The organism is Streptomyces sp. NPDC054794 (assembly GCF_053611585.1).
In genome coordinates, this window is sequence record NZ_JBSHAQ010000069.1 from 1 (window position 1) to 48,120 (window position 48,120).

The 48,120-nt window shown below is 68.9% G+C and carries 44 protein-coding genes and 12 pseudogenes; 27 read left to right on the forward strand and 29 right to left on the reverse strand.

Features of this window, described 5'->3' with window-relative positions:
- Both ACWGKT_RS42700 and ACWGKT_RS42705 read right to left on the reverse strand, forming a co-directional pair.
- Positions 1-215: carboxyl transferase domain-containing protein (locus ACWGKT_RS42700; protein ID WP_453277936.1), on the reverse strand; the 215-nt coding region annotated here is incomplete at its 3' end.
- A 112-nt stretch (positions 216-327) separates the two neighbouring features.
- On the reverse strand, positions 328-540 hold the full coding sequence (locus ACWGKT_RS42705) for an acyl-CoA carboxylase subunit epsilon (RefSeq protein WP_453277937.1): 213 nt from the start codon (positions 538-540) through the stop codon (positions 328-330).
- Positions 541-803: 263 nt separating this feature from the next.
- Here ACWGKT_RS42705 and ACWGKT_RS42710 point away from each other — a divergent pair, with 263 nt between their 5' ends.
- A complete protein-coding gene (locus ACWGKT_RS42710; protein WP_453277938.1) occupies positions 804-1,853 on the forward strand; it encodes a ScbA/BarX family gamma-butyrolactone biosynthesis protein in 1,050 nt (349 codons plus the stop codon).
- A 52-nt stretch (positions 1,854-1,905) separates the two neighbouring features.
- On the opposite strand, the gene ACWGKT_RS42715 is transcribed toward ACWGKT_RS42710, so the two are convergent.
- Positions 1,906-2,748: an NAD(P)H-binding protein gene (locus tag ACWGKT_RS42715; RefSeq protein WP_453277939.1), complete on the reverse strand. Its 843-nt coding sequence runs from the start codon at positions 2,746-2,748 to the stop codon at positions 1,906-1,908.
- A gap of 145 nt (positions 2,749-2,893) precedes the next feature.
- On the opposite strand from ACWGKT_RS42715, the gene ACWGKT_RS42720 reads away from it, so the two are divergent.
- Both ACWGKT_RS42720 and ACWGKT_RS42725 read left to right on the forward strand, forming a co-directional pair.
- Positions 2,894-3,562, forward strand: coding sequence for a ScbR family autoregulator-binding transcription factor (locus tag ACWGKT_RS42720; protein ID WP_453277940.1), 669 nt, complete (start codon positions 2,894-2,896; stop codon positions 3,560-3,562).
- Positions 3,563-3,861: 299 nt separating this feature from the next.
- Complete coding sequence (locus ACWGKT_RS42725; RefSeq protein ID WP_453277941.1) at positions 3,862-5,334, forward strand: multicopper oxidase family protein; 1,473 nt, start codon at positions 3,862-3,864, stop codon at positions 5,332-5,334.
- 190 nt (positions 5,335-5,524) lie between these two features.
- Here the strand turns inward: ACWGKT_RS42725 and ACWGKT_RS42730 are convergent, their stop codons facing one another.
- The 4 genes from ACWGKT_RS42730 to ACWGKT_RS42745 all read right to left on the reverse strand — a co-directional run bounded on the left by ACWGKT_RS42730 (position 5,525) and on the right by ACWGKT_RS42745 (position 9,583).
- Positions 5,525-5,926, reverse strand: a complete 402-nt coding sequence (locus ACWGKT_RS42730; RefSeq protein WP_356144395.1) for a DUF6009 family protein — start codon at positions 5,924-5,926, stop codon at positions 5,525-5,527.
- Complete coding sequence (locus ACWGKT_RS42735) at positions 5,923-7,437, reverse strand: DNA primase family protein (protein WP_453277942.1); 1,515 nt, start codon at positions 7,435-7,437, stop codon at positions 5,923-5,925. The genes ACWGKT_RS42730 and ACWGKT_RS42735 overlap by 4 nt, the downstream gene beginning before the upstream one ends.
- On the reverse strand, positions 7,434-8,432 hold the full coding sequence (locus ACWGKT_RS42740) for a bifunctional DNA primase/polymerase (RefSeq protein WP_453277972.1): 999 nt from the start codon (positions 8,430-8,432) through the stop codon (positions 7,434-7,436). The genes ACWGKT_RS42735 and ACWGKT_RS42740 overlap by 4 nt, the downstream gene beginning before the upstream one ends.
- Before the next feature lie 797 nt (positions 8,433-9,229).
- Positions 9,230-9,583, reverse strand: coding sequence for a hypothetical protein (locus tag ACWGKT_RS42745; RefSeq protein WP_453277943.1), 354 nt, complete (start codon positions 9,581-9,583; stop codon positions 9,230-9,232).
- Positions 9,584-10,029: 446 nt separating this feature from the next.
- On the opposite strand from ACWGKT_RS42745, the pseudogene ACWGKT_RS42750 reads away from it, so the two are divergent.
- Positions 10,030-10,343 (forward strand): annotated as a pseudogene (locus ACWGKT_RS42750) (DUF2267 domain-containing protein).
- A 559-nt stretch (positions 10,344-10,902) separates the two neighbouring features.
- Here ACWGKT_RS42750 and ACWGKT_RS42755 read toward each other — a convergent pair.
- The gene (locus ACWGKT_RS42755) at positions 10,903-11,172 is read right to left on the reverse strand and encodes a hypothetical protein (protein WP_453277944.1); all 270 of its coding nucleotides are present in this window, start codon (positions 11,170-11,172) and stop codon (positions 10,903-10,905) included.
- 392 nt (positions 11,173-11,564) lie between these two features.
- Between ACWGKT_RS42755 and ACWGKT_RS42760 the strand changes: the two genes are divergently transcribed.
- The 8 genes from ACWGKT_RS42760 to ACWGKT_RS42795 all read left to right on the forward strand — a co-directional run bounded on the left by ACWGKT_RS42760 (position 11,565) and on the right by ACWGKT_RS42795 (position 18,503).
- The gene (locus tag ACWGKT_RS42760; protein ID WP_453277945.1) at positions 11,565-11,882 is read left to right on the forward strand and encodes an acyl carrier protein; all 318 of its coding nucleotides are present in this window, start codon (positions 11,565-11,567) and stop codon (positions 11,880-11,882) included.
- Between the two features lie 240 nt (positions 11,883-12,122).
- Positions 12,123-13,382 carry an AAA family ATPase gene (locus tag ACWGKT_RS42765; protein ID WP_453277946.1) on the forward strand — a complete coding sequence of 420 codons (1,260 nt, stop codon included), beginning with the start codon at positions 12,123-12,125 and terminating at the stop codon, positions 13,380-13,382.
- Positions 13,379-14,521 (forward strand): ParB/RepB/Spo0J family partition protein, encoded by a 1,143-nt coding sequence (locus ACWGKT_RS42770; protein WP_453277947.1) that lies wholly within the window; start codon positions 13,379-13,381, stop codon positions 14,519-14,521. Before ACWGKT_RS42765 ends, ACWGKT_RS42770 begins: the two co-directional genes overlap by 4 nt.
- Before the next feature lie 743 nt (positions 14,522-15,264).
- The gene (locus ACWGKT_RS42775; protein ID WP_356144383.1) at positions 15,265-15,717 is read left to right on the forward strand and encodes a MarR family transcriptional regulator; all 453 of its coding nucleotides are present in this window, start codon (positions 15,265-15,267) and stop codon (positions 15,715-15,717) included.
- 14 nt (positions 15,718-15,731) lie between these two features.
- Positions 15,732-16,022, forward strand: coding sequence for a helix-turn-helix domain-containing protein (locus ACWGKT_RS42780; RefSeq protein WP_235460645.1), 291 nt, complete (start codon positions 15,732-15,734; stop codon positions 16,020-16,022).
- A 114-nt stretch (positions 16,023-16,136) separates the two neighbouring features.
- Complete coding sequence (locus ACWGKT_RS42785) at positions 16,137-16,577, forward strand: hypothetical protein (RefSeq protein ID WP_453277948.1); 441 nt, start codon at positions 16,137-16,139, stop codon at positions 16,575-16,577.
- A gap of 175 nt (positions 16,578-16,752) precedes the next feature.
- Positions 16,753-17,397: an RNA polymerase sigma factor gene (locus ACWGKT_RS42790; RefSeq protein WP_453277949.1), complete on the forward strand. Its 645-nt coding sequence runs from the start codon at positions 16,753-16,755 to the stop codon at positions 17,395-17,397.
- The gene (locus ACWGKT_RS42795) at positions 17,394-18,503 is read left to right on the forward strand and encodes a CU044_5270 family protein (protein ID WP_453277950.1); all 1,110 of its coding nucleotides are present in this window, start codon (positions 17,394-17,396) and stop codon (positions 18,501-18,503) included. Before ACWGKT_RS42790 ends, ACWGKT_RS42795 begins: the two co-directional genes overlap by 4 nt.
- Before the next feature lie 451 nt (positions 18,504-18,954).
- On the opposite strand, the pseudogene ACWGKT_RS42800 reads toward ACWGKT_RS42795, so the two are convergent.
- Positions 18,955-19,263 (reverse strand): annotated as a pseudogene (locus ACWGKT_RS42800) (GNAT family N-acetyltransferase); the annotation flags it as partial.
- A gap of 589 nt (positions 19,264-19,852) precedes the next feature.
- Between ACWGKT_RS42800 and ACWGKT_RS42805 the strand changes: the two are divergent.
- A complete protein-coding gene (locus tag ACWGKT_RS42805; RefSeq protein ID WP_453277951.1) occupies positions 19,853-20,527 on the forward strand; it encodes a DUF4232 domain-containing protein in 675 nt (224 codons plus the stop codon).
- Positions 20,528-21,201: 674 nt separating this feature from the next.
- Here ACWGKT_RS42805 and ACWGKT_RS42810 read toward each other — a convergent pair.
- Together ACWGKT_RS42810 and ACWGKT_RS42815 are read right to left on the reverse strand one after the other, a co-directional pair.
- On the reverse strand, positions 21,202-22,053 hold the full coding sequence (locus ACWGKT_RS42810; RefSeq protein WP_453277952.1) for a helix-turn-helix domain-containing protein: 852 nt from the start codon (positions 22,051-22,053) through the stop codon (positions 21,202-21,204).
- A gap of 30 nt (positions 22,054-22,083) precedes the next feature.
- Positions 22,084-22,833, reverse strand: a pseudogene (locus ACWGKT_RS42815) (DUF6879 family protein).
- A 1,478-nt stretch (positions 22,834-24,311) separates the two neighbouring features.
- On the opposite strand from ACWGKT_RS42815, the gene ACWGKT_RS42820 reads away from it, so the two are divergent.
- Positions 24,312-24,479 (forward strand): hypothetical protein, encoded by a 168-nt coding sequence (locus ACWGKT_RS42820; RefSeq protein WP_453277953.1) that lies wholly within the window; start codon positions 24,312-24,314, stop codon positions 24,477-24,479.
- Here ACWGKT_RS42820 and ACWGKT_RS42825 read toward each other — a convergent pair.
- From ACWGKT_RS42825 to ACWGKT_RS42840, 4 genes are all read right to left on the reverse strand, one after another.
- Positions 24,473-25,969, reverse strand: coding sequence for a carboxylesterase/lipase family protein (locus ACWGKT_RS42825; protein ID WP_453277954.1), 1,497 nt, complete (start codon positions 25,967-25,969; stop codon positions 24,473-24,475). The two genes, ACWGKT_RS42820 and ACWGKT_RS42825, sit on opposite strands and share 7 nt — an antisense overlap.
- A gap of 31 nt (positions 25,970-26,000) precedes the next feature.
- On the reverse strand, positions 26,001-26,897 hold the full coding sequence (locus ACWGKT_RS42830; protein WP_453277973.1) for an MBL fold metallo-hydrolase: 897 nt from the start codon (positions 26,895-26,897) through the stop codon (positions 26,001-26,003).
- 102 nt (positions 26,898-26,999) lie between these two features.
- On the reverse strand, positions 27,000-27,962 hold the full coding sequence (locus tag ACWGKT_RS42835) for an SMP-30/gluconolactonase/LRE family protein (RefSeq protein ID WP_453277955.1): 963 nt from the start codon (positions 27,960-27,962) through the stop codon (positions 27,000-27,002).
- A 120-nt stretch (positions 27,963-28,082) separates the two neighbouring features.
- Positions 28,083-28,967, reverse strand: a complete 885-nt coding sequence (locus ACWGKT_RS42840) for a helix-turn-helix domain-containing protein (protein WP_453277956.1) — start codon at positions 28,965-28,967, stop codon at positions 28,083-28,085.
- A 133-nt stretch (positions 28,968-29,100) separates the two neighbouring features.
- Between ACWGKT_RS42840 and ACWGKT_RS42845 the strand changes: the two genes are divergently transcribed.
- On the forward strand, positions 29,101-29,649 hold the full coding sequence (locus ACWGKT_RS42845; RefSeq protein WP_453277957.1) for an SRPBCC family protein: 549 nt from the start codon (positions 29,101-29,103) through the stop codon (positions 29,647-29,649).
- 23 nt (positions 29,650-29,672) lie between these two features.
- Here ACWGKT_RS42845 and ACWGKT_RS42850 read toward each other — a convergent pair.
- Positions 29,673-29,837, reverse strand: a pseudogene (locus ACWGKT_RS42850) (IS701 family transposase); the annotation flags it as partial.
- Between the two features lie 11 nt (positions 29,838-29,848).
- On the opposite strand from ACWGKT_RS42850, the pseudogene ACWGKT_RS42855 reads away from it, so the two are divergent.
- Positions 29,849-29,953 (forward strand): annotated as a pseudogene (locus ACWGKT_RS42855) (hypoxanthine phosphoribosyltransferase); the annotation flags it as partial.
- A gap of 102 nt (positions 29,954-30,055) precedes the next feature.
- Here ACWGKT_RS42855 and ACWGKT_RS42860 read toward each other — a convergent pair.
- The gene (locus tag ACWGKT_RS42860) at positions 30,056-30,427 is read right to left on the reverse strand and encodes a hypothetical protein (RefSeq protein WP_453277975.1); all 372 of its coding nucleotides are present in this window, start codon (positions 30,425-30,427) and stop codon (positions 30,056-30,058) included.
- Between the two features lie 62 nt (positions 30,428-30,489).
- Between ACWGKT_RS42860 and ACWGKT_RS42865 the strand changes: the two genes are divergently transcribed.
- Positions 30,490-30,951: a MarR family winged helix-turn-helix transcriptional regulator gene (locus ACWGKT_RS42865; protein WP_453277958.1), complete on the forward strand. Its 462-nt coding sequence runs from the start codon at positions 30,490-30,492 to the stop codon at positions 30,949-30,951.
- Between the two features lie 194 nt (positions 30,952-31,145).
- Here the strand turns inward: ACWGKT_RS42865 and ACWGKT_RS42870 are convergent, their stop codons facing one another.
- From ACWGKT_RS42870 to ACWGKT_RS42880, 3 genes are all read right to left on the reverse strand, one after another.
- Complete coding sequence (locus tag ACWGKT_RS42870) at positions 31,146-32,075, reverse strand: hypothetical protein (RefSeq protein WP_453277959.1); 930 nt, start codon at positions 32,073-32,075, stop codon at positions 31,146-31,148.
- Positions 32,076-32,447: 372 nt separating this feature from the next.
- The gene (locus ACWGKT_RS42875; protein ID WP_453277960.1) at positions 32,448-33,107 is read right to left on the reverse strand and encodes a nucleotidyl transferase AbiEii/AbiGii toxin family protein; all 660 of its coding nucleotides are present in this window, start codon (positions 33,105-33,107) and stop codon (positions 32,448-32,450) included.
- Complete coding sequence (locus tag ACWGKT_RS42880) at positions 33,104-33,472, reverse strand: hypothetical protein (RefSeq protein ID WP_453277961.1); 369 nt, start codon at positions 33,470-33,472, stop codon at positions 33,104-33,106. Before ACWGKT_RS42880 ends, ACWGKT_RS42875 begins: the two co-directional genes overlap by 4 nt.
- A 132-nt stretch (positions 33,473-33,604) precedes the next feature.
- On the opposite strand from ACWGKT_RS42880, the gene ACWGKT_RS42885 reads away from it, so the two are divergent.
- Together ACWGKT_RS42885 and ACWGKT_RS42890 are read left to right on the forward strand one after the other, a co-directional pair.
- Entirely contained in the window at positions 33,605-34,111 is a 507-nt protein-coding gene (locus ACWGKT_RS42885) for a GNAT family N-acetyltransferase (RefSeq protein WP_453277962.1), read from the forward strand.
- A gap of 844 nt (positions 34,112-34,955) precedes the next feature.
- Positions 34,956-35,999 carry an alpha/beta fold hydrolase gene (locus tag ACWGKT_RS42890; protein ID WP_453277974.1) on the forward strand — a complete coding sequence of 348 codons (1,044 nt, stop codon included), beginning with the start codon at positions 34,956-34,958 and terminating at the stop codon, positions 35,997-35,999.
- A gap of 419 nt (positions 36,000-36,418) precedes the next feature.
- Here ACWGKT_RS42890 and ACWGKT_RS42895 read toward each other — a convergent pair whose 3' ends face one another.
- Positions 36,419-36,658 carry a hypothetical protein gene (locus ACWGKT_RS42895; protein ID WP_453277963.1) on the reverse strand — a complete coding sequence of 80 codons (240 nt, stop codon included), beginning with the start codon at positions 36,656-36,658 and terminating at the stop codon, positions 36,419-36,421.
- A gap of 164 nt (positions 36,659-36,822) precedes the next feature.
- Between ACWGKT_RS42895 and ACWGKT_RS42900 the strand changes: the two genes are divergently transcribed.
- The gene (locus tag ACWGKT_RS42900; RefSeq protein ID WP_453277976.1) at positions 36,823-37,083 is read left to right on the forward strand and encodes a hypothetical protein; all 261 of its coding nucleotides are present in this window, start codon (positions 36,823-36,825) and stop codon (positions 37,081-37,083) included.
- A 35-nt stretch (positions 37,084-37,118) separates the two neighbouring features.
- Here ACWGKT_RS42900 and ACWGKT_RS42905 read toward each other — a convergent pair.
- Both ACWGKT_RS42905 and ACWGKT_RS42910 read right to left on the reverse strand, forming a co-directional pair.
- A pseudogene (locus ACWGKT_RS42905) lies at positions 37,119-37,187 on the reverse strand (WD40 repeat domain-containing protein); the annotation flags it as partial.
- Between the two features lie 38 nt (positions 37,188-37,225).
- Positions 37,226-37,564: pseudogene (locus ACWGKT_RS42910) on the reverse strand (WD40 repeat domain-containing protein); the annotation flags it as partial.
- Between ACWGKT_RS42910 and ACWGKT_RS42915 the strand changes: the two are divergent.
- The 4 genes and pseudogenes from ACWGKT_RS42915 to ACWGKT_RS42930 all read left to right on the forward strand — a co-directional run.
- A pseudogene (locus ACWGKT_RS42915) lies at positions 37,475-37,792 on the forward strand (long-chain fatty acid--CoA ligase); the annotation flags it as partial. The pseudogenes ACWGKT_RS42910 and ACWGKT_RS42915 overlap by 90 nt on opposite strands.
- A gap of 137 nt (positions 37,793-37,929) precedes the next feature.
- A complete protein-coding gene (locus tag ACWGKT_RS42920; RefSeq protein ID WP_453277964.1) occupies positions 37,930-38,973 on the forward strand; it encodes a DUF1259 domain-containing protein in 1,044 nt (347 codons plus the stop codon).
- Entirely contained in the window at positions 38,973-39,200 is a 228-nt protein-coding gene (locus ACWGKT_RS42925) for a hypothetical protein (protein ID WP_453277965.1), read from the forward strand. Before ACWGKT_RS42920 ends, ACWGKT_RS42925 begins: the two co-directional genes overlap by 1 nt.
- A gap of 229 nt (positions 39,201-39,429) precedes the next feature.
- Positions 39,430-39,570, forward strand: a pseudogene (locus tag ACWGKT_RS42930) (hypothetical protein); the annotation flags it as partial.
- An 81-nt stretch (positions 39,571-39,651) separates the two neighbouring features.
- Here the strand turns inward: ACWGKT_RS42930 and ACWGKT_RS42935 are convergent.
- A pseudogene (locus ACWGKT_RS42935) lies at positions 39,652-40,283 on the reverse strand (MmyB family transcriptional regulator); the annotation flags it as partial.
- Between the two features lie 401 nt (positions 40,284-40,684).
- Positions 40,685-41,086, reverse strand: a complete 402-nt coding sequence (locus ACWGKT_RS42940) for a hypothetical protein (RefSeq protein WP_453277966.1) — start codon at positions 41,084-41,086, stop codon at positions 40,685-40,687.
- 539 nt (positions 41,087-41,625) lie between these two features.
- Between ACWGKT_RS42940 and ACWGKT_RS42945 the strand changes: the two genes are divergently transcribed.
- Both ACWGKT_RS42945 and ACWGKT_RS42950 read left to right on the forward strand, forming a co-directional pair.
- Positions 41,626-42,228: a hypothetical protein gene (locus tag ACWGKT_RS42945; RefSeq protein WP_453277967.1), complete on the forward strand. Its 603-nt coding sequence runs from the start codon at positions 41,626-41,628 to the stop codon at positions 42,226-42,228.
- On the forward strand, positions 42,225-42,725 hold the full coding sequence (locus tag ACWGKT_RS42950; RefSeq protein WP_453277968.1) for a hypothetical protein: 501 nt from the start codon (positions 42,225-42,227) through the stop codon (positions 42,723-42,725). The genes ACWGKT_RS42945 and ACWGKT_RS42950 overlap by 4 nt, the downstream gene beginning before the upstream one ends.
- A gap of 49 nt (positions 42,726-42,774) precedes the next feature.
- On the opposite strand, the gene ACWGKT_RS42955 is transcribed toward ACWGKT_RS42950, so the two are convergent.
- The 3 genes and pseudogenes from ACWGKT_RS42955 to ACWGKT_RS42965 all read right to left on the reverse strand — a co-directional run.
- On the reverse strand, positions 42,775-44,379 hold the full coding sequence (locus ACWGKT_RS42955) for a M48 family metallopeptidase (RefSeq protein WP_453277969.1): 1,605 nt from the start codon (positions 44,377-44,379) through the stop codon (positions 42,775-42,777).
- 1,203 nt (positions 44,380-45,582) lie between these two features.
- The gene (locus ACWGKT_RS42960; protein ID WP_453277970.1) at positions 45,583-45,960 is read right to left on the reverse strand and encodes a VOC family protein; all 378 of its coding nucleotides are present in this window, start codon (positions 45,958-45,960) and stop codon (positions 45,583-45,585) included.
- A gap of 97 nt (positions 45,961-46,057) precedes the next feature.
- Positions 46,058-46,171 (reverse strand): annotated as a pseudogene (locus ACWGKT_RS42965) (SDR family oxidoreductase); the annotation flags it as partial.
- Here ACWGKT_RS42965 and ACWGKT_RS42970 point away from each other — a divergent pair.
- Positions 46,144-46,473: pseudogene (locus tag ACWGKT_RS42970) on the forward strand (O-methyltransferase); the annotation flags it as partial. The pseudogenes ACWGKT_RS42965 and ACWGKT_RS42970 overlap by 28 nt on opposite strands.
- Before the next feature lie 11 nt (positions 46,474-46,484).
- Here the strand turns inward: ACWGKT_RS42970 and ACWGKT_RS42975 are convergent.
- The gene (locus tag ACWGKT_RS42975; RefSeq protein WP_453277971.1) at positions 46,485-47,270 is read right to left on the reverse strand and encodes a hypothetical protein; all 786 of its coding nucleotides are present in this window, start codon (positions 47,268-47,270) and stop codon (positions 46,485-46,487) included.
- Positions 47,271-48,120: the final 850 nt, after the last annotated feature.

Consider the following 48,120-nt stretch of genomic DNA (forward strand, 5'->3'; position numbering starts at 1 on the left):
CGACGCAGCTGCTCGACCTCCTGGAAGGAACCCGGGTCCAGCAACAGCTCGATCCGCTCCCGCGCCGTCAGCTTGCCCTTGGCATGCTGCGCCGCAGTCGCCTTCTCGCTGGGACCCGCCAGCGCCTCCGCTCGCACCATCTGCAGTTCGGCCACCCGCTCGCGCGCGTTTCCTGCCCCCGCAGAGACCCGAGGAATGTCATTGATGACGGTCATGGGTCTTCTCCCTTCCTCGTGTGGTGCGGGCAGCGGCCCTGTTCACACTAACAAACCGCTTTCGCGGTTTGTAGGTGTCATCCACACGAAACGACCAGATTGGCTGCCGGCCTCACTGCCAGCTGTACGGGGAGCGATATCCGGCTACGGACCGTTCCGGACGCCACTGCGGCGCACCGGAGGACTCCCCCTGCGTCCCTTCCTCACCCTCGGCTTGCGCGGCCAGGATGGAGATCAACACGACGGTGACGGCGGCCAGTTCCTCATCCGTAGCCCGTCCCCGCTCGATCCGCAGCGCGCTGGAACCGGTACCCGAATCACCCATGCTCCCTCCTCGGACTTTCGGCTACCGTCTGCCAGTCGGCTCAAGAAGTGCTCTCGGCATGCTTGAGGACCGGTACTCAGGTACGGCGGGCCGCTTTTGCGTCTTCGTCGCAGAAAGACACGCGTGAGTTCCACGACCGGATTCAGCCACTCCGCGGCGCGGCCAAGCGGAGGCACAAGTACCTGTAGAAATGAAACCGGTTGGTATGTATCTTCTTGCCGCACAAGCGCCACCCCACTCATCGCTACGGCCCAGGGGGAGCCATGTCTGCGATCACATTCCAAGGCGAGCGCATACCGGCACATAGGGTTTCGGGCGAGGGGGCGTCCGTTGCACCCCTCACGGCGACGGTCTTCCCTTACCCGTCGCTGACCACGACCGTTCCCAAAGAGTTCGTCCATCGCGCCGCGGTCGCCGAGGTCATGCTGACCAGCTGGACACGCGAGAACGACACCCACTTCACGGTGACCGCGCAGTGGCCGCGTGCACACAGCTTCTTCACCCCGACGGAGGAGGGGCTCCACGACCCACTGATCGCCGCCGAAACCATCCGACAGGTCGGTTCTCTTCTGGCCCACGCGGAGTACGAGGTCCCTTTGGGCCACCACTTCCTGATGTCGCGCCTCGAGGTGTCGGTGGAGCCCACACAGCTCCTGGTCGGCGACACGCCGGCCTCCGTCGACCTCGCCATCACCTGCACCGAAGTCAAGCGTCGCGGCGGCGGCCTCGCTCGGCTCGACTACGAGGCGACGATCCTGCGCGAGGGACTTCCCGTCGCGCGGGGGGCCGCATCGTTCAGCACCGCGAACCCGGCCGTCTACCGCCGCGTGCGCGGCCGTCAGGACCTCGACGGCATCCGCCCGATGCCGCTCGCCGCCCCGGCACCGCCGCAGCACGTCGGACGGACCTCGCCGCTCGACGTCGTCCTGTCTCCGACCGACGAGCCGGACCGCTGGCGGCTGAGGGTGGACACACGCCATCCGATTCTCTTCGACCACCCGGTCGATCACGTACCGGGCATGGTTCTGCTCGAAGCCGCCCGGCAGTCGGCTACAGCCTTGCTGGAACGTTCCTGCTTCCTGCCGCTCAGCTTCACCAGCGCTTTCCGGCGCTATGTCGAACTGGACGCGCCCTGCATGATCGAGGCCCGGCGGCAGCCGGTCGCGACCGACGGCACGGAATCGGTCCTGGTCACCGGTCGGCAGAACGAGCACGAGGTGTTCGAATGCGTGGTCACCGCCGACGCGGCGCCGGACTTCACCGAGAGCACGACGGCGGCCCGTCGCACGCCGGCCGGCGCGTTGACCGCGTAGGCGCCGAACGCCCTGGGCTGCCCGGGGGCCGGTCCTCCTGCCTTCCTCCTCGTCAGACGAAGGCCGCGAGGTGGTCCTGGGCCCAACTCCGAAAAGGGCGTGCCGGGTATCCGGTCACGTCGTCCACGGTGCGCGTCACCCCGGTCTTGGCACCACAGAGCTGCCGCCGGGCACTGCTCAGCAACGCCTCGACGACCGGCTCCGGGTGGCCGGCCCGCAAGACCGTCCGGGCCCGCTCCTCGCCCAGTTCTTCGAAGCACAGCGGGCGGCCCAGCAGACGGGAGAGCTCCGCGGTCTGCTCCATGGCGGTGACTGCACGGGGGCCGGTGATCTGGTAACTCCGGCCCCCGTGTCCGTCTTCCGTCAGGACCCGCACGGCCACCTCCGCTATGTCCCGCGGATCGACACACGCGACCGGTGAGGAGCCGTACAACGCCCGGACCACCCCGTCCGTGCGGATGGAGGAAGCCCAGGAGAGGGTGTTCGACATGAACGCGCGCGGGCGCAACAGGGTCCACTCCAGCCCGGAGCCGCGCAGCAGGTCCTCACGCGCGCGCTGTCGCCGGGTGATCAGGTCGTCGGCCTCGGGGTCGGTGACGGCGGCCGCCGACAGCTTCACCACGTGCCGAATGCCGGCCAACTGCGCGGCCCGCACGAAACGTTCGTCATCGCCCTGTGCCACGGGGCTGGTGACGAGAAAGACACGGGTGACGTGTTCCAGGGCGCGAAACAGTGCATGCTCGTCGGCGTAGTCCGCCACCACGATCTGCGCCGATGGAGCCACCTCGGCGGCCCGTCGCGGGTCCCTGACCATGATCCGTACCGGACGGTCGGCCGGAAGCCGCCGCACCACTTCTCGGCCTACTGTTCCGGTCGCCCCTGTCACCAGGATCATCACCGACCCGCCTCTCCCTGGCCACGACGGATGACGACGCCCACGGTCATATTCACTCGGAGCGCTCTCCCCGGTAAGATACAAACTGGATGGTTTTTTTGCTGGCTCTTCCCATGGAGTACGGCGCACCGGACGGAGGGGCTTCATGGCCATGCAAGACCGTGCGATCCGCACCCGCCAAACGATCCTGACGGCGGCCGCCAAGGTCTTCGAGGCACGGGGCTACCAAGCCGCGACCATCAGCGAAGTCCTCAACGTGGCCGGCGTGACCAAGGGTGCCCTCTATTTCCACTTCCCGTCCAAGGAAGACCTGGCTCAGGGTGTCCTGAGCGCCCAGGACCAGAGGATCGAAATTCCGGAGCGGTCCAGCAAGGTCCAGGAACTCGTCGACGTGGTCGCGTTGCACGCCTACCGTCTGCAGACCGATCCGATGGTGCGCGCCGGAGTGCGGCTGACCATGGATCAGATGTCCCACGGGCTGGACCGGACAGGCCCGTTCCTGCGGTGGAGCTCCCTGGCCCGGCACATGCTGGAGATGGCACAGAGCCAGGGCGAGTTGCTTCCTCATGTGAACCCTGCCGACACCGCCGACGTCCTCACGGGCGCGTTCGCGGGCATCCAGTCGATGTCGCACGCCATGAGTGACTACGGCGATCTGATGCGGCGGTCGTGCGACCTGCTGCGCCATCTCCTGCCGAGTGTGGTCCAGCCCTCGTTGCTCACCTCGTTGGACCTGTCGGAGACCAGGGGCCGCTCGGTCTTCGCCGAAGTGCAGGGCTCCTTGGAGGAGGCGCTGGCGGTCAGCGCCGGCTGACTCGGCTGCTGCCGCGCAGAGCGATTTCCCGCCGGGCGCCTCGTCGCCCGGCGGTCGTGTGTGCCCTGCGTGCTGTCGTGTCCTGATCCTCCCGTGTCGCGTGGGCCGCCGGACTGCCGACGGGCTTCACCGGACCTGCTGCGGCCAGGTGTGACTTCACCTTCTACGGTCACGGGTGACCTCGACCCCCTGCCGGACCCCGTTCTTCCGCCCATCGAGGCTCAAGCACCGTGTGCTGAAGTCGGCTCCGCCCGCGTCCACCCCCGGCCCGACGCGAACAGCCGAGCGAGGAGAACGTCATGCCCACCCGACGCACCGTGCTCAACGCAGCCTTGGTCACGGCCGGCAGCGGTGTATTCACCGGGGCCGCCCTCACGCCCCTGATGCGCCACGGCGAGGACGCGGCCGCCGTCGAGCCCGCCGCCGCCAACGTGGACGCACCGGCCGTGGAGAAGTTCAAGCTGCGCATGCCCGTCCCGCGGGTGCTCACCCCGTACTCCACGTCCGACGGCGTCGACCGCTACCGGATCACCATGCGGACGACCCAGGCGGAGATCCTGCCCGGCCTCCGGACGACCGTCGAGACCTACGGCGGGTACTTCCCGGGCCCCGTCATCCGGGCCCGTTTCGGCCGGCCGGTCGCCATCACGCAGCGCAACAGCCTCGACATGCCCACCTCGGTCCACCTGCACGGCTCCTCGGTGCCCGCGATCGACGACGGCGGACCGATGGAGACCATCGCGCCGGGCGGCTCGCGCCTGTACACGTACCCGAACCAGCAGTCGCACGCCTCGCTGTGGTTCCACGACCACGCGCACCACATGGAGTCCGAGCACGTCTATCGCGGTCTGTACGGCACCTATCTGCTGACCGACGCGCAGGAGCGGTCCCTGCCGCTGCCCTGCGGGGCCCACGACGTTCCCGTCGCCATCCGTGACGCCCAGTTCGACGCGGCGGGCCAGTTCGTCTACGTGATGGGCGACTTCCAGAACCGCACCACGCTGATGGCCAACGGCGTCGCGTACCCGCGTTTCGAGGTCGCCGCCCGCAAGTACCGTCTGCGGCTGCTGAACTCCTCCAACCTGCGCTCGTTCCGGCTGCGCCTGGCCGACGGCGGGGAGATCGTCCAGATCGGCTCGGACGGCGGCCTGCTGGTCAAGCCCAACCCGACGGACGCGGTCTTCCTCTCCCCCGGTGAACGCGTCGACGTCGTCGTGGACTTCTCCCGCTACGCCGTGGGCACGCAGCTGGTGCTGGAGAACACGCTCCTCAACGGCGGGCCGGCCGAGCAGCTCGGCCAGGTGATGCGCTTCGACGTGGTGCGCACCGCCACCGACCACAGCGAGATCCCCTCGGTGCTGCGCGAACTGCCGCCGCTCCCCCAGCCCACGGCCGAGCGGACCGTGGTGCTGAGCATGGACGAGACGGGCGGCGCGAACGCCAAGGGCTACATCAACGGCAAGACCTACGACCCGGACCGGGTCGACGACTTCATACGCCACGGCGCCAGTGAGGTCTGGACGGTGACGAACACCAACCGGTTCGTCCCGCACAACATCCACCTGCACCTGGTGCAGTTCCGGGTGCTGGAGCGCAACGGTCAGCTCCCGGCCCCCGCCGAGGCGGGTCTGAAGGACACCGTGATGCTGATGCCGGGCGAGACGGTGAAGCTGCAGGCGACCTTCGACACCTACCGCGGCACGTACCTGTACCACTGCCACCTGATCGACCACGCGGCCATGGGCATGATGGCCCAGTTCAAGGTCAGCTGAACCGCGTCAGCCGGACCACCGCCGCACCCGTCACCCGGCCACAACTGCCCCTGAGAGGCGGTCTGGAAAGGCTCCAGGCCGCCTCAGCGGCGCGCGTGGCCCCCGATGGGGGGAATATCGCACACACCGCCCCAGAGGGCTCCAGAACCGCTCTCAGGCCGTTCCGGGGGGCATATGGGGGCGGAGCCTGTCACAGGGGCAGCGACAGTCCTTCCTCCCGCGCCTGTGACGACAGCGGCCCGCCCTCGGAGCGTTCCGTCTTGCGTCCCTTGCTGCCCGGCGCAAGCGTGCGCGGGTCGATCGCCTCGGCCGGCGCGCCGGTGGCGTACAGGCCGTCGGGATCGGTGTCGCGGTCGTGCGGAAGCAGCCAGAAGACGCGGCGGCGGAAGGTGCCGGAGGAGCGGGAGGGCTTGGCGTCGGGCCCGAGCTGGGCGTAGCCGACCATGCGGCCGTCGCGGTGGTAGGCGGGCTTTCCGCGGCGGGTGGGCAGCCGGTCCAGGCTCTGCCGTACGTAGTCGAGGCCACCGATGTCTTCCAGCCAGACGAGGTCGGCCTCGTGGATGATCTCGTCCTCTTCTATGAGGGCGCTCATGCCGTCTCCTCGTCGGCCATCAGTCCGATGCCCGGGTAGTACTTGCGCTGGTTGGACAGGATCATCTCCTTCGGAGACGCCAGCCCCACCACCTCTCGGACCCGTGCCGCGAAGGCCCGGGACGATATCGCCGGTGCCCCTTCAGTTTGACACCAGGTCTTGTAGGCAGCGTAGAGCTGTGCCTGTTCTGCCCTCAGATCGGGCACCAGCCTGCAGGATTCCGACAGGAAACGCCCCGTGTGGTCCTCCGTCTCCGCGTACGCCGTGGTGGCGATGCGGACCCGCTCGGGGCCCGCGAGGTCCTTCTCACCGCTCAGATAGCGGCGGGCGCCCAGGATCAGCCAGTTGAGGATGCCGGGGCCCTCCTCGGTGACGAGGATGTCCGCCAGGTTGTCGATCTTGCGGTCGTCCGACACGACCCGCTCGAAAGGAATCAGCCGCATCCGGCGCCAGAACGCGAAACCGCCGGTGCCCACTTCCGGACGGTGGTTGCCGAGCAGCCAGAGCTTGTGGGTGGGCTGGAAGCTGAAGAAGTCCTGCCGCATGCGCCGCGCCTTGATGCGGTCGCCACCGGTCAGCAGTTTCACCCGCGCCTCGTCGAACCGGTCCCCCGGCTTGACCTCGCTGCACACGATGACCCGCCGGCCGTGCAGCTCGGCGAGGTCGGTGGGGTGCCCCTCGTAGGGGCGGGCCATCAGGAAGCCGGGCGGGGCGGCGTCCGCGTAGTCCCCCACGAGTTTCATCAGCACGTCCAGCAGCACCGACTTGCCGTTCTTGCCGGACCCGAACAGGAACGGCATCACCTGGCCGCCGACGTCCCCGCTGATGGAGTAGCCGAGCAGCAGGTGCAGGAAGTCGATCATCTCGGCGCCCTCGGGTCCGTCGCCGAAGGTGTCGGTGAGGAACCGGTCCCAGCGCGGGGTGGGCATGGCCTGCGGGGAGGCGGTGGTGGAGCGGGAGTGGAAGTCCTTGTTCGGGTCGGGGGTACGGATCAGTCCGGTGCGCAGGTCGACGATGCCGGCCGGGGTGCACAGCGCGTAGGGGTCGGCGTCCAGGCGGGCCGCGTTGAGGACCATGCCGGGCGCGGACTTGGCCTGGGTGAGCATGGCGTTCATGCCGCTGGTGCTCAGTGCCCGGCGGCGGTGCTGCTGGAGCGCGGTGGAGCTGTGGGCGCCGCGCGGGTCGTTGGTCGCGATGGACTCCGCCAGGTCGCCGGCGGCCCACATCACGGTGTCGTCCTCGTCCAGCTGCCAGCGGGTGCTGTCCCAGCGGTACCAGCCGAGGCCAGGGACATGCCGGTAGTCGTTGGAGTAGAGCTTGACGAAGAGTTTGGCGTTGCCGCGGTCGCTGAGGGTGTCGGGCAGCAGCCCGTCGGCGGTGGCCTCGCCGTCGGTGGCGCGCACGTCGGTGTCCGCCGCGGCGGTGCCCTGCCGGGGCACGGAGGTGTGCTGGGCGAGGATCTGCGCGGCGACCGCCTGGGCGTCGAAGAGCGCGTTGTCGTCGGAGGTCATGCGCGGCCTCCCGGGGACAGCGGGCGCTGGCGCCCGGCGCTCAGCCCGCTGCGGATGACGGCCCGGTAGCGGCGCTCCTGGCCGGGGCGGGCGTACTCGGCGACCTCGGCCAGCATCCGCTCGGCCTCGTCGTCGTCCAGGTGCCCGGCGGCGACGAGCCCTCCGGCGGTGTAGGCGGCCCGGTTGAGCTTCTCGGAGAAGGCGGCGCCTTCGGACACGGCGGCACAGGCCGCCACTTCGGCCAGTACGGAGGCCAGCGCACGGTTGGCCGCAGAACGGCCGCCGCCGGCCGCGAGGACGGCCTGCCGGGCCCGTGGCGGCACCGGACGGGGCACGGGGACGTGGGCGGGCGGCAGGTGCGCGGTGCGCTCCAGTTCGCGCGCCAGCCAGCCGGGCAGCGGCGCGGGCTCGCGCATCGGCCCCACCGGCTCGTACACACCGGCCTCGGTGACGGTGCCGGGCGCGACGATGTAGCCGCCGTGCGCCCGTACGTCGACCTGCCAGGCCAGGGCACGCCCGCTGCCGGATCCGGCGGAGCACTGCCAGCGTTGCCCGTTCTGGGCCCGGTACCAGACGTGGAGGCCCCCTGAGGGCGTGCGCACGCGCAGGGTGCTCTCGTCGTCCGCGGGGCTGTTCATGCCGCGCAGAGCGGCCAGCACGCCGATCGTGTGGAAGCCGTTGGACAGTCCGGTCAGGTCGATGCCGGCGGAGATGTCGATGCCGGGCAGCAGCCGGTCCCGGGAGGGCAGTTCCTGTGTGTGCGCGTCGACGTCGATGACGACCAGACCGGCGGGCCCGCAGGCGATGCCCACGCCGAAGCCCGGGTTGGCGCTCCACCACTGCTCGATCCTGGCGAAGTCAAGGGTGGCGGCACGGAATCCGTGGCACCAGCGACCGGCGGCCGGGCAGGGGCAGCCCCGGTAGGTGTGTCCGGGACTGCGGCAGGCCTCGCAGTTGCCCGCAGGAGTCTTGCGACCGGGGGACAGCGGATGCACGGGCCAGCCCCGGCTGGCACACCAGCGGGCGGTGGCCAGGGAGCGCGCGGGCACCGGCGGAACGGGGTCCGGCTGCCTTGAGTCGCTGCGTGAAACCCGCAGCTCAGGCACCATTCACATCCCCCACCAGCGACCGAAGCGACTCAACGACTGAGACAGCCTAGCGAACCACAGGGATAGGAGGGGACACGCCTGGGAACAAAAATGCCTGCGTGTCGCCCTCCGACCCTCCAGCGACCAAAGGAAAGACCCAGCGACTGAACGGATTTCGGTCGCTGTCTCAGCAGCTCAACGAATCCGCAGGTCAAAGGGTACGCACTGAACTAAAAAGCGACTGAAGCGACTGAAGGTCTCTATCTATAACGCGCACAGGCGCACGCACACACGTGCGTTGCGTTCCATATACCCAGACTGTCAGTCGCTTCGGTCGCTAAATTGCTCCCGTAGCCGCTCTGACCTGGGCTTACTCCGAGCGACCCAAAGCGACTGATTGAACCTTCAGTCGCTCTCCTTCAGTCGCTGCCCCCACCACCCCGCCCAGGAGGCCAGCGACTCAACTCCCCACGGGCCCAGGCGCAGCGACGACAGCGACTCAAGCGACGCTGCGACGACCCTGGACCCGAAGTCGAACACTTCTCCGCTACTTGGCTCCCCCTGGCCCGCTCCCGAATCTGTTGAACCGGAAAGCAACTCCGACCGACAGTCGCTTCGGTCGCTTCAATCGCTCCGCGGGCTGCCGCGCCCCGGGCTCTCTTGCGGAACTGTTCACCCGGTTCCTCTGCCGGGGGTCAGCACAGCTACTCGGCCCTCTGCTCCCGAAGCTGCGGCGAAGGGACAAGCAGCTCTCTGCAGCTGAGCCGAGGTTGCGCCGGCTCGTCGTCGGGCTGCTGGGCGACGACCTTGACGGTGTCGGCCGTCGCGCGGACCGGGCCGACGTCCATGGCGTCGAGCATGGCGCGCAGATCGCCCTCGGGATCGGCGGCGGCGCAGACGGCGAGACAGGCGTTGCGCAGTTCGATCGCGGCGGCGTCCAGGTCCTTGAGGGTGCGCCTCCTCTCCTTGGTCATCTTGGCGGCCGAGCTGCGGATGATGTCGCCCCTCACCAGGTCGAAGACCTCGATCGCCTCGTCGGCGGCGAGCTGCGGCATCACCGCGCGAACGCGACCAGGGTGGCCAGCGCCGGTCTCCTCGCAGGTCGGAGACGGCCTGGGCGCGGGCGGCCTTGGCGAACCGCCCTAGGGCCTGGATGCGGCCCGGCGTTTCCGCGTCCGGGTCCCAGGCGTGGCCGCCGAATGCGCGCAGGGATTCGTAGCGTTCCAGGGCCTTGCCCACCCCGCGCGTGGAGATGTCGCGCGGGGAGCGGCGCAGCCGGTCCAGTTCGATAGGCGCTTGCCCGCGGGGGCGACGACCAGCTGCTGCAACCGCTCGGCCTGCACCGGGGTGGGAGCGGCGGCCAGCGTCGCCCACAAGCGTTTCTCGGCCCGTTCGCGGGTGCCGGAGACCGGCCTTTCCAGCACGGTCACCCCGGGCAGCACCACCTTCTTGTCCACCAGGCGTTTGGTCGCGCACACGGCAGGGTGGGGCGTTCCCCGTCCGCCTGGTTCTTGCCGAACTGGGGCGCCAGCTGACCGGCGACGAGCGCGTCGAACTGGCCGCCCGCCTGCCCCTGGAAGCCGCACGCGTGCTGACCGCGCAGATCCCCGACACCCAGCCGCTGACCGGCTGGGCCTTCGTCAAGGACCTCGCCGCCCGCACGGCGCCTCCCTGGGCACCACCCGCTGGGACACAGGATCCGTCTTCTCCGCCGTCGCCGCCTACGCTGGCCCCGACCTCATCACCCGCATCCTGCACCAGCTCCCCACCGGCTACGCCCTGCTGTTCGGCCGCGCCGAACTCACCCCCGCCGCCTAGACGGTGACGTGCGTGCTTGGGGCGGGCGCGACGACCGCTGCGTCGCTGTCCGCCCTGGTCACGTCCGGCGACGTGCGGCGGGATCGAGCTCAGCGACGTGCCGGGCGACGGCGTCGTCGCCAGGGCGGGCGTCCCGCTCCGGGGACCGCACGGAGGCGTGGCGGGAGCGGGCCAGCAGCATTGGGGTAGAAGTGCCGCTCTCCGCGTCGTGGGTGAGCGCGGTATGCCGCAGCCGGTGCAGGGTCCAGCCGTCCAGGTTCTCGACGTCCTCGGGTGAGGCGAGCGGGTTGGCCAGCAGCCGGGTGTTCTCCTCGAGATCTCCTCAGCCCGGCGATACGACAGACGTGCCCGGCCAGTCTCGGGGCACACATCTAGCATTGGCGTCCCGGGGCCTTGCGGTCGGTGAGGAACAGCGGGCCGCGGGTGCGGTGGGGGATGAGTCGCGGCAGAAGCTGGGCGGTGCCGGACTGCTAGTGAATCCACTCCGTGGCCTCGCCCTTGGCGGTGATCCTGCCGCGCTTGTCCTGCGGGTAGAGGTCTTCCACGTTCAGGCACAGCACTAAAGCATCTTCCAGAACGTCTTCTCCCGCAGGGCGGCGTCCAGGCGCCACAGGGCGGCGATCTGTTTCTTGGCCAGGGACTTGGTGCGGTCGGGCGGTACTGGCCGCCGCTCGATGGCGATCGTCGGATCGCCTTCGATCCAGCCCTGGCGCTGCCACCAGCCGATCGCCTTGCGCGCGATGGACAGCTCTCGGTTGACGGTCTCGGCGTCCATCGCGTCCGCCCGCGCCGCCGCCAGCACCTCCGGCAGCGCCGGGTCGTCGATCACGGTGAGGGGGAAGACAGGTGGAATCGCGCCCCGGCGAGCGGACCCGGTCGGCGTGGGGGCGCCGGCGAGCATCCACCCCCACGTCGTCGGGGACCGGCAGTTCCGAGGCCGTCGAGTCCTCGGGGACGGCGGTGCGCTCTGCGGGAGTAGAGGGCTATTACGGCGTAATAGCCCTCTACTCCTTCGCGCTGTAGTGGGCGGAGCCATTACGGCGTAATAGCCCACCGACGTGATGGCCCAGGCCCGTGCTCCCCCACGCCCCTCCCCTGCTGCCCCCTATAGGACCTGAGCCTTCGTCAACGGGGATTCGAGCGCCCCCCGGCAGGCTGCTTGCACAAGTGCGTCAGGAGCGCACCGCCCCGACTGGTCCGCAGCTGGAAGGAAGCGCGTCGATGGCCTCAGCACCGTGGAACGCGACGTTCGAAGCAGTCCTGCGGCGGGGCCTGCCCGGTCTCGCCCAGGACAAGACTCCCGCGGCCGACGAGCCCCTGGAGATGTACGGCCTTGACTCCCTGGCCCTCATCGGCATCGTCAGCGGCCTGGAGGCGGCGTTCGACATCAGCCTGGCCGGCGAGGTCGTCGTCCCGGTCCACAGCCTGACCGCGGGTCAGCTGTGGGGCATCGTGTCCGCCGCCATCCAGCCGACCTGGGACACGGCCCGTTCCTCCAACCGCCGTTCGCAGGGCCCGAGCCCCTGGGCCATCGCCTGACGGCTCCCCCAACGCCCCACCCCTATTACGGCGTAATAGCCCCGGCGGGCCCTCGGTCCCCCGTCCCGGCTATTACGCCGTAATAGCTCCCGCACGACGACTCGCCCTCCGGCGGTCGGGCGCGACGGACAGGCCCCGCACCCTCGCGGTCCTCCCTCAGGCCCCTCCACACTCAGCCAACTTTCCCAAACTAACGTGTCGGAGGAGATTTGGATCAAGAACGTTAGTAAAGTAGCTCGCATGAGTTCTCCAGCCACCTCCAGCGACCGCGAGAAGGTCGTCTCCAAGCTGCCGGGTCGGCTCCGGCAGGACCTCAAAGTGAGAGCCGCACAGCACGGCCTCGACATCCAGAGCGCCGTGGAGCAGGGCATCACCGCCTGGTGCGGCCTCGCCTCCGCCCTGGAACCCATCGACACCGCGGGCGCCGATTCCTTCTCCACCTTCCTCCCCCAGGGCCAGTGGGACGAGTTCAAGCAGGCGGCCGCCGACCGCGGGGTCTCCCTCATCCAGGGTCTCGCCCAGTCCGTCAGGCTCTGGCTCGACACCAACCCCGCCCCCGACGTCGTACGACCGGCCGTCACCCGCCGCATCGTCGTCTGCAACCAGAAGGGTGGCGTCGGCAAGACCGCCATCACCGCCGGTACCGGCGAGGCGATGGCCGAGGACTCCAACAAGCTCTACCCGGTCCGCGTGGCCAAGCAGTTGGTCGCCGCCCTGCGCGCCGTCGAGGGTGATGAGGACACCTCCGTCGAGGACCCGCTGGACATCGAGAGCCTGCCCGGGCTCGGCATGCGCGTCCTCCTGGTCGACTTCGACCCGCAGTGCCACCTCACCAACCAGCTCGGCGCCTCCCCCGTGCCGATGAACGGCGACAGCCTCACCAACCACATGGCGGGCGACCCCAAGGGCGACCTGCGCGACCTGATCGTCTCCATCGACGACGAGCACTTCGCCGGCCGCCTGCACCTGCTGCCCGGCTGCAACGACGCCTTCCTCCTGGACGTACGCCTCTCCGCCGTACGAGCCCGGGAAGCCGCCCTGGAGCGCGCCCTGGCACCCCTCGAAGCCGACTACGACGTCATCCTCATCGACTGCCCGCCCAGCCTCGGCCTGAGCATGGACGCCGCCGCCTACTACGGCCGCCGCCGGAACAACGAGAAGCCCGGCCAGTCCGGCGCCCTCATCGTCGTCCAGGCCGAGGACAGTTCCGCGGACGCCTACGAGCTCCTCACCACCCAGATCGAGGACCTCCGCGCCGACCTCTCCCTCGAAATCGACTACCTCGGCATCGTCGTCAACCTCTACGACGGCCGCCGCGGCTACATCGCCACCTCCTCCCTGCAGGGCTGGGTGGACATAAAGGATCCGCGTGTGGTGGGCCTCGTCGGCGACCTGAAGGAACAAAAGGAAGCCGTCCGCATGAAGCAGCCTCTGCTCTCCTACGCCCCCAAGTCCCAGCAGTCGGTCAGCGTGCGTGCCCTGGCCCGGGAGATCTCATGACGAAGAAGGCCGACCAACTGGGCGCGGGCCGGTTCGGCGGCTCGGCACGACCGGTCAGCGCCCGCCGCGCGGCCGTCGCGGCGGCCACCGGCGTCCCCACGGACGGCGTCGCTCCGCCCACCGAACTCGCCACCAACCGCATCAGCCTGAACCCCGACAACCCCCGCTCGACCCTGGGCGACCTGACCGACCTTGCCGGCAGCCTTGCCACCCACGGCCAGAAGCAGGCGATCACGGTCATGAACCGCGATTCCTACGTCAAGGCCAACCCGGACCACGAGGCCGAGCTCGAACCGGACACCCATTACGTCGTAATTGACGGCAGCAGCCGCCTGGCGGCCGCGCGTGAAGCGGGCCTGGCCACGGTCAAGATCATGGTCAGCGACGACCAGGGCAGCACGGCCGAGGAGCTTCTGGAGTCCGCCCTCGTGGCGAACATCCACCGCCAGGACCTCGATGAGCTCGACGAGGCCAAGGCCCTCAACCGCCTTCTGGGCATCCACGGCAGCCAGACGGCCCTCGCAAAGCGCCTGCACCGGTCCCAGGGCTGGGTCTCCCAGCGGCTAGCTCTGCTCAACCTCACCCCCGCGCTCCAGGACCGCATCGGCGACGAGCCCATCGACCTCCTGCGCGCGGTCGGCAACAAGCCGGCCGAACAGCAGGAGACGGCCCTGGAGGAACTGAAGGCCGACCGTGCCCGCAAGGAGGCGGAACGGCCGCCCCTGAAGCCCGGCAGGCGCCCGACCCATTACGACGTAATAGGAGAGCCCGCCCCCGAGCTTGCCCCGGACCCGGCCCCCGCGCCGGACCCAAAGCAGCCCGCAGCCGCGGATCCGACCTCCGCCCCGGACTTGGAGCTCGACGAAGACCCGGCCCAGGTCCAAGCGCAAGCCCCGGTCTCAGAGCCGGAACCGGTGCCGGAGACCACCCCCGCCTCCACGGAATCGACGGTCCCCGAACCCCGCACCGACTCCTCCAACCCTCCGAAGCTCCCCTACGACGACGGTGCCTTCCTGGCGATGCACCTCATCCGCAAGATGACGGACACCGAGTTCGACAAGATGCTCCGCATCCTGAACGAGCACCAGCTGGAGCGCACCACCGCGACCGCGGCCGTCACGGTCACCGGGGAGGGCTGACCCCGCCTGGCTATTACGTCGTAATAGCCCTCCCGCCATTACGACGTAATAGCCAGCCCCCACCCGCCTCCCCCCTCTTCTCCCCCCGGCGGCGCTCTCCCCGCCCCCACCTGCCGGCCGCCTTGTCCCCCCTTCACCCGAAGAGGCGTGGCTGAGACCGGGACCGGGTTGCTGGAAACACACGCGCGCCTGCCCGTTCGGCGCCCCCACCGTTGTGGCTGGCTTTCCGTGGCTGAGGTCCAGACGGGGCGACATGGGCGACGCCAGGCAGCACAACGGGTACGGCTCCCTACGGGAGTCCGCGGAGCCTCCCTACGAAGCCTCCGTGTCGCCCCTCCGTGCCACTTCGCGCTGCCCACTCCCCCGCAGCGCGCAGCTGGCAACGGACCTTAGCCCCAAGTAAGAGAGCGTCAATCCCCCATCTCCTCGCTGACCTGCGAAGACGCCACCCATGACCCAGATCTTGCGAACTGCCAGGCAGTTCCTGGAACAGCACACCCAGTCCGAGGGATCGTGGTGCCCAGTTCCCAGGAACTGGGCAGATTGACTTCACGTTCATGACGACGGCCCCGAAAAGCGCTCGTGTACGCCTTCCGAGGGGTGCTGAGGAACCGTCGGCGGAGCCCGGCGACATGTCCGAGGAGCAGGGTTGATGAACTTCTTGCTCATGTACGTTAAGTTCATCTGGTCGGCCTGAGAACCGCCGCTCGTCGACTCATCAGCACCCAGGCACGGAGGCTCTGTTGGGAACAGCGCGCAGACTGCTGGACGCTGACACCGGCGAGATCGTCCCCTATGCGCCCTACGCCTTCTCCGGCCGGCACACCCAGGTCGACAAGGCGCGAGTCGAGGCGATCTCCGAGAGCAGGGCCTTCACGCCCAGCCAGAAGTTCCTCGTCCTGTGGTGGATCGGCGTCTCGCCGGAAGGCATGGAGCCGCTCAAGTCCACCGGAGCGGACATCGCCAAGCGGGTCGGCATGTCCACCGACGCCGTGGGGAAGATCAACCGGAAGCTGGCCAAGCACCGCATCCTGATCGTCCGCGGCCGTATCGGGAACTACAACTTCTACCGGATCAGCCCGTACATTGCGTTCCACGGGACGGGCATCGAGCAGCGCGAAGCCATCAAGACCTGCAACCCGCCGGACATCCCCGGATTCGACGAGTCCACCCCTTCGCGGTGGGAGGCAAAGTGAACGACACCAAGGACATGACCCTCCGCCTGCTGACGCACACGGCCGGCCTGCCCGCCAACCAGCGCCTGATCCTGACGCTCTACGCAGCGCATCCCACGGACCGCGCCGGCACTGTCAGCAAGACCGCGGCCGAGCTTGCCGAGGTCCTCGGGATGTCGCCCACGGTCTTCTCCCGTACCCGCCGCCAGCTCGTCGAGGCCGGCTGGCTGGAGGAGTCCGAGCGCCTCGGCCACATCCGCTACTACCGGCTGAGCCCGAAGGCCACCGGCGAGGAGGTCGTCGTACCCCTCCGCCGCGCCACCTGACACGTTCCCCCGGACCGGGTTGATTGACCTGAAGTCCATCAACCCGGTCCGCCAGGACGTCATCATTGCGTTGACGTCCATACGTGGCCGGCACCCACATGATCTACTCGACACGTGGGCAGCTCCTACATGGACTACCGAGGATTCGGCTTCTGGGCCCGCGATCACCAGCCCGAAGTGTGGCTGTACCTCCTGACGCAGGAAACCAAGGAGGTCGAGGACGCTCCCGCCTGGCTCGCCGCCGCCCGCGAGGACTGGGAGACACAGGCCACGGTCGGCTTCACGGGATTCGTGTCGTCCTGCCTGGACGAACACCTGGCCACCGACCCCGAGCGCACAGCCCTCACACTCCAGCTCTCGGAACGGGCCCTGCAGCGGCTGCTCGCCTGGTCCCCGGCCATCCCGAAGGACCTCGCCAACTCCTTCGGCACGGGCGGCCCCGGCTCACGCTTCGGCGGGGACCTGCCCACCGACCCACTGCTGGCCTGCGGCCGCGCCTTCATCAGCCTCCTGCGCGGAGAACTCCCGCCCGGCCACAGCACCTGGGCACGCTGACACGACACGACACCCCACCGGCATACGGCCCACCCGGCACCCTCACCAACGACTCACGGCCCGTACGCTCACTGCGCTGGGGCGGATGCGCAGGGCGGGACCCCAGAGAGCAATGTGACACGGGTCACGGGAACTCGGCCTGTTCGCCCCGCAGTTAAAGGGGGTGAGCACAGATATGCGTACCCGGGTACGGGCCGGGGATCCGAGCGCCTTCGCCGAGCTGTACGACAGCTACGCCCGGGCGGTCTACAACCACGCGTTCCGCCTCACCGCCGACTGGGCGGCGGCCGAGGACGTCATGGCCGAGACCTTCATGGAGGCCTGGCGGATGCGCGACCGGGTCGGGGCCGAGGGCGGCTCCCTGCGGCCCTGGCTGCTGGGCGTCGCGACCAACGTCGCCCGCGGCCACTACCGAAGCAACCGGCGCTACCGTGCCGCCGCGATCGCCGCCGCGGAGGCCGAGACCACGCTGCCCGATCACGCCGAGGAGGTCGCAGGCCGGCTCGACGACCGCCGGCGCATCGCGGCCGCGCTCCGCGCACTCGCCCTGCTGCGCAGACCCGAGCGCGAGGTCCTGACGCTGTGCCTGTGGGAGGGCCTGGAGTACACGGCGGCCGCCGAGGCGCTCGGGATCCCCGTCGGCACGGTCCGCTCCCGCCTCTCCCGGGCCCGCGTGAAGCTGCGCCGGCTGACCGAAGCCGAGCTGGCGGGACCGCCCGTCCAACTGGCGCGAAAAAAACGGGAACTCGCCCCGCTGGATCGCCAGACAAGAGGAGAACGTAACCACACGATCCGGCCCGTATCGGAAGGAAACCGATGAAAGCGACCCCGTCCCGGCAGAGTCCGGCCGAGTGGGAAGAGACCGCACTCCTCCTGCCTCAGACGGCGCGCGAACTGCCGACGGGCCGTCACCAGTTCCACAAGGAGCGCCTGATGGCTCGCATCGAGCAGGACATCCAGCACAACAACCACACGGCGACGGCCACCGCGCCGCAGGCTCGGCCGAAGACCGGGCGATTCCGCCTGCTCCGCCCGGCGATCACGCTCCCCGCCCTGGCCTGCGCCCTGGCCGGCGCGGTCGTCGCCGCATCGGTGATGAACGACGGGAACGGCGTCAAGCAGGACGGCCTCGCCACCGGCCCGGCCCTCACCACCCAGCTCGGCACCCCGACCACCAAGGGCGTCCCGCAGCTGCTCGACCAGATCTCCCTCGCGGCGGCCGAGAGCGACACATCCGCCCTCAAGCCGGGCCAGTACGTCTACATCGAGTCGAAGTCGGCCGACACCCATGTCCGGTACGACGGCGACAAGGCCTCCCTGGTCAGCGACGCGCTCCACAAGCGCCAGATCTGGGAGTCCGCGGACGGCACCAAGGGCTGGCTCATCGACCCCGCCGTCAACGGCCCTGAGGGGGAGACGCTGAGCCTGCCCGACGAGCTGGGCAACACACCGAAGGCTACCCTCAACGCTCCGTCGTACGACTTCCTGGCCAAGCTGCCCACGGACCCCGACAAGCTGCTCGCGATGATCTACAAGGCGGGGGAGGGCCACGGAAACAGCCCCGACCAGGAGGCGTTCACCACCATCGGGGACCTGGTGAAGGAGTCCTACCCGCCCGCGAAGCTCTACTCGGCACTGTTCAAGGCCGCCGCGAAGATCCCTGGAGTCGTCGTCGTCCCGAACGCCAAGGACGCGCTCGGCCGCACCGGAGTGGCGGTGGCCCGCCTGGACGAGCTGGGCGGATTCCGCGAGGAATGGGTCTTCGACAAGAAGACCCACGTCTTCCTCGGCGAGCGCGTCGTCCAGGTGAAGCCGAGCGACGAGAACGCCGGCCTGATGAAGCCCGGCACCATCAGGTCCACCAGCGCCATCGTCAAGCGCGCGATCGTCGACGGCCTGAAGCAGCTCCCCGCCCAGAACAACTGACACCTCCACCGATGCCCCGGCCGCCCCACAGGGGAGCGCGCCGGGGCACCGGCTTGCCCAGCCCCTGTCGGATCACGTCCGACGTCCCCTGGCTTCGAACGCACGCAGGGGTTTTGGACCTTGCAAAGGACTTCCGTGGTACCTGAACGGGTGCACGACCGACCGTGACGCGTGACGCGACTTCCGGCCTTCGACTCGATGAGTTGGGAAACCGGCGGAGCGAGGTGCTATTACGCCGTAATAGCGACGGCGAGGCTCCCAAGGTGGGGGAGGGGCCGTGGCTTGCGTATCTGATCACGGACTGGGGGAGTGGTGGTCGCTTCAGTGCGCGCAGGGCGGATGAGCGGCATGAGGCCGCCCGATCCCTATTGCACGCCGCCCTCGCCCCGGTCGCCTCCTCACGGACGTGATCGAGGCACCGCCCTACCCGTCGTTCTGTGCCGGTCGTGTTCTAGTCGGCTTCTGGTGCGTTGTACGAGAGGTTGTACCCGGTGAAGTCGGCGATCGGGACGTATCCGAGGCGTTGGTAGAGGGCGTTGCTGGTGGGGTTGGCCGGGTTCGTGAACAGCACGACTTCTTTGGCTCCTGCGGCGAGCGCGGCCCGGCTCACTTCGCCCGTCACTGTGCCCGCGTAGCCGTGGCCGCGTAGGTGGGCTGGGGTGTAGACGGGGTCCACCCGGACCTGGCCGCCGACCGGCGGGTTCACGCCCGCCATGGAGACGGGCGTGCCGTCCGGGGTCTCCCAGTACGTGTAGCGCTTCCCGAAGACGCTGGCTTCGGCGCCGTATGCGTCCGCACCACGTGTCCGCAGTTTCTCAAGCGTGGTCAGCGGCGTGTTGTGCATGACGGGGCGCGAGCACAGGAAGCCTCCGGCTCGGGCGAGAAAGTCGTGGACGTCATCGGTGAGGTGCCAGTCATCCGGGCGCATGCCGCATGATCCCTGATGTACTCGACCCGGGGGAGTGCGTCTACATCGAGTCGAAATCGGCCGACACCCATGTCTGGTACGACGGCGACAAGGCCCCCCTGGTCAGCAACGGGGCTCCACAAGCGCCAGATCTGGGAGTCCGCCGATGGCACCCAGGGCTGGCTCATCGACCCGACAGAACGGCTGACCCCTCCACAGGCGCCCCGGCCGCCTCACAGGGGAGCGTGCCTCGGCACCGGGTTGCTCAGTGCCTGTCAGACAACATCTCACGTCCCTCGGTTGCTGAAATTACTGGTGAGTTCTTTCACAGGCGGCTGGCCGATCGTCGGCGGAACCGCAGGTGGGTCGCCCGTCGTGTCGTACTCACGTCGAAGCCCGCCGGCACCCCGCCGGACCGACTGACTCAGGGGGACACCCACTCATGCGTCTGCGTACCGCCACCCTCGCGACGGCCGCTGTATTCGTCGCCGGCCTCAGCCTCACCGCCTGTAACTCAGGCGATGACGACTCCAAGTCCGCGGACACCTCCAGGCCGGTGGCTACGGCGTCGACTACGGCCTCCACTGCCGCCGGCGCGTCCACGGGCAAGCCTGGCGGCACCAAGGCGCCCAAGACCGGGACCAAGACGTCCGGCTCCGGCTCCGGCGGCGATGCAGTCAGTGCATGCACCACAAAGACGACCACCATCCAGTTCATCGCCGCGGCCGGCCACGCCAGCGAGTCGGAGCCCGCGGCCGCCACCATCAAGGTCACCAACACTTCGGGCAGCACCTGCACCCTCGTGGGCGCGACCACGTTGACCGCCAAGGACGACCAGAACAAGGCCGATCCCATCGCGACCGACAACTCGGCCGCCGGCACCGACGCCGTTGACATCGCCCCCGGAGCCTCTGCCAGCGCCGACGTCCTCTACACCGACCTCAACTTCGAAGGCAGCCAGTCCGCCCGCGAGGTCTGCGCGGTACAGGCCTCCAAGGTCGAAATCGCCCTCCCGAAGGACACCGCCCGCACCATCAAGGTCACCAAGTCGAACGGCGCGCCCGGCATCTTCAACGTCTGCACCAAGGACGTAAAGTTCGGCGCCTTCCACTCCTAGCCCGCCTTGCCACCGCGCGAGTCTTCTGATGGGTTGCTGGTGCGGATGGTGATGGGACGGTTTGTGCCGGTGCTCGGCCAGAATCCGGCAGGTGCTTGGGTCTGGTGATGGTCGAGCCTCGGGCGCGCTGTCGGGCTGATCCGGCGCCATGGATGGAGGAGCTCCCGGAGCAGGGTTCTGGCATCCGGTATCCGGATGTATCTGGCTTTCGGGGAAGTTCAGATGAAAGGCGACTCCCAGAACCGGCCCCCACGCGCCCGAACCCAGAGCTGCTGGTATGGCGCGACCTGGGACCGCCTCGCAGGCCGTCAGAGGGGCACACGGGCGTTTTGGATCTTGTAAAGGACTTCCGTGATACCCAATGAGTGAACAGTTGGCGGTCACACCTCGCGTGACGCCCCTTCCGATCCCTCGACTCGATGAATTGGGAACCGGCGGGAGCGAGGCGCTATTACGCCGTAATAGCGACGGCGAGGCTCCCAAGGTGGGGGAGGGGCCGTGGCTTGCGTATCCGATCACGGACTGGGGGAGGGGGCGCTGCAGTGCACGCAGGGCGGATGAGCGGCATGAGCCCGCCCGATCCGTATTGCGCGTCGGCGGCGCCTCCGCGCGCCCCTACTGATGGTGAGCAACTGCTGAACCGACTGCTAGCCGGGCTGACGACACCAGGTGGGTCAGAAGGTGGTGAGGGCTTGGCGTGCGGTGCTGATGAGCCGGTGGGCGTCGGCGCCGTAGACGGCGGATTCGCGCAGTGTGTTCCAGGTACGGAGGTAGGTGCTGACGCTGGTGTGGTCCTCGATCCATAGTTCGGAGTGCCAGGTTTCGACGATGACGCGGTTGTCGTCGTAGATCCAGAAGGCTGTAGCGGGTGCGATCTTGAGGGAGGCGCTGAAGGGGATGATTCCCAGCTCGACAGTGTCGAGGCCGACGGTGCCGGACAGCCGGTCGAGTTGCGCTGCCAGGATGGACGGCGGGCAGACCAGGGCGCGGAGCGCGGCTTCCCATAGAAGCAGGTGGAAGCGCTTGGTCGGGTCGTAGAGCGCCTCCTGTCGTCTGATGCGGGACCGAACGGCCTCCTCGGTGTCCTGGGGCGATTGCTGGAGTTCGGCATACCGGGTGAAGATGTGCCGGGCGTAGTCGGGGGTCTGGAGAATCCCGAAGATCATGGAGGATTCCCAGCCCCGGAACACGGCGGCGTCGGTGTGGGCGGCGAGGTGGGTGTCCTGGACGGGTTGGTGTCCTGAGGCGAGTTGCCGGCGCCATGACCTGATGTGGGACTCGAAGCCTGTGAGTCGGGCGAGTAGTTCGTCGTAGGCGTCCGGCTGGCCGGTGTGCTCGGCCCACAGGCGCAGATCGTCGGGGGTGGCGGTCTGCTTGCCGTTCTCCAGCTTGCTGACCTTGGGCTGCGGCCAGCCGAGCCGTCGGGCCAGGGCGGAACCAGTGAGCCGACCGCTGGGGGCCGCGAGTCTCAGTTCTCGCAGACGCACCCCGAGTGCCTCGCGCGCCTGCTGGTAGTCGGTGCTCACCGGTCCCGTCCCCTTGTCTTGACCAGTGCCCTACTGCGCCGTCAGGCGCGCCGCGAAGGTCTCGTAGGGCACCGCGTAGTGCCAGGCCGCATCGCGTGCTTGGGCGTATCGGTTGACCTCGGCCGGCTCGGCGATCAATTCAACGTTCGCCAGGTTGTTGGCGTCGTCGAAGTTGAGCAGGGCGACCAGCCTGGAGTCGAAAATCCAGAAGTCTTCTTCGGGGAGTTGGAGCCGTTCGGCGTCGGCACGCCACAAGCTGCGGATGTCTTCGCCGACGGCGCTGTTGCGCCGGGCGTTGTCCAGCAGGTAGAGCTGACCGGGCGTGGGAGGGCTGTCGACGATGCGGACGCGTTCGAACCGCTTGCCCAGCGCGGTCTGTTCGCGGCGCTCGGCGCACCACGTGGCGTCCTTGCCCTCCCAATCGACGGGCCTGCCCCGCAGAAACTGGGCATAGGTGTCGGTGACCTCGTCGGACGCGTACCGGCGGCGGGTCTCCAGCCGGCCGTGTGCTCGAAGCGGTTGAACAGCTGGTCGAATTCATCCAGAGCGATGATGTTCGGCACGCGGATGACCTCCTTGGGGCCGAAGTCGACGAGCAGTTCACGCGGGACCACGATCGGGACTTCGTTCCTCCCCGAGGTGCTGCAGGCAGGCGATGTCGGCAGGGTCGGTGAGTACTGGCCCGTGGATGATCACTTCGCCGGTGTCGAGGTCTTCGTGGACGGCGAGGCAGCCGTTCACGCCGCTGCCGGTGCCGTTGAAGCGCAGGCGACGCGCCATGATCAGTTCCTTTCGCCGGATTTTTGATCAGCTTGGCGCCAGGGTGCGAATCCCGGCTATGGCCACCATGCGGCTGCGTGAGAAAACTCCGGCATACATCTCAGCTACCCGAGAATAACCGTGCATAGCGGCTGTGCCTCTCAACTGAGCTGCGCTGAAGCTGAGTTCATGGTCACAAGGCAGCAAGCCGCGGACACAACGGATGTCACAGCGGCCGCGGACACTCCGTGGCACGCGCTGACGGCAGCGGGGAATGCACTGCCGTTCTCGGAGAACGGACACAACATCGACGTGACTGAACCCGATCACACGCGGCCGTGTGCCCAAAGACCCGCCCCCGACGGTCCGAGACCATCTCGAAGAGGTGCGCATGAACGCGTACATGCCCCAGATCGATGACCTGGTGTGGGATGAGAGCACACGCAAGGTTGGCCGGGTCATGGACCGCGTCGGCCCCTATTGGCAGCTCAAGCCGCCCCGGGGCGGCCGCGAATGGGACGCACACGGTCCGCTGCGACCCGCCACACCGGCCGAACGAGAGTCGGCTGACGCCGCCCGGTCAACACCCAGGCTCGCAGCGAGGCACCGTGAGCGCGCCGACCAAGACTGACCAGCCACCCCTCTCGGCAGAGTGCACACTGGCCCAGCGTCCGCAGTACAAGGACGTGCACCGCGAGTGCACACAGACACAGGACGTCCCGCTGCCACACTCACACGGCGTGCTTCTGGTGCGGCGCTGCGGCTGCACCTGTCACCGGCGGGGCGGAACTTCGTGAGCACCAGCTTGCCTGTGACTGCGATGAGGAGACCCTCCAACGCGCACGAGGTCATTGCACGGCCCCGGCGCCACAACCGGCGACCTGCTGAGCGAGTCCTACCCGCCCGCGAAGCTCTACTCGGCGCTGTTCAAGGCCGCTGAGAAGATCCCCGAAGTGGTCGTCGTACCGAATGCTGAGGACGCGCGCGGCCAGCCCGGAATGGCGGTATCCGCCTGGACGAGCAAGGCGGATACCGCGAGGAATGGATCTTCGACAAGAAGACCCACGTCTTCCTCGGCGAGCGCGTCGTCCAGGTGAAGCCGAGCGATGACGACGCCGGCCTGATGAAGCCCGGCACCATCAGGTCCACCAGCGCCATCGTCAAGCGCGCGATCGTCGACGGCCTGAAGCAGCTCCCCGCCCAGAACAACTGACACCTCCACCGATGCCCCGGCCGCCCCACAGGGGAGCGCGCCGGGGCACCGGCTTGCCCAGTTCCTCTCAGACAACGCCCGGCACCCGTAGTTGTCGAAGTGACCGAGCGCCAGCGGCACTGCTGGGCCGAGCCGGCACTGCGGAAGGAACCCCTCCAGGAACAGGACTGCTGCAGTCCAGCATTCAGACCTATCTGACTTTCCAGGAATTTCAACTGGAAAACGAAGCCCAGAACCAGCCCGTAGGCGCCCGAACTCAGAGCAGCCCCAGGCCGGCGCGCTGGGGGTGCCCGCGGCGGCGGTGGACGGCTTCGGCGGGTTCGAGCGGCAGTACGAGCAGATCGAGAAGGTCGCCGCCCACCACGGCAACTACTGGGAGGTGCTGCTGTACGGGCACCTGCTCAAGGACCGCTCCACGATGTACGACCTGACCAGCCAACTGCCGTGTCAGTGATGCCAGGCGTGGCGTTCTGCGGCGCGGGGGTCGTGAGTGAGGGTCCAGTCCTGGGCGATGCGGATGGTGGCGCGCCGTGCGGTGCCGTACGTTTCCCAGCCGGGCTCGCCGGTGCGGGCGAAGGAGGTCCAGGCCGCGTGCATCCGCCGCGCCAGGTCCGCGGGTGGGCTGCCGGTTCCCAGCAGTGCGTGGGGTCCGTGGAGCTGTTGCAGGTGGGTGGTGTGGAAGACGAAAGGGAGTTCCATGGTGTGGGTGGCGCCCAGTTGTCCGTGCAGGGCGTTTGAGCGCCAGGCGAACTCGTAGGCATATGTACGCGCAACGCTTGTGGTGGCGTGGGCGTCGGCGAGGTGGCGAGTGCCGTTGCCGAACAGGGCGTCGCCCAGGATGGCGGAGCGCAGTTCGCCGTCGGTGGCCTGCGGGTGCCGGATGCGGTAGGCCGCGACGAGGCCGGCGGGGGCACGGTGGGTCCGGGCGGCGGTGGCGTACACGTCGGCGGGGGTGGAGGCGGTCATGAGTCCCAAAGGTGCGAGGTAAAGGTGTCCTTCCTCGGCGTTGTTACCCACGAGCAGGTCGATGTCGCGAGCGTGGCCGGCCGAGAGCGTAAGTGCGGGTTGTCGGTCCATGGCGATGCTGAACGGGGCGATGCCGACCAGGGGGTCGAAGTGGGTGGAGGTGGTGAGGTCGATGCCCGCGAGCCTGGGCATGATGTCGATGAACCGTTCGTCGCTCACGGCGGCGAACGCGTCGAGGTGGGGCGCGATGCCCAGGGCGTGGGCGGCTGCGTGGGTGGTGCGGGCGGCCTGCTCGGGTGTGAAGGCTCCCTCGATGTTTCCGCTTTGGACGATCGCACGCCGGAAGAAACCGGCAGCGGACCCGGTTGCCAGGACGGCTCCGACGATCGTCGCCCCGGCGGACTGGCCGCACAGAGTCACGTTGCCGGGGTCGCCGCCGAACGCGTCGATGTTCTGCTGGACCCAGCGCAGTGCGGCGATGACGTCGAGCAGTCCGCGGTTGTCCGGCGCTCCGGGCAGGTGCAGGAACCCGGGAATGCCCAAGCGGTAGTTGATGGTGACGAGCACGATGCCGTCGCGGGCGAAGGCGGTGCCGTCGTACAGCGGTGCGCGGGTGGAGCCGGCGGTGAATCCGCCCCCGTGGACGAAGACCATGACCGGCAGGTCGGGGCCTGCGTCGGCGGGCGCCCGGACGGTGACGGTGAGGTAGTCGTCTCCCTTGATCCATCCGGGGCCGAAGTACGGGGACATGTCCAGGGCCCCGAAGGCGTCGCGCTTGGCCTGCGGGGCGGTGGGCCCCGGCTCGGTGGCGTCGCGCACTGCGGTCCACGGGGTGTGGGGACGGGGTGCCTGGAAGCGGGCACGGCCGGTGGGCGGTGCGGCGTAGGGGATGTTGAAGAAGACGGTCGTGCCCAGGTGGTGCCGTCCGCGGACGGCACCACCTGTGGTGGTCACGACGGGCTCGGCAAAAGGCTCCATGGTCGGCCCGTGCTTTCGGTCGGAGGCGGGGTCAGAGCCGGCTGAAGGGGGCCCACTCCTTGATGGCGAAGGCGCCGGCGTCACGCTGGACTTCCAGCGCGCCGTGGCCGGCGAGGTGCGCGGGCAGTACCAGGGCGTTGTGGTCGGCGGCCCAGCCGAGGATCTTGTGGCGGGTGGCGCGGGAGGCGGCCGGGTCCTCGCAGAAGCAGCTGTTGTGCTCGGGCTCCATGACCTGCAGCGGGGTGTGCAGCAGGTCGCCAGCGAACACCGCGCGGTCGCTGCCGGAGGCCAGGGTGATCACGCTGGAGCCGGGGGTGTGCCCGGGCGCCGCCTCCAGGCGCAGGTTGGCGTCGATGGTGTGGCTGTCCTCCCACAGCAGGACCTGGCCGGCGGCATGGACGGGGGCGATGCTGTCCTCGAAGACGTTCTCGTTGACACTGCCGGCGATGTCCGGGTGGGTCGCCGGGTTCCAGCGCTCGAAGTCGGCCCGTGGCATCAGGTAGGTGGCGTTGGGGAAGGTCGGCACCCAGGCGCCGTCGACGAGGCGGGTGTTCCAGCCGACGTGGTCGACGTGCAGGTGGGTGTTGACCACGAGGTCGACGTCCTCGGGCCGCACGCCGGCCCGGGCGAGGGTGCCGAGGTAGTCCAGCCGCAGGTGGTCCCACGCCGCGACGGTCGGGCGGGACTTGTCGTTGCCGACGCCGGTGTCGACCAGGATGGTGCGGCCCTCGCTGCGCAGCAGCCAGGTCTGCATCGCGACGTGGACCATGGCGTCGTCCGCGCCCAGGTGATCGGGGACGAGCGGCTCGCGGTGGTCCTTCCACGCCTGCTCGGGCAGGTCGGGGAAGAACTGGTCGGCGGGCATGATCGGCCCGTGCATTTCCTCGATGCGGGTGACGGTGACGTCGCCCAGGATGGTCTCGTGCATGTCGGACATGGGGTTCTCCGTAGGGTGCGGGCTGATCGGTGCCCGCCGGGGAGGTGTGCTCCCCGGCCGGGGTGCGCTGACGGGCGTTGTGCTGAGCGGGGCTCAGCCGCCCAGGTGGGCGAGGACGAGGTTGGGGTCCTTCGCGGTGAGGTAGGCGGCGCTCGCGACGTGGACGGTGTTGCCGCGCAGGGCGATGGAAGTCGGGCCCTGGAGGCCGTCGGCGGCGGTCAGGACGGTGGCGCGGGTGCCGTCGGGCCGGATCAGGGCGACCTGGTTGACGGTGTTGAGGGCGGCGATGATCTGGTCGCCGTGGCCGGTGAAGGCGAAGTCGTCGATCCCGGTCAGGCCGGTGGCGGTGACCCGGGCGGTGCCGGCGCGCCCGTCGGCCAGGATCGGGATACGGACGATGGTGCCCTGGTCGAGGTTGGTGGCCCAGAGCGCCCCGTTGTGGATCTTCAGGCCGTTGGCGCCGAGGAACCCGGCGGGGGCCAGCGCCGGGTCGGTGGACCAGGCGGTTGCAGTGCCGCCGGAGGCGGGCACGCGCCAGACGGTGCCCAGGGTGGAATCGGTGACGTACAGGGTGCGGGTATGGGGGTCCAGGGCCAGGCCGTTGGGCAGGCCGGCGGCGGGCAGTGCGGCGATGCGCTGCGGCCGGCCGCCCGGGCGTAGGCGCCAGACGCCGGTCAGGTCCGCAGTGCCGGTGGCGTACAGGAAGTACAAGGTGCCGTCCTGGGCCCGGACGACGCCGGTGGTCAGCGGGAAGCCCAGCGCCGGGGTGTGGATGCCGCCGCCGGCGGGTGCGGGCAGGGTGGCCAGGATCCGTACGCCACTGTGCCGGGAGACCGCGGCGACCTGGCGGGCCTTGGCGAGGCTGACGTACGCGGTGCCGTCCGGGCCCAGGGCGATGTTCTCCGGCGTCTGGCCCTTGGCCAGGTCGAAGTGCACGGCGGTACGCGCGCACCTGAGCGGGTCGGAAGCGGCCGACGCCGGGGCCGGAGCGGCCATCGCGACCGCGGCGGCCAGGACGGCGGCCGACACGGCGGCCTTGGAGAGCTTGGTGAACACCTGGTTCCTTCACTGCTTTCGGGCATGCGGCAGCGGCACGCCGACGCATGAGGGTGGGGGGTGGAAATGCCCGGCCGGGACCAGCATGCGCGGGTGCCGACGGGAGGGAGGGATACGGGGTCAGCCGGTGCTGAGCCGACTGTCCGAACGGGCAGGGGCGTCCCGGGTGGTGGCCTGGGCGAGGAGTTCCAGGGCGGCTCTCGAGGGTGAGCCCGCCGCCGTGGTTGCCACGACGACGCTGGGGCCCGGTCCCTGGCTCAGGGTCTGCTGCATCACGGTCAGTGAGCCGACCAGCGGGTGACGCATCTCGTACTCGGCTACCGCGCAGGCCTTGACCCGGTGGTCGGCCCACATCGAGGCGAAGTCCTCGCTCTTCGTGCTCAGCTCACCCAGCAGCGTGTGCAGTGCGGCGTCCTGCGGGTACTGGCCCGCCACCAGGCGCAGATTCCCCACCACCGCCCTAGCCTTGCCCGGCCAGTGCGCGTACAGGTCTCGGATATGGGCGTCAAGGAATACCAGCCTGGCCATGTTGGGGCGCTGCGCCGGTACGTCCGGTGCACCGGGGTCGAGGTGCCCGGCGAACAGCGCGTGGCCCAGCCGGTTCCACGCCAGGACGTCACTGCGCCGGTCGATCACGATAGCGGGAACGTCCCCGAGGGCGTCCAGCAGTTGGGCGGTCGCCTCCGTCATGCGCTCCGGCGCGGGGCGCCGCCCGCTACGGGGCTTTGCCGGTCGGGCCAGGTCGTGCAGGTGCCGGTGCTCGGACTCGTCCAGGCGCAGAGCCCGGGCGATCGCGTCCAGCACCTCGGGCGAGGCGCCCAGCGAGTGCCCCTGCTCCAGGCGGGCGTAGTAGGAGGCGCTCACCCCCGCCAGCAGCGCCAGCTCCTCGCGGCGAAGACCGGGCACCCGCCGGCGCTCCCCGTAGGTAGGCACGCCGGCCTCTTCGGGGCGCAGCTGGGAGCGCCGCGTCCGCAGGAAGTCCCCGAGCTGTGATGTCCCGTTCATGGCACCGAGTATGTGCCGACCCGCGACGCACAGCCTCTCCCCGCCGGGGATAGGCACCAGCGGGACTGGCCCCCCGGCCCGAGCGGCGATGAGCTGAGTCCACCGCATCCCGCACTCGTACAGGAGGAACGCCTTGAGCAACACGACCCGCGAACACGACCGCTTCGAAATCCTGAACGCGTCGGATTTCGCCTTCACCAGGCGCGCATGGGTCGACGCCGCCCCCGCACGGGTCTACGACCTCATCAGCGACGTGTCCGCCATCCACCGGTGGAGCCCCAACGCCACCGACGTCGCCTACGACCAGAACGCCGGCCCCCTGGTCGGCGCCTGGTTCAGCGGCCGCAACCACAGGAACGGCAAGCAGTGGACCACTCGCTCCCAGATCACGCGGGCCGAACCCGGCACCGCCTTCACCTTCATCGTCGGCGGCGCCGACGACGGCATCGTGCGATGGAGCTGGACCTTCGAGCCCCGAGGACGCGGAACCCTCGTCCAGCAGTCCTGGCAGCTCCTGCGCCTCGACCCGGTGTTGGGCACCACCTCCGCCGACCTCGACGCACTGCGCGACTACATGGCGGACAGCGCCGAAACCACACTGGCAGCCCTCGCCCAGTGGATCGCCGAAGAACGCCACCCCGACACCGCCCGCAGCCCACGCCGCATCTCCAGCTACCGGTAGTTCGTTAAATCCGGCAGTAGAGGTCAATGCCGTGTCCGGTGGTGACGGCGTCGATCAGGGCCTGGAGTTCGGAGGGTGGGTCCGTGTCCGTCCATGCTTGCCACCACCGGTTGAGGGTGATGGCGGGGGTGAGCCAGGAACGGATGGCTCGTAAGGCCCTGGGCCAGCAAGGCGGTTGGGGCTGGTGGGACGGGGCCGGTGCACGCTGCTGCGCAAGCCCGACGCCGCCAAGGTCGCCATCGGCGTGGAATGGGTTGGCTTCGACATCCCCGACGAGTTCGTCGTCGGCTACGGCCTCGACTACGTCGGCCCACCCCTGAGTTGGGTCACCCAGCGGCCGCCACGCAGCACCAATCCAGAGCCCCGAGAAGCCGATAGCGAGAGGATCTCGCAGGCCGCGGAGCGTTCAGTGCCTGTGGAACCACCACGCCGACGCGAGGTGAAGGACACCGAGGAGGCTGGCGCAGATGGCCATGCCCTTGTTGCGCTGCTGTACGCCGATCGCGGAGTCGCCGATCTGGGCCAGGCCGGCGATGGCGAGAACGGGGGCGACGGTAGACCGGTCGCCCATGGCGAACAGAGCGAGGGTGACGGCGGCGAGGGGGATCGCCCGGGCTCCGTAGGCGTTCGCGTAGAGATGTGTGCCCCCGTTGACGGCCATGCCCTTGGGTAGCGCGAGGCCGGGCCTAGCCATTCCGGCGATGCAGAAGCCAGCCGAGGTGAGGGAGGCGAGGCCGTTGGCGGCAATGAGGATGGCCTGGACGGTGGACGAGCTCATATTTACATCTCCCCGTGAATCATTCTGATTGTGAATGATTTCTTGAGGCTATCATTTTTGGCATGAGCGATGTCAATGGGGCGATGGCCGGCGATGCCTCGGGCCTGACCTCGACCGTGGTGTTCAGGCTCGGCACTCTCGGCACGGTGGTCACCGACCGGTTCACACGGGAGATTGAGGGGCTGGGCCTCAAACCCAAGCACGTCGGCCTGATGGCCGCGCTCAGCCTTGCTGCCGTGGCGTCCCAGCAGGAACTGGCCGCGCGGATGGGCGTCGCGCCCAGCCTGATGGTGTCGCTGGCCGACTACCTGGAGGGTCTCGGCGCGGTTCAGCGGGTCCGGGATCCGCGGGACCGCCGACGGCAGGTACTGACACTCACCGAGGAGGGGCAGGGCTTGCTGGACCGCTGCACGTCCATCGCGCGGACCCTGGACGAGGAGTTCGTGGCCGGGCTGGCGGAGGAGCAACGAACAGCGCTGGATGAGGCGCTGCGCGTGATGGCGAACCGCACCGGCCTGCCGTAGAGGACGAGGGCAATGGGACGGCCCTTCGCTCTTCGGCCGTGAGCGAGGGGCCCTTACTGACTTTCAGGCCCTCGTGCGTGCCCTGCACGATGAGTTCGCGGCCGAGCGCCTCCGGCTGGAGCACCTGTGTGAGCAGGCCGGGACCCCACCAATCCCAGGCGTCCCCGGCCTCGTCTTGCGAATCTGGGGCCGGATCAGACCCCTGCGGGCGTCCGGGCGTCCTCGGTGGGTGTCGAGGGAACCGTTGCAGGGCCGCCGCCGTGCCCTTCCGGGGACCCGAACCAGGCCACCGCCACCGCGCCCGACACGGCGAGCACGAACCCGGTGATCGCCGCCCAGGTGAAGCCGGAACGGGAGGCATCGCCGAGCCACAGCACGCCGATCATGCCCGGCAGGACGGTCTCACCGACGACCAGCGCGGCTGTGGCGCCATTGACTGAGCCGATCTGCAGGGCGACCGTGTGCAGATACATGCCGCCGATGCCGGCGACCAGGATCGCGTAGAGCGCCGGATCGGAGAGCAGCGCTCGCACGTCGAACGGATCGATGCCGTTCAGCACCCGGACCCCGACGCCGAGGGCACCGAAGCCCAGTCCGGACAGCAGGCCGGCCAGGATCGCAGCGCGCCCGCCCAGCAGGCGTACGACCACGATGCCGCCCACTATCAGCAGCAGCGCGATCACCAACAGCCACCAGTGCGTGGAGACCGGGGTGGCGCCGCTGCCTTCCGGTCCCGCCGCCGTCGCCAACAGCACCAGAGCTGAGCAGACCACGGCGATCGAGGTCCACTCGGCACGGCTCAGCCGGATACCGAGCAGCTTGGTGCTCAGCACCGCCGTGATCACCAAGTTTGCGCTGATCACGGTCTGCGACAGGAAGAGCGGCAGGAGACGCGCCGCCAGTACGCCGAGCCCGAAGCCGACGAAGTCCAGGATGGTCCCGACGATGAACTCCCCGGTCATGGCCGCCTTCGCGGTGGACGACAGGCTCGGGCCGCCGTGTTGGGTCACGCTGCCCGCGGTGGCTTCCCGGCGAGCGGCCTTCTGTGATCCGACGGCCTGCAGGACGGAGCCGGTGCCGTAACAAATTGATGCTGCCACGGCAGTGAGCAGTCCTGCGAGCACCGAAAGCTCCCGTTCATGCATGGGTCAGTGGGGTTTGGTCCTGTTCCCACTGGCAGACGTGAGTTTCGGTGAGGAAGTTGCTTTCCAACCAGTCGCTCCTGGCGGCACCGGTGGAACCCCTTATGCCGCTGGACGCACGATCGAGGCTCCAGGCCGCGCCATGGCGCCTTCGCCGGCGGCGCCGTGCTGTTCGGCTTCGGCGCGGCCTGCTTCGAAGGCAGTGATGGCGTCGGTGGTGTTGGCGTGGGACCAGGGGATGTCGCCGAGGACGCGGTGGTGGTGGCCTTTCCAGCCCAGGATGGGGACAGCGGCCAGGGCGGTGGGGAAGCCGCCGGCGAGGCGTGCGAGGTTGGCCAGGCCGAAGCCGCTCGGTCAGTTGTTGTCCGGGTCCTCCTCGGCGGAGATTCGGGTATCGAGGTCGCCGGCCCAGGCTCGCAGGTCGTCGATCTGCTCGGAGCTCAGCCCGTAGTCGCTGAAGTCCTGGTCGTCCCACCATTCCGCGCCGGCGAGGCGGTCGCGCAGGTCCTGGAGGCTGAACTCGAAGCGGGCGTGGCGGCGGCCGAGGGTTTCGAGGTCGGCGGTGATGCGGTGCCTGGCAGCGGCGTGGACGTCGATGAGGTCGCGGACCGCACCGCGGTCGGCGAGGGCGCGCACCTTGGTACCGATGACGTCGTTGAGGGCGAGTACCGGTCCGTGTTCGGTCGCCGTGGGCGGAGACCAGAACGCTTCTTTCAGGATGTCGACCTCGCACTCTTCGCCGGTGGTGCGGTCGGTGGCGATGAGCCGTCCGGAGAGCGGGCTCGTCTCGACTTGCCGGATGCCCCAGCCGCGCTGGGTGAGGCCGTCGGCGACGGTGCGGGCGATCTCGTCCATGGGGGTGGGGTTCTCGGTGGCCACGTCGAGATCTTGGCTGAGGCGGTTGACGAGGCCGTGGGCCTGGACGGCGTAGCCGCCGGTGATCACCAAGGGGTATGGCGTGCCGATGTCGAGGACGTCGGCCAGGAGCCGGCGGTGCAGGTCGGTGAGGTTCACGCGGCTGTGGCGTTCGTGGCGGTGGCCAGTTCGGGGAAGGCGGCTTCCCACACGTGCCGGATCGGGCGGCTGATGAGGGTCCGCAGCACGGGCCACTGCTCGATGAGCAGGTCCCTGTTCAGGAAGTCGATGAGGTCTTGGCGCTGTCCCTCGGCGAGGACGGTGCGGTACAGGCCCATCCGGGATCTGGGCTGCTCCACGTCGTAGGAGCGGCGTCCGGACCACACCACGTGCAGCGGCAGGTCGACCGTGCCCTGGGCAGGGCCTGTCAGGTCCTTCAGACGCGCGGGCAACCGCTTGGTGTACTGCGCGCACAGCAGCTCGAACGCGTTCGGCACAGGAAACGACGGGGACTGCACGGCCATGCCCCCAGTATCGCCGGATGGGCCGCGACAATCACCACGCCCCCCGTTTGCGCCCCGGCCCACCGCCGGTGGATCGCCGCCCTGGAACCCTTAATCGGTGACGCCATCCGGCGTGCTGTGGAGAATGCGTCCATGCACATCCGAGCCGTGCGCCTGGACGAACTGCCCGTCCTCCAGGACATCGAGAGGGCCGCTGGGCAGTGCTTCCGGAACATTGGCATGCCGGAGATCGCCGATGATGAGCCGCTCCCGCTCGGTGAACTCGCCCGCTACCACCACGCCGGGCTGGCCTGGATCGTGGCCAACGACGCCGACGCCCCGGTCGCCTACCTGATCGCTGACCGCATCGACGGCAACCTCCACGTTGAGCAGGTTTCGGTGCACCCAGACAGCGCGCGTCGCGGTGTCGGCCGGTTGCTGCTGGACCATCTGGCGGCCCACGCCACGAGCGAGGGTGCACACGCCCTGACCCTTACTACGTTCAGCCAGGTCCCGTGGAACGCCCCTTACTACACGCGCTGTGGTTTTCAGCTCATGGACGACAGCGGGCTTACCTCCGGTCTGCGGAAGATCCGCGAACGTGAAGCGGCTCATGGTCTGAACCGGTGGCCGCGGGTCTGCATGCGCCGGGCGCTGTGACACCACGGTGCCGTCTGTGCGGGAACATCCTCGGAGCCGTCGGACACCGCCGCTGTCGAACAGCGCAGGCAGAAGCAGCGCCCTGTGACGCGCCGCCTGGATGCTCCCTCGGGCGAATGCGCGCCGCGCGCCGCCAAGCTATGCGGGTGGCAGAACGAGTACGGGTTCGTGAAGTGCCGGTGACGCGCAGCAGGTTGTCGAGCTGGATCCCGTTCAGCAGCTTGCGGGTGATCTGGGGGTGGCCGCTGGTGCAGGCCACGACCGTGTCGGGGGCGTCGGGGGCGATCGTGCCGGCGTCGGCGGGGCGGACGATCAGGTCGAAGGTGGCGGTGCCGCGCGGGCCGGGCGCGGGTATCGCGTCGACCCAGCCGTCAACGGCGCAGTGCTTGGTGCCCATTAGCTGGCTCCACCAGGGTCTCGGTGGTGCCGGGGGCGGGGTCGGGGCATGCGCTTCTGCGTGAGGACCAGGAGCTCACGGTTGCGTCGCTGTGGCGCGGAGAATGCGCCGAGGCGGATCGTGCGGGAGGTGGCCGCGCTGCACGCTGGGCTGGCGGAGCTGGCGGGCGAGCTGACCGCCGACGGGGCGGCGCTGTCGCTGTCACCGTTCGAGGACGACGACTACAGGAGCAGGCCGCCACCGGCACGGAGAAAGTGCACGTCACACGGCTGGCCCCCCTGCGGTGGCGCGGACGGTCCCGCACATCGAGCGTGGTCTGGGCAGAGCAACGATGCCCCGGCCGAGCTCACAGAACGGATTCTCATGCCCGTCGAAGTGCACAACCACGAAATACCCCACAAGTCAACTGTCCCCGGCCCGAACAAGGACAAGCCGGTCAAGCTCTTCGTGCGGGAGCGCGACGGCACACCCACCGGCCACCTCGACGAGCGCACGGCCGTCCTGATGCTCCACGGCCGGAGCATTCCGGTGCTCCCGGGCTTTGATCTCGAGTACAAGTCGTACAGCTGGGCCGATGCGCTGGCGCAGGCCGGTTACGACGTCTTCATGATGGACCTCCAGGGCTCGGGGCTGTCACCGCGGCCGACGATGGACGACCCTCGCAACGTCAACCCCGCCCAGCAGTACCTCCTGAAGCCGAGACCTCCAGGGTTCACGCCGGGCCCGCCGAACTATCCGTTCCAGCTGACCAACTCGAACAGCGACCGGGACGAGCTGAACACCGTCGTGGAGTGGATCATCCGCGAGCGCGGGGTGAAGAAGGTCGCCTTCATCGGCTGGTCTGCGGCCGCGTTCACGATGGGACCGTACGCGGTCAAGAACCCCGGCAAGGTGTCGAGCCTGTTCCTGCTGGCGCCGATCTTCCCGCCCGAGGGCACGTCGAACGCCCCCGACCCGCTGCCGCAGCCCGGCTTCCCGATGTTCGTGAGCACGAAAGAGGGAACCTGGGACGGGTGGGGCCACGAGGTGCACTGCGAGGGCCAGCGCGAAGAAGCGATGCACGACGTAGTGTGGAACGCGATCATGAAAAGCGATCCGGTTGGCAGCACGTGGGGGAAGGAAGGTGAAGGGCTCAATCGCATCAGAAACTTCGTCCGGTGGGGCTGGAACAAGACCACCGCGGCACAGGGCGGCGTCCTCGGCGGCAGCGTGCCTGTCCTCATCGCGTACGGGGAGTACGACAGGCAGGCGAACACGTCGAGCGAAGATCCGGAATTCAACTTCTCGGTCCCCGCGCTCTACAACGCTATCGCGGGCGACCACAAGCTGATGGTCAAGCTGGACTGCGCCGGGCATTCGGTGGTGTGGGAGATGCAGCACAAGAACGTGCACAACCTCTCGAAGCACTGGCTCAAGCACCTGAAGGTCGATGGCAAGAACCAGGGCATCTTCGACATGGACACCAACGGCAACATCAGCCCGGCTCCGTAGGACAGCCGAACCCCCGGTCATGAACCGTCGGGGCTCCAGGGTCCGAACATCAGCCCCGCGCCGCCGTCAGGGCCGCCACAAGCACCGGCGATGTGGAGTCCGCCGGGTGCACAGACCCGCTGTTCAACAACCAGATGGATCGCCGCTGCTCTACATCAGTGAGGCTGTCGATCGGGCGGCGGGCGCGCCGCCCGATCAGCTGGTGATGGTCCAGCCGCGGAGCTAGGCGGCGATCTCCTGGCGCTGGCGTGCTTGTGGTCGGCGCTCATGACGAGCGCGAGAGCCTCTTTCGGCTGGTAGTCCATGTGGATGCCGTTGCCTTGGAGGAACACTTCGCCGGCGAGCCAGGCGAAGAATGCGTTGCGGTCTTCGAGCGGTTCGTGCAGGGCCAGTGTCTGCAGGAGGGCCGCTGCTTTGAGTTAGGTCGAGCCGTAGACGTCCTGGTCCATGTAGCGCGCGCGGGTGCGGGCGCACGCGGCGTCGAGCACGCCGAGGTCAAGGCATGCCGCGTCTTCGATTCCGGCGCGTTCGACGGCGCGGGTGACGATGTCGCCGATGGACTCGGGTTGCAGTCCGCCGGCCAGGACGGTGTGCCACGGTTGTGCGGGCGGCGCCAGGCGGGCTCGTCGGGGTCGGTGAGGCCGGCCGCCTCCTTCCATATTGACCTCAGCGGACTCGGTAGCGGAAGTGCTTACATGGCGCCTGGACGGGTGGCGGAAGCAGCGTGGAACGAGCGCGGCCGTCACCGGCACGAGCCCGTCGACGACATCCGCGGAGAGCGACCGTGGCGACACCGGGTGGGGAACCGTTCATGGATGCGTAGGTGGAGGCGGTACAGACCTCCGTCATGGCGGTGCGGCTGATCATGGCCGTGGCCGACGCCGTGCGTCGCAACGCGGAGAGAAGGGCGAAGGGTGCCGAGTCCGTCCCGCCGCCCGTCGAACAGGCCGTGCCAGCAGCGCAAGAGGCTCTGCAGCGGCTGTTCCCGTCGGACATCGCCGCGGCGCTGATGCAGGGCGCGGACTGGCCGCAGATGGCCCAGCAGCTGATGGCGCTGCAGCAGGCCGGAGTGGACCTGTTTTGACCGATGGGCTTGCGGGTGGTGGGGTTCCACAGTCGGACCGTGCCGTCGCGGCCTGCGGTGGCGAAGAGGGTGCTGTCGGGTGAGAACGCCACCGCGAGGACCGGGCCTTGGTGCCGGTGAGGGGTTGGCCGATGGGCTTATGAGTGCCCGGGTTCCACAGCCGGACCGTGCCGTCGCGGCCTCCGCTGGCGAGGAGGGTGCTGTCGGGTGAGAACGCCACCGCGTGGACCGTGTTCTGGTGGCCGGTGAGTTGGCCGATGAGCTTGTGGGTGGCCGGGTTCCGCAGCCGGACCGTGCCGTCGCTGCTGGCGGTGGCGAGGAGGGTGCCGCCGGGTGAGAACGCCACCGCGGGGGGTGATGCCCTGTTGCCTGACGAGACCCCTGAAGATGGCTCGTCGGCGACGCCCGCCCCTACGTCACCGCCCTCTTCACCCTCGACCCCGACGGCATCACCCACTGGCGCCAGATGAACGGCAAGCACCCGGTTCCGCCGGAACTCCTCGTGGACGACCCAGAGTTGCGGGCGGTGCTGCAGCGGGCGGTGGACGAGGCGAACCGGCTGGTCTCCCGCCCCGAGTCGATCAGAAAGTTCGCGGTGCTCCCGGTCGACTTCACGGAGGAGGCGGGCCATCTGACTCCGTCGATGAAGCTGCGCCGGGAGACGGTCATGCGCGACTTCTCGGGACAGGTCGAAGAGCTGTACGGCTAGACCCGGGCTCGTCCGGTGGAGTGCGGTGGGCTCATCCGACCGCTCCAGCCCGCTTAGCCCACCTGGGCCCATGTGCCGGTGCAGATCACGGGTCCGGGTGTCCTCCCGTGCTTCCATCGCGCCAGGAGGCATATGAGATGACTGATGACCGACAGCAGCACGCCGACCCCAGACCGACAGCGTCCCGGCGTCGCGTGCTGGCCACCGCCGCCCTTGCGCCCGTACTGACCGGAGCGATCGGGGCGGTTCCCCCCGCCCGTGCCGCGACCGCCGGACCGGGGGCCGAGCCGGTCCACACCCCGGTCCCGCCGGTGATGACCGAACTCGCCGACTGGGCGGACGTGGGCGCGGCCCTCGGCGCACCGGGCGGCATGAAGCGGTTCATGTACCACACGCCCCTGCTGCGCCGGGACCTCCACGTGGTCTCCCGGGGCATCATGATCGACCCCGCGCTCGCCCTGGGCACCCATGTGTCCTTCGTCCGGTACGCCGACGGCAGCTCGCTCCTGATGGGCGACGCGGTGGTCACCGAGCGCGAACTCCAGCCGTTCAGCGACGCCCTGTACGAGCACGGGATCGGGCAGACCGCGATCCACAAGCACCTGCTGGCCCAGCGGCCCGACGTCTGGTGGTGTCACCTCCACGCCCACAGCACCGACCCGGTGGCCGTCGCCCGCGGTCTGCGCGCCGCCCTGGACCGCACCGCCACCCCGTTCCCGAAGGCCCATGCCGCTTTCGCCGTGCCCCCCGGCATGCCCTTCGCCGTACGCTTCGACCTGGACACCGCGGCCATCGACGCCGCGCTCGGGGTGAAGGGCACCGCCGACAGCGGCGTCTACCAGAGCACGTTCGTCCGCCGGGAGGCCATCACCGACGGCCACCTCCTCCTTCCCCCGGGCCTCGGCTCGACCACCTCGTTCAACTTCCAGCCGCTCGGCCGCGGCCGGGCCGCGGTCAGCGGCGACTTCGCCGTGATCGCCGACGAGGTCCAGGACGTCCTCACCGGGCTCCGGCGCGGCGGTGCCGACCTCGTCGAGCTCCACCACCACAACCTCACCGACCAGCCCCGGCTGTTCTTCGTCCACTACTGGGCCGTCGGCGACGCCGTGACCCTGGCGCGGCGCCTGCGCCCCGTCGTGGACGCCATCAATGTCGCGCCGATGAAGGGGACGGGTGCCTGATGAGCATGAGCGACGAGTCGATCACCTGCCCGTTCGACTACAGCGAGGCCCTCGACTTCGATCCCGAGCTCGCGGCCATCATGGAACGCGACTCCCTGACCCGCATCCGGCTCCCGTACGGTGATGCCGGCGCCTGGCTCGTCACCGGCTTCCGCTCGGTCCAGAGGTCTGTTCCGACCAGCGCTTCAGCCGGGCGCAGATCATGGGCCGCGGCTATCCCCGGATGACGCCGGAGCCCATCGTCTCCCCGAGTCCATCAACGTCATGGACCCGCCGCACAGCAGCCGCGTACGGCGCCTGGCGTCACAGGCGTTCACCCAACAGCGGGTCGACGAGATGCGGGAGCGGATCGTGCTGCTCGCGGACTCCCTGCTCGACGAGATGGCGCAGCAGGGACCGCCCGCGGACCTGATACAGCACGCCGCGGTGAACCAGCTGCGCGCGGACGGCTTCGATGTTCGTGATGAGGATGTGGCCCGCCTCTCGCCGTTTGTGCGGCACCACATCAACATGCTCGGCCGGTACTCCTTCCAGCTCCCCGACCTGCCCGGGGGCTTGCGGCCGCTGCGCGACAAGGACGACGCAGACGGCTCGTGATCAGGGCCCGGGGCGATCTCGCGGGTGACGGAACCCGCGGCGTGCGCGTTCTGGCTGCGACGCCGGGACGGCGCGTGTTCGTCAAAGTGTCTCCGGGTGCGGGATGTCCGCCGGCCTGTCGTGCGCTGTGCCGGCGGACTCGGTGTGTGAGAGTGCGGCGAGGAGCCGCAGTTTCTCGTCGCTGTCGCTGTCCTTGTCGGGGTAGTAGACGACGAGGATGACGTCTTCGATGGGAGTTTGTCCCGGTGGAGGCGTAGTTCACCGACGACGGGGTGGTGGACCGTGGTCGTGCCTCTGTCGAGGCTGCGGACGTCGTGGCGGGCCCACAGGGTACGGAACCGCTGACTGGACAGTGCGAGTTCTCCGACGAGCTCGACGGACCGGGGGTTGTCGGTGTCGTCCCCGATGGTGGTGCGAAGGGTGGCGATGAAATCGGCGGTGGCTTTCGTCCAGTCCTGGTGGAAGGCTTGTTCCTCAGGATCAAGGAGGAGAGAACGCAGCCGGTTCTGGCCGGGCCGCAGCCGGGGGGAGAGCGCGACGGCCATGGGGTTGGAGGCCAGGACATCGAACGCGCGCCCTTCGACGAACGCGGGGATCTGAAGGTGGGCGAGCAGCTCGTGCACCCGCGCCGGTACGTGCTCGGGCCGCTTGCGGCGTGGCGCCCGGGGGCGTGCCGCCGCGAGGCCGAGCAGATACGTCCGCTCGATGTCGTCGGTGATCAACTCCTCTGACCGGTCCGGCCTACCGGGAGCGCCTCGGTGTTCCGGCTGTGCGGCACACAGGTGTTCCGCTCGTCGGCCGCATGACGACAACCTGCGCAGCCCGCCAAGCCAGCCAGAAGACGCCCAGTTGTTCCTTTCGCATGCAGATTACCTGAACGAGTCCAACCCGAAGCTACGCAACCAATATGCGAAACCACTGGTCAGAGAACCGACTTATTTCAGAATCTGCGAGCTGCGACATTTGCAGCGCGTTCGAGTACATGTCAACTCATTAAGCGAGCAAGCTGTTCCAAGATCGGGTATGTAAAGAGCGGTCGATCTGTATGCGCGGCGAGGGCCAGGCAACCGTAAAGACGGCTCAATCGCCTGGCCCTCGACTTGTAAGAACTGCCTCAGTGATCGTTGTAGATCCGGTAGTACTGGGAACAGCTGCTAAATTGGGTATCACCCGTGTCGTTGTATGCCCGGCAGATTGTCAGGCTGTACCAACGATTTTCCGGTAGGTTGTACCAAGATCCGTCGCTGGCGCGCGCGTACGAGCACTTCCCGTCGTTATGCCAGTCCGTGAGGGTATACATCTCGTCGAGGTCTTGGGTGCCCATATTCACGTACGCTATGGCATGCTTGGAGTCGGACTCCGTATCGCACACCTTGAGGATATCTCCGCGCTCCTCGAAGTACATAGTAGCGCCATGAGGCTTTGCATCTACCGTGTAATAGGGTCCCCAATCCCAGTCGATCGCGCTCGCCGGCGTCGTAGCGAGAGTGCTAACTGCAGCGATCATGGTGAGCACCGGGAGCCCTCGCCGAGCCATTCGCCTAATATTCATGAACCCCTTCTTGCCTTCGTCTGCGAATCCTAAGAAGGATAGCAACACCATGATCACCGGCGGCAGCCTTTATCCGGAGTGCATCGCCGAATTCTATAGAAATGCAACCGAGTAGAACATACGACAGCTTCCTCTTTTTTCGCCCATGTCACCATGATCCCGAAGGCCACCGACAACCCCATCGCGTGGTCCTTACTAGCTCACCGCGTACTCATCGCCCCCGAGGCGGCCGACGGATGCGCGGGCCCGCCCAGGCGATGAGCCGGGCCGGGGTCGCAGTGAGGACGGCGTCGCCGGTCGCGTGGCCCATGGTGTCGTCACGGCCTTAAAGTGGTCCTGGTCCACGAGGACCACGGCGGTGTCGTCGCCGTGGCGGGCGAGGATCCGGTGGGCGCGGGCGGTGTACGTGTCGCGGCGCAGGAGTCCCCGGTCAGCGGACGACCTCCTCGACGACGGCACCGGCAGTATCCGGCCCGAACTCCTCCCACTGCACGCTCCGGCAGATGAAACGTCCCTGGGGCGGGCTGACCTGGACCAGCCAGCCCCACGTCCAGCGGAACCTGCGGGCTCTGGCTCGCGGCCAAGTGCCCCTCACCCACGAGGGGTTGAGTCAGCTCACGCCCTGGCGGTCGGTCGCCTACCTGCGCGATCTGCTCATGCAGAGCGGCATCCTGCCGCCGGCCGACCGTCAGTTGCTGCTGTTCCAGCGGTGGCTCGCCGAGAAACTGCCGACCGTCAGCAACCCCGAGCACCGCAAGCTCCTGGAACTCTTCGCCGCCTGGCACATCCAACGCCGTCTGCGCACCCTGGCCGGCCGCGGCCCGCTCACCGGCAAGCAGATCCAGCAGGCCCGCAACGAGCTCCACCTCGCGATCGCCTTCCTCGGCCACCTCGCCGAGCGTGGACGGGCCCTCCCCGACTGCACCCGGCCGATGTCGACGCCTGGTATGCAGGCGGCTACACCGCCCGGCGCCTCACCCATGCCTTCCTCCGCTGGGCCATGCGGTCCAAGCACATGCCCGCCGTCACCGTTCCGCACCGCTCGACGAGCAATCCCACGCCGATCGCCCAGCACCAGCGGCTCGCGCTGCTGCGACAGCTCGTGAACCGTGACGACGTCCCGCTCCAGGACCGCGTGGCTGCCGCGCTTGTCCTCCTCTACGCGCAGCCGCTCACCCGGATCGCCAGGCTCGGCAGCGACGACGTCCAGCACAAGGATGGCGAAGTCCTCGTCCGGCTCGGCGACCCGCCGTCGCCCGTCCCGGCCCCCTTCGCCGAGATGCTGCTGGACTACCTGGGGCGGCCGAACACCATGACCGCAACCAACCCCGACGCCCGATGGCTCTTCCCCGGCCGCCGAGCCGGGCGGCCCATGACCCCGGAAACTCTGGAACTCCGGCTCCGGCACCTGGGCTTCCCGACCCAGCGAGGACGCACAGCGGCGATCCGTCACCTCGTCCTCCAGGCCCCGGCCCCGGTGGTCGCCCGAATGCTCGGCTACAACGACGACACCACAGCCCGCCTTGCCGAAGAGGCCGGAGGAACCTGGCGCCACTATGCCCCCGGCGACCACTCGCGGGGACTACGAGCCGTCAGCAGCTGAGGAATACGCGACTCCCGATTACGCGAGGTCGCCAGTTAGTAGAGGCCGGTCACGGGGCGAGCACCAGCTTTCGCAGGGATTCGGTGTCGGGCTGGTCCGCGACGGCCGCGTCCAGGGCCAGGCCGAGCTGGTCCTCGAAGCCGTCGGCGGGATAGCGCAGGGTGGCTGAGTCGGACCAGGACAGCTGCCAGCGTGCGGCGCCGCGGGCCGTCAGTTCCATGGTGACCAGCTGGTTCAGGGCCCGCCGCAGCGCCGGGCGGGAGAACTCGCGGGCCGCGCTGCCGGTCGCGGCCGCCGCCTGCTCGGACTTCGGGAACTGGTCGGCGATCCGCCAGCGCACGGCCGGGTCGGCGTCGATCGCGTCGAGCAGAGCCTGGAGGTCGGGGCCCGCGCCCTCGGCGGAGAGGGCCTCACGGATGTCCTCCGTGCCCTGGGCGACGTACAAGGTCATCGACTCGTGGACCAGGTCCTCCCAGTCCACCCGCTTGAGCGCGAGCGCCTCCGGGGTGAGGACGGCCTGCTCCAGCGCGGCCAGCACCGCGTCCGGGTCGGCCAGCAGCTCCAGAGCGGGCCGCGCTGCCTGTCGGCCGCGGCCGTCGTCGGGCAGGGCCTCGATCCGGGCCACCCGCTCGGCGAGCGAGGGGTGGGAGTCGTACGGGGAGGCGGGCTCGGTCGACAGTTCCCGGCGCAGCTCCTCCAGCTCGGCCGAGCGGGCGTCGAGGAGCCGGCGCAGGCCGCCGAAGACCTCGCCTGGCCGGGGCAGCAGACCGGCGCCGACGCCGAGGGTGGCGTACGAGCTCATGTAGAACGCATGCGCCGAGCCGAGGGCATTGACCTCGCGCAGCGCGGACGCGGCGGAGTCGCGTCCGGCGACCCGGACCGAGGCCAGGTCGGCGGCGAGCTCTTGGCGGCGGGAGGTGGTGAGTGTGGCGCGCATGTAGAAGTTGCCGTACGCCGTGTAGATCTTGGCCGTGCCGCGGTACGTCGCACCCAGGCCCGGGGTGTCGACCATCAGGGTCTTCTTGCCCTTGGCCGCCCGCTTGACGGCCTTCTTCTCCTGCCTCTCGCGCTCCTTGGCCTGCTTGTTGTCGGAGCGCTCGTGGAAGTGGGCGACGGTGCGGATCAGTTGGGCGCGACCACGGGCGATCAGCGGGGTGAGGAGGGTGTCGAAGTTGGCGTAGTGGCCCATCTCGTGTGCGAGTACGGCGCGCAGCTGCATCTCGTCCAGGCCCATCATCAGCGGCAGGCCGAGGTAGAGGCGACGGGCACCGGGCCGCAGGCCCAGCAGCGAGGAGCCCTCGCTGACGGCCGCGTTCACGTGCTCGATCAGCACGATCTCGTCGGGCGCTCGCGTGCCGACCTGGCGTGCGACATCGCGCATGGCCTCCCACAGCGCGGGCTCCTGGGCCTCGCTGACGGTGACGGTGATGCCGGCCGGAGGCTCGGCCTTGGGGGTGCGCAGCATGACCAGGCCGCGCACGACCGGGATCGCGAGGGCGACGGAGAAGACGACGATGCTGTCGGCGGTGGCGTGCAGCCCGCTCCTGTTAGCGGCGTAGTCGATGCCGGCCAGGACTGCCAGCAGGACGACGCCCAGCAGGTAGAAGCCCGCGAGCAGGACGAGGGCGCGCAGAGCGCGCAGCGAAGCGCCCATATGGACAGATCCCCCCCCGGGATGAAGTGCGGTGCGGATCCGCATCATGCGGCCCCAGGGGCGCTTACGGCAACTTGATCGGCGGGCCGTTCCCCCTGGTGGCGCCCTGTGCGGCGGGGACGTCCGGCAGGCCGGGCGAACCTACCGCCTGGGCGCGACCGGCCGGTTGGGGCGGTGCCCCGCCGGAGTGTCTCCTCGTCCGTCGTCCTCCAAGGCCCGGCCCCGGTGGTTGCCTGGATGCTCGGCTATAACGACGACACGACAGCCCGCCTCGCCGAAGAGGCCGGAGGAACCTGGCGCCACTATGCCCCCGGCGACCACTCACAGTGACCACGAGCCCTCAGCAGCTGAGGAATACGCGACTCCCGATTACGCGAGGTCGCCAGTTTCACACCCCTGATAGGCATGAGTAATCCCTGATCTCGAAGGGGTGAAGGGGCGGGTGGCCGGCCCTTACTCCGATGCGCGGGCCGCCCGTGCTGAGCCCCGTCCCAGCCGGTGTGGCCGCTGGGACGGGGCTCGCGTCTATGCGGCCGGCCGGTGTGCGTCCGCGGGGGAGCGATGCAGCTGCCCGGGTCTGCCGGAGTACCGTCGCGGCACTCCAGGCTCGATGGCCGAACTAACTCATGAGCTTTCGCAGATCAGATGGGGCGTCTGCTGGGGCCTGAACGGAAAATCTCCCCGCACCAGGGCAGGCTGCGCCCATCGTTGGCCAGGGGTTGGATGGAGTTGCTGGTCAGGCTGTCGGCGCGAGGGTGACGTCGTGGCCGAGGGCCTTGAGCTGGCGGACCAGGTCGCGGGTCCGGCGGGTGGGGTCGACGAGGTGCTGGTGGTAGTCGGAGCCGAGGTCGGTGTACGGAGTCCCGGGTTCGTTGAGCAGGTGCCAGACGACGACCAGGAGTCAATGGCCGACGGCGACCAGGGCTCTCTTGCGGCCGCGGCGCTTGACGACGCGTTTGTAGCGGGCGCCGAGAAAGGTGTTGGACCGGGAGGCGGACAGCGCTGCCTCGCCGATGGCGCCTGGGAATTCCCGCCTTCCGGGAGATCGTTGCTCGCACCACTGCGGTGGCCGCATCGACGGAGCCTTCGTGACCTGGACGGTTGTCACCTCCGGCGATGGCCATGCGCAACACCCAGCCCCTGCAGGGATAGGCAGCCGCCCCGGCTCCATCCGTAGCCGGGGCGGTCTCTCGTTGCGTGCGGTCAGGACTGAGGACGGTTGCGGCACAGGCAGAACGGATGCCCGGCCGGGTCGGTGTAGACCTGCCAGCCGTAGCCGGACTCGCCGACGAAGCTCTTTTGGAGGGTGGCGCCCAGCTTGATCACCCGGCGCTGCTCGGGCTCGAACTCGTCCACTTCGAAGTCGAGATGGAACTGCTGCGGATGCTCCTGACCCGGCCAGCTGGGCTGCTGGTAGTTCTCCACCCGCTGAAACGACAGCTCGACGCCGTCACTGCGCAAGTTGACCCAGTTCTTTTGACTGATGTCCGTGTTGATCTCCCAGCCCAGCAGCTCGGCGTAGAACTCGGCCAGCTTCCAGGGGTCGGGGCAGTCGAGAATGACATCGGTGAACCTCAGCATCCGATCATCGTATCTTCGGGCGCACGGTGCCTCGTACGACGCACACGCGTGCGCCCCATCGCTTCGAGGGAACCCGATGCGCACCACCGGCCGTCGTTCAGGCCCGGGTGTAGCCGCCGTCGGCGAAGAGTTCGGCGCCGGTGACGAACGACGAGGCGTCCGAAGCCAGGAAGAGAGCGGCCTCGGCGATTTCCGCGGGCGGGCCTCGACGCGCTCGTCCAGGTGCGGGTGGGTCCGGCCCTGGAGTCGCTGCCCAAGCTCGCCGACGAGAACCCGGCCCCCTTCGACCTGGTCTTCATCGACGCCGACAAGAGCAACAACCCGCGGTATCTGGAGTGGGCGCTCCGCCTCACCAGCGCGGGCAGCCTGATCGTGGTCACCTCGCCGGACGTGGTGGGCAGCCGGGCCGTGATCGAACGGATCGGCAGCCACCCGAGGTTGACCGGCACGGTGCTGCAGACGGTGGGCAGTAAGGGCCACGACGGCTTCGCGCTGGCGCGCGTGCTGGCGTAGCCCCCGGCCGCTCAGCTCTTCGGGGTGAGGTCGAAGATGGGGTAGGAGGGCGTGGACAGCCCGAAGCCGGACGACGGGTAGGCGGACGGTGCGGGGGAGGCCGTGGGGATGCCATTGTCGTTGCAGAGCTGGGGCGCGGACGGCGCGAACACGTGGTAATTGACCACGCGCTTGGTCGGGAAGGTGACGTCGTCGCCGACGATCGTGTTGCCCGTGCTGATCTTGGTCGGCAGTTCGCGGTTCTTGAGCGGTGCGCCGACGTAGATCGCCTCCAGGAAGCCATCGCAGGGGCTGGCCTTGGCCGAGGCAAAGCCCTTCGGCGGCTTCACGTCGTGGACCTTGCGGCCGTCGATGTGCAGTTCGGTGCGCTTGAGGGACTGCAGGGCGTAGTCGTAGTTCACCTCCCTCGAAAGCGGGTCGGCGGCCGAAGTGGCGCTGGACGGCCGGTAGTTGACGCGCCAGTACTGGACCTGGACGGTCACCCGGTCGCACAGGGGCCCGTCGAAGCCGGGCATGGACTTGGGGAACCGGACCTCTCCCGGGCCCGGGGCGGGCGTGCCGACCTGCCCCCAGTCGACCCAGTCCACCGCCTTCGCCGTACTCCACTTCGCGTTCGGATGGCAGCCGGCCGCGTTCGTGGGGTAGATGTCCGACGGTTTGACCGCAGGGGTGGGCGAGGCCGTCGAAGGGGTGGTGGCCGGGGCCGCCGCGGTCGTCGTCGCGGAGGGGCTGGAAGCGGCGTCGTCACCGCCCCCGCCGGAACAGCCGGCGGCCGCCAGCACCGCCGCAACGATCATGGCCGCACGAACCCGTCTGTGCGCAGTGGTCATCCCGCTTTCCCCCCGTCCACCCGATGGACAATCATGCTCCCAGGTGAAGGGGTCTGATGCACGATCGGGTGACATCTTGACCCAAGCCTGCACCAGACCCCAGCGCGGTCGCGTCGCTAGTGAATGGCCGATCGCGCCCCGTCGCGAATGCGGGCCTTGAGAGCTTGCAACCAGCCATCCAAACCGTGGCGGGATGCGCTCGTGCCGACGGGCAAGCACTGGCCCTTCGAGGCTGACTAAACGGGCGCGCAGAAAGGCGGCATGTAGCGTCGGCTGCTCCTTAGGCCGTTGCTGTTGGCGCTTCTTGAAACTGGCTCTGACCGCAGTTCCGTGAATGCCCAGGTCGGCGAAAGGTGCGGGGGATCGTTCCGGCAGGAACGGCCGTTGGGTTCGCGCCGGGCCATAGTCCGGCTTTGAGTGCTCGGTACCTCTGCGACTGTAGGGGGCGAATTCGCCTAGTCCGCAGAGATGACACTGCGCATGCAGGGGAGCCGGAGCGTTTTGTCCACGTCGCGGACCATCATTCAGGCGCGCGTTGACCCGTCGGCGGGTGCGCTGGGGGTGGGCGGCTCGGCTGGCGTGAGAATCATGGCGACCAGGTGGTCGAGCGCGGCTGAGGAGCCGGGGTCTTGGAGTTGTGTCTCGGGTGCGAGGGTGGCTGCGGTCCGGCGCAGTTCGAGCCAGCCGAGGTAGGCGGCGTAGGCGGCGAGTGCCCGGTGGCGTGAAGTTTCCCCGTGATCTTGGACACTCGTCGGTTATGCCGCGAGGGCGTGTTGATGCCGCTGCCTGGTCTCGGCCGGGGTGAGGTAGCCGAGGG

What these genes read in the sequence shown, in the direction of transcription:
- ACWGKT_RS42880 (WP_453277961.1), bottom strand. Translation starts at nt 33,472, where the DNA reads ATGGCCGTGCAGTCCCCGTCGTTTCCTGTGCCGAACGCGTTCGAGCTG.
- ACWGKT_RS42920 (WP_453277964.1), top strand. Translation starts at nt 37,930, where the DNA reads ATGACTGATGACCGACAGCAGCACGCCGACCCCAGACCGACAGCGTCC.
- ACWGKT_RS42710 (WP_453277938.1), top strand. Translation starts at nt 804, where the DNA reads ATGTCTGCGATCACATTCCAAGGCGAGCGCATACCGGCACATAGGGTT.
- ACWGKT_RS42715 (WP_453277939.1), bottom strand. Translation starts at nt 2,748, where the DNA reads ATGATCCTGGTGACAGGGGCGACCGGAACAGTAGGCCGAGAAGTGGTG.
- ACWGKT_RS42725 (WP_453277941.1), top strand. Translation starts at nt 3,862, where the DNA reads ATGCCCACCCGACGCACCGTGCTCAACGCAGCCTTGGTCACGGCCGGC.
- ACWGKT_RS42765 (WP_453277946.1), top strand. Translation starts at nt 12,123, where the DNA reads ATGAGTTCTCCAGCCACCTCCAGCGACCGCGAGAAGGTCGTCTCCAAG.
- ACWGKT_RS42770 (WP_453277947.1), top strand. Translation starts at nt 13,379, where the DNA reads ATGACGAAGAAGGCCGACCAACTGGGCGCGGGCCGGTTCGGCGGCTCG.
- ACWGKT_RS42885 (WP_453277962.1), top strand. Translation starts at nt 33,605, where the DNA reads ATGCACATCCGAGCCGTGCGCCTGGACGAACTGCCCGTCCTCCAGGAC.
- ACWGKT_RS42955 (WP_453277969.1), bottom strand. Translation starts at nt 44,379, where the DNA reads ATGGGCGCTTCGCTGCGCGCTCTGCGCGCCCTCGTCCTGCTCGCGGGC.
- ACWGKT_RS42860 (WP_453277975.1), bottom strand. Translation starts at nt 30,427, where the DNA reads ATGAGCTCGTCCACCGTCCAGGCCATCCTCATTGCCGCCAACGGCCTC.
- ACWGKT_RS42960 (WP_453277970.1), bottom strand. Translation starts at nt 45,960, where the DNA reads ATGCTGAGGTTCACCGATGTCATTCTCGACTGCCCCGACCCCTGGAAG.
- ACWGKT_RS42840 (WP_453277956.1), bottom strand. Translation starts at nt 28,967, where the DNA reads ATGAACGGGACATCACAGCTCGGGGACTTCCTGCGGACGCGGCGCTCC.
- ACWGKT_RS42705 (WP_453277937.1), bottom strand. Translation starts at nt 540, where the DNA reads ATGGGTGATTCGGGTACCGGTTCCAGCGCGCTGCGGATCGAGCGGGGA.
- ACWGKT_RS42865 (WP_453277958.1), top strand. Translation starts at nt 30,490, where the DNA reads ATGAGCGATGTCAATGGGGCGATGGCCGGCGATGCCTCGGGCCTGACC.
- ACWGKT_RS42825 (WP_453277954.1), bottom strand. Translation starts at nt 25,969, where the DNA reads ATGGAGCCTTTTGCCGAGCCCGTCGTGACCACCACAGGTGGTGCCGTC.
- ACWGKT_RS42735 (WP_453277942.1), bottom strand. Translation starts at nt 7,437, where the DNA reads ATGACCTCCGACGACAACGCGCTCTTCGACGCCCAGGCGGTCGCCGCG.
- ACWGKT_RS42720 (WP_453277940.1), top strand. Translation starts at nt 2,894, where the DNA reads ATGGCCATGCAAGACCGTGCGATCCGCACCCGCCAAACGATCCTGACG.
- ACWGKT_RS42790 (WP_453277949.1), top strand. Translation starts at nt 16,753, where the DNA reads ATGCGTACCCGGGTACGGGCCGGGGATCCGAGCGCCTTCGCCGAGCTG.
- ACWGKT_RS42780 (WP_235460645.1), top strand. Translation starts at nt 15,732, where the DNA reads ATGACCCTCCGCCTGCTGACGCACACGGCCGGCCTGCCCGCCAACCAG.
- ACWGKT_RS42760 (WP_453277945.1), top strand. Translation starts at nt 11,565, where the DNA reads ATGGCCTCAGCACCGTGGAACGCGACGTTCGAAGCAGTCCTGCGGCGG.
- ACWGKT_RS42975 (WP_453277971.1), bottom strand. Translation starts at nt 47,270, where the DNA reads ATGATCGTTGCGGCGGTGCTGGCGGCCGCCGGCTGTTCCGGCGGGGGC.
- ACWGKT_RS42945 (WP_453277967.1), top strand. Translation starts at nt 41,626, where the DNA reads ATGAAACGTCCCTGGGGCGGGCTGACCTGGACCAGCCAGCCCCACGTC.
- ACWGKT_RS42805 (WP_453277951.1), top strand. Translation starts at nt 19,853, where the DNA reads ATGCGTCTGCGTACCGCCACCCTCGCGACGGCCGCTGTATTCGTCGCC.
- ACWGKT_RS42895 (WP_453277963.1), bottom strand. Translation starts at nt 36,658, where the DNA reads ATGGAAGGAGGCGGCCGGCCTCACCGACCCCGACGAGCCCGCCTGGCG.
- ACWGKT_RS42830 (WP_453277973.1), bottom strand. Translation starts at nt 26,897, where the DNA reads ATGCACGAGACCATCCTGGGCGACGTCACCGTCACCCGCATCGAGGAA.
- ACWGKT_RS42730 (WP_356144395.1), bottom strand. Translation starts at nt 5,926, where the DNA reads ATGAGCGCCCTCATAGAAGAGGACGAGATCATCCACGAGGCCGACCTC.
- ACWGKT_RS42795 (WP_453277950.1), top strand. Translation starts at nt 17,394, where the DNA reads ATGAAAGCGACCCCGTCCCGGCAGAGTCCGGCCGAGTGGGAAGAGACC.
- ACWGKT_RS42925 (WP_453277965.1), top strand. Translation starts at nt 38,973, where the DNA reads ATGAGCATGAGCGACGAGTCGATCACCTGCCCGTTCGACTACAGCGAG.